Below are 56,531 nucleotides of genomic sequence, written 5' to 3'. Positions count from 1 at the left end.
CCGAGGAGAGTCCCATGGATTGGCGCCACCGCGCAGCGTGTCTCGACGAGGACCCCGAGCTGTTCTTCCCCATCGGGAACACCGGCCCTGCGCTGCTGCAGATCGACGAGGCCAAGGCCGTCTGCCGCCGTTGCCCCGTCGTCGACACGTGCCTCAAGTGGGCCATCGAGACCGGTCAGGACGCGGGCGTCTGGGGCGGCCTGTCCGAGGACGAGCGCCGCGCGCTCAAGCGCCGCACGGCCCGCCAGCGTCGCGCCGGCTGACCCAGCCCGCACGCACCACACCGGACCGGCCCGCCACACGGCGCGGCCGGTCCGTTCGTGTGTGGGGACCGGCGCACCCGGTGCACAGGTCCGGACCGGCGACGCACGCCGGCGTCGCCCGGGTGGGGCCGGCTCGTCACGGACCCGAGACGGCGGCGTCCCGGGCGCGCAGCCGGGCCTCGATGACGACCGACGTGCCCCCACCTTCGCGCGCCGCCCAGGCGATCGTCCCCCCGAGCTCGTTCGTCACGAGCGTCGAGACGATCTGCGTGCCCAGGCCGCTGCCCGCCCCGCGTCCCTCGGGCAGCCCGGCACCGTCGTCCGCGACCTCGACGCGCAGGTGGTCGGCCTCCCGCTCCACGACGATCTCGACGGTCCCGGACTCGCGCCCGTCGAAACCGTGCTCGACGGCGTTCGTCACGAGCTCGGTGAGCACCAGTGCGAGCGCGGTCGCGTCCTCCGCCGGGATCGCCCCGAACGAGCCGCGGACGAGCGTGCGCACGTGCGCACCGGCCGTCGCGACGTCGGCAGCCAGCCGCAGGCTGCGCCCGACGAGGTCGTCGAACGGCACGATCTCGTCGAGGGTCTGGGACAGCGTCTCGTGCACGAGCGCGATCGTCGACACCCGGCGCATGGCCTCGGCGAGCGCCTCCCGGGCCTCGGGCGACTCCATGCGCCGCGACTGCAGCCGCAGCAGCGCGGCGACGGTCTGCAGGTTGTTCTTCACGCGGTGGTGGATCTCGCGGATCGTCGCGTCCTTGGTGATGAGCTCGCGCTCCCGCCGGCGCAGCTCCGAGACGTCCCGGCACAGCAGCACGGCACCGATCCGCTGACCGTGCTCCGTGAGCGGCACGGCGCGCAGCGACAGGGCGACCCCGCGCGCCTCCACGTCCGTCCGCCAGGGCGCCCGGCCCATGAGCACGAGGGGCATCGACTCGTCGACCGTGGCCTCCTGCTCGATGAGGTCGGCCGTGACCTCGACCAGCGAGCGGCCGGTCAGGTCGCCGAGCGCGCCGAGCCGGTGGAAGCAGGACAGCGCGTTGGGGCTCGCGTACAGCACCTCACCCTCGGAGTTCAGCCGGACCAGGCCGTCGCCGACGCGCGGCGCGCCACGGCGCGGGCCGGTCGGTGCGTCGGTCGCGGGGAACTCGCCGCGCGAGATCATCGCGAAGATGTCGTCGGCGGCCTCGACGTAGTTGAGCTCGAGCCGGCTCGGCGTGCGCGCGCCTCCGAGGTTCGTCTGCCGCGCGACCACGGCGATGGCCCTGCCGCGTCGCACGACGGGCACGGCCTCCTCGCGGACGGCGTACGAGCCGAACCACCGCGGCTCGCGCGAACGCTGCGCGGCGACCTCGTCGAGCGAGCGCTGCAGCTGCGGGCGCTGCCCCTCGGGCGCCCGCGACCCGACCACGTCGTCGTAGTGCACCGTCGCACCGGTCGACGGGCGGCACTGCGCGACCGCGACGAAGTCGCCGTCCTCGGTCGGCAGCCACAGCACCAGGTCGGCGAACGCGAGGTCGGACAGGACCTGCCAGTCCCCCACGAGCAGGTGGAGCCACTCGAGGTCGGCGGCGTCGAGCGAGGCGTGGCGGGCGACGAGCGTGCTCAGGGTGGACACGCACACCAGGGTAGGTGGCCGGACGACCCCGCCGGACCCCTCCCGGGTCCCGCGGACACGCGGCACGCGCGCGGCACCGACGACCCGGGAAGGCGGCCGGATACCCTCGTCTCCACGGCGGAGCCGCCACCCACGTGCCGCGCCGGAGCGGAACCCCCCGCCCGGGCGCCCGTCGCATGCCCGGAAGGAACATCGTGCACCTGAGCGTCTCGGTCGCGATCGCGACCGACCCCACGTCGGCGGCCGTCATGCTGGCCGACCCCGAGTACGTGCAGCTCAAGCTCGCCGCCAGCGGCGCGCTCGACCAGCACGTCGACGTCACCGGGTCCGCGCAGGAGGCGTTCACCGTCACGACGCGCCGCTCGCTGCCGACCGACAGCATCCCGGCGCACCTGCGCGGGTTCGTCGGGAGCAGCCTCGACGTGCGGCACGTCGAGGCGTGGGAGGCCGCAGCGCCCGACGGGAGCCGCGCTGGGACCGTCGTCGTCGAGATCGCGGGCGCACCCGTGCGGCTGACCGGTCGGGCGTCGCTGCAGCCGGTCGCCGACGGCAGCCGGCTCGTGTACGAGGGTGACCTGCACGCCGCGATCCCGTTGTTCGGGTCCGCGGTGGAGCAGGCGGCCGCCGGAGCCGTCACGGCCGCGCTGGGCGCCGAGGAGGACGTCGCCGCCCGGTGGATCGCTGATCACGGCCCGGCGAACCAGCCGTAACGATTCGGTAACACGGCTGGCGGTCGAAATGGCTCTGACCTGCAGGAACGCTGGTGTGAGATCGCTACCACGGCCACGATCGGACGCTCCATCCTTGACACCGCAGGGGCGGCCGACGACAGTTCATGCAGCGCGTGGGAACGCTCCCGCATAACTGCGGATGGGAGCCTCTCGCGCGGGGTCCACCAGGCCCACGTCCGACGCCCGCCAGCGGCCCCTGCGGCAGACGGTCGGCGGACGCCCTAGGGGTACGGCGAGGACGCCGTCCGACTGACAAGGGAGTCATAGTGCGCAAGACCACAAGCAAGATGTGGGCAGCCGCGGCCGGGGTCACGGGCATCGCCCTCCTCGCCACCGCGTGCTCCTCCGGCTCGGGTGACAGCTCCGACGACGCCACTGACGGCGGCTCCAAGAACATCACGCTCACCGTGGCGACGTTCAACGAGTTCGGCTACACCGAGGACATGTTCAAGCAGTACGAGGAGTCGCACCCCGGCATCACGGTCAAGGAGAAGAAGGCCGCGACGTCGAACGAGGCTCGCGAGAACCTCAACACGCGTCTCGCCGCCGGCTCCGGCCTCTCCGACATCGAGGCGGTCGACACCGACTGGATGCCCGAGCTCATGCAGTACCCCGACAAGTTCGTCGACCTGACGGACCCGGCTCTCGAGGGTCGCTGGCTCAAGTTCAAGACGGACGCCGTCACGACGGACGACGGCAAGCTCCTCGGCTACGGCACGGACTTCGGTCCCGAGGGCATCGCGTACCGCGGCGACCTGCTCGAGAAGGCCGGCCTGCCCAAGGACCGTGACGCCGTTGCCGCGCTCATCAAGGGCAAGGACAACAGCTGGGACGACTACTTCGCCGCGGGCAAGCAGTACCAGGCCGGTGGCGGCGGTGCGTGGTTCGACTCGGCCGGCGCGATCTGGCAGGGCATGATCTACCAGGAGGAGGCTCCGTACGAGGACGCCAAGACCAACGAGATCATCGCCGCGGACAACCCGCGCGTGAAGGAGATCTACGACGCGGTCGTCAAGGCCTCCGTCACGGACAACCTGTCGGCCCACCTCTCGCAGTGGAGCGACGACTGGACGGCCTCGTTCCAGAACAACGGCTTCGCGACGATGCTCGCGCCGGGCTGGATGCTCGGTGTCATCGAGGGCAACTCGGCCGGCGTGACGGGCTGGGACCTCGCGGACGTCTACCCCGGCGGCGCCGGCAACTGGGGCGGTTCGTTCCTCACGGTCCCCGCGCAGGGTGCGCACCCCGAGGAGGCGAAGGAGCTCGCCGCATGGCTCACCGCTCCCGAGCAGCAGGTGCAGGCGTTCCTCAACAAGGGCACCGTCCCGTCGCAGGTGGACGGCCTGAAGGACCCGAAGTTCACGGGCGCCGTGAACGCGTTCTTCAACAACGCCCCCACCGGTGAGATCCTCGCCAACCGTGGCCAGGGCATCATCTCCACCCACAAGGGCCCGAACTTCTTCGCGATCAACGACGCGATGCAGTCCGCGCTCACCGAGGTGGACGTGAACAAGGGCAACCCCGACGAGCAGTGGAACACGTTCATCACGGCCGTGAACGCGCTGGGCTGACGTCATCGCTGAAGCCGGGCCGGTGCGCTGGTCGCACCGGCCCGGCTTCACCGCAGCAGACCCCGACGCTCGCCCCCCGCTAAGGACAACCGATGGCCACCTCCACCACGTCTCCGCAGCTGAACCGCGGCGGACAGGCCGACCCAGGACGCACGCCGCGCCGGGTCGGTTTCAGCCAGACTCTCGGGCGTTGGGACGTCAAGCTCTCGCCCTACCTCTACGTCTCCCCGTTCTTCATCCTGTTCGCGCTGACCGGTCTGTTCCCGCTGCTCTACACCGCCTTCGTGTCGGTGCACGACTGGAACCTCATCGGCGGCAAGGGTGACTTCGTCGGGTTCGAGAACTACGCCTACGTCCTCCAGCAGCCGAACTTCTGGAAGGGCATCCGCAACACCTTCTCCATCTTCTTCATCTCCACGATCCCGCAGCTGATCATCGCGATCATCCTCGCGGCGCTCCTCGACGCGAACCTGCGCGCGAAGACGTTCTGGCGCATGGGTGTCCTGCTGCCCTACGTCGTCGCCCCCGTGGCCGTCAGCCTGATCTTCGGCAAGCTCTTCGCCGACCAGTCCGGCATCATCAACACGCTGCTCGGCAAGATCGGCATCGACCCGATCGGCTGGCACGCCCAGGTGCTGCCCAGCCACATCGCGATCGCCACGATGGTCGACTTCCGGTGGACGGGCTACAACACCCTGATCCTCCTGGCCGCCATGCAGGCGATCCCGCGGGACCTGTACGAGGCCGCGGTCCTCGACGGCGCGAGCCGGGTCCGCCAGTTCTTCTCGGTCACCGTGCCGATGCTGCGCCCCACGATCATCTTCGTGGTCATCACGTCGACCATCGGCGGCCTGCAGATCTTCGACGAGCCGCGTCTGTTCGACCAGACCGGACAGGGTGGCCCGAGCCGCCAGTGGATGACCGCCACCATGTACATCTACGAGGTCGGCTGGGGCAACCAGAAGAGCTTCGGTCGTGCGTCGGCCGTCGCGTGGATCCTCTTCCTCATCATCGTCGTCGTCGGCATCATCAACTTCTCGCTCACCCGGCGCATCTCGTCCGACGAGTCCAGCAAGTCGCGAAAGAAGGTGCGGCGATGAGCGCCCCCTCCGTCCCCGTCATCGCCCAGACCGCGGGCAAGGGTGCGGCCCGTGCGGCCGCGCGCAAGCGGAGCAAGGTCGGCGGCTCGGACCGCCGGCCGGGCTGGGTGACCTACCTGATCCTCGCCCTCGCGATCATCGCCTCGATCCTGCCGCTGTACTACGCGTTCCTGCTCGCGTCGTCGAACTCGGCGTACATCGCGCAGAACCCGATCCCGTCGCTGATCCCGCAGGGCGAGTTCTTCGACAACGTCAGCCGCGTCCTGAACTCCGACATCCAGTTCTGGAAGGCGCTCGGCAACTCGATCATCGTCGCGACGATCACGTCGCTGTCGGTCGTCCTGTTCTCGACGCTCGCGGGCTTCTCGTTCTCGAAGCTGCGCTTCCGCGGGCGCAACGGCCTGCTGGTGTTCGTCATCGCCACCACGGCCGTGCCGACGCAGCTCGGCATCGTCCCGCTGTTCATCGTGATGTCGCAGCTGCACTGGACGGGCAAGCTCGTCGCGGTCATCGTGCCGGGTCTCGTCACGGCGTTCGGTGTGTTCTGGATGACCCAGTACCTCGAGGGGGCGCTCCCCTACGAGCTCATCGAGGCGTCCCGTGTGGACGGCGCGTCGATGATCCGGTCGTTCTGGCACGTCGCACTGCCCGCCGCACGGCCCGCGGCCGTCATGCTCGGCCTGTTCACGTTCGTCGGCTCGTGGACGAACTTCTTCTGGCCGTTCATCGTCCTCGGCAGCGAGAACCCGACGCTCCCCGTGGCGGTCCAGCTGCTCCAGGCGTCGTACTTCAAGGACATGGCGCTGATCATGGCCGGTGTCACGGTCTCGATCGTCCCGCTGTTCGTCCTGTTCTTCGTGGCCGGCCGTCAGCTGGTCGCAGGCATCATGCAGGGCGCCGTCAAGGGCTGACGTCCCCGCATCTGGTGGTACCCGGATGTCACGCCAGCACGTCTGCGCGATGATCCGGTGAAGGTCACGAGGGCGGGGTGCCCCCGGCACCCCGCCCTCGTCGTCCGTTCAGCACGTATCCGCTGCCCGCCCCGGCAGCCACAGGAGGGAAGACCAACGGTGGTCGACAACATCCCGACCCGTACCGAGCCGGTCCGGCCGCCCGCGCCGACGCTCGAGGAGGTCGCCGAGCGTGCGGGCGTCTCCCGCTCGACGGCCTCGCGTGCCATCAACGGCGGCCTGCGGGTCTCCCCCGAGGCGCTCGCCTCCGTCGAGGCGGCCGTGGCCGACCTGGGCTACACGCCGAACCGCGCCGCACGCTCGCTGGTGACCAAGCGGACCGACTCGATCGCGCTCGTGGTCCCGGAGCCGGACGAGCGCGTCCTGTCCGACCCGTTCTTCGCGGGCACTCTCAACGGGCTGAGCACGTCTCTCGCGGACTCGGACATCCAGGTGGTCCTCGTGATCGCCCGTCCCGGGGAGAGCGAGCGGACGATCCGCTACCTGCGCAACGGTCACGTCGACGGCGCGATCGTCGTGTCGCACCACCGCGACGACGAGCTGGACCGCGCGCTGCTGGCCTCCCGCGTCCCGAACGTCTTCGTCGGCCGGCCGCTGTCCGCCGACGAGCGCGACGTCCAGTACGTCGACACGGACAACCACGAGGGCGGTCGGATGGCGACGCAGCACCTCATCGACCAGGGCCGTCGCCGCATCGGCACGATCGCCGGTCCGCAGGACATGTCCGCCGGTATCGACCGGCTGCTCGGCTGGCGGGACGCCATGGAGGCCGCCGACCTGCCGCAGGACGCCGTGGTGCACGGCGACTTCACGATCGCGTCGGGTGCCCGCGCGGCGCGTGAGCTGCTCGAGCGGTTCCCCGACCTCGACGCCATCTTCATCGCGTCGGACCTCATGGCCGCGGGGGCGCTGGGTGTGCTCGCCGAGCACGGCAAGGACGTCCCGGGCGACGTCGCGGTGGTCGGGTACGACAACCTCGGCGTGGCCGCGTCGACGACACCGCCGCTGACCAGCGTGATCCAGCCGGTGGTGGCGATGGCCCGGGCCGCGGGTGCGCGGCTCCTCGACCAGCTGCAGGGGGCGACGCCGCCCAACGAGCCGCTGATCTTCGCGCCCGAGCTGGTGATCCGCGCGTCCGCCTGAGCCTCCCCGGGGGCGGCGGCAGGTCAGGCTGTGTCGACCCGCGACTCGTCGACGTGCCCGAACCGGTGGCGGGTCCGGCTCACTGCCTGCTCCCGGAGCACGGTGAGCAGCTCACGCTCGGCGCTCGCCAGCACGGGCCCGTCGAGCACGGTGACCTCCCCCGCGTGGTGGGCCGCCGCCGCCCTCAGGCCGGGGGCGGCTCCGACGACGCGGACCCGCCCCTGCACCGCGCCGGACCGCACGCGGCGGGCGAACGTCTCGTGCGACTCGTCGTCGACCCGGCTCACCACGACGGGGACCCCCGCAGTCCGGGCGGCCCGCCGCACGCGTTCGACGTCGCGATCCCGTGCACCGTCGCCGACCCGCACGGTGAGCAGCGGCACGGGCCGGTAGCGCAGCACGTTCGACTCGACCCGCAGCCCGGTGGCGTCGTGCTCGCGGGAGAAGACGTCCCGCCACGCGCGCTCGTCGTCGGCGGTGGCCCAGTCGAGCCAGGCGTCGTCGTCCTGCGGCACGTCGGGTCCGTCGGACCAGGTGCCGATCTGTGCGACGTAGTGGGGGCCGCCTGCCTTGGCCCCGGGTCCGACGACGGACGCCTTCCACCCGCCGAACGGCTGCCGCTGCACGATCGCGCCGGTGATGTGGCGGTTCACGTACGCGTTGCCCACGTGCACCTCGTCGAGCCAGTGGTCGATCTCGTCGTCGTCGAGGCTGTGCAGCCCGCCGGTGAGGCCGAACGGCACGGCGTTCTGCAGCTCGATCGCGTCGTCGAGCGTGTCGGCGCGCATGACGCCGAGCACGGGCCCGAAGCACTCGGTGACGTGGAACCACGACCCGGGGGCGACGCCGTGCTTGACGCCGGGTGACCAGGCGCGACCGTCGTCGTCGAGGCGGCGCGGGGCGACGAGCCAGCCCTCCCCCGGTTCGAGGGTCGTCAGGGCGCGCAGGAGCTTGCCCGACGCGGGCTCGACGAGCGGACCGACAGCGGTCGACAGGTCGTCACTGGGTCCGACGTGCAGCGAGGCGACGGCGTCGGCGAGCTGCCGGCGCAACCGGTCGTCGCGTCCCGCGGAGCCGACGAGGATGAGCAGCGACGCGGCCGAGCACTTCTGCCCGGCGTGCCCGAACGCGGACCGCACCACGTCGGCGACGGCGAGGTCGACGTCGGCCGACGGCGTGATGACGAGCGCGTTCTTCCCGGAGGTCTCGGCGAACACGTCGAGGTCGGGCCGCCACCCGGCGAACAGGCGGGCGGTCTCGATCGAGCCCGTGAGCAGCACACGGGCGACGTCCGGGTGCGTGACGAGACGCCGGCCGACGTCGCCCTCGGGGCTGAGCACGACGGTCAGCACGTCGTCGGGCGCACCGGCCGCACGCAGACCGTCCGCGACGGCGGCCATCGCGACCTGCGCGCACCGCGGCGTCTGCGGCGCGGGCTTGACGAGCACGGGCGAGCCGGCGGCGATCGAGGCGAGCACCGAGCCGACGGGGATCGCGACCGGGAAGTTCCACGGCGGGGTCACGACAGTGACGCCCGTCGGCTCGTGGACCGCGCCCGGGACGCGAACGAGGTCCTCGGCGCGGTCGGCGTAGTAGCGCGCGAAGTCGACGGCCTCGCTCACCTCGGGGTCGGCCTCGGCGACGGTCTTGCCGGCCTCGTGCACCATGGTCGAGACGAGCGCGGCGCGGGCGTCCTCGAGGGCGTCGGCGACGCGCCGGAGCGCATCCGCGCGCGTCGAGACCGGTGTCGAGGCCCAGGCCGGAGCGGCGGTCACGGCACGCGCGACGACGGCGTCGACCTCGGCGACCGTCGAGACGGGCACGGCGCCGGACGGCACGGGCACGTCGCGGTCGGTCACGCCGCGCGCCCACGCACGGGCGACCGCCACGGCGGGGTCGGTGTCCGGGGTGTTGACGAACCGGCCGACCGACGGGGCGTCCGCGAAGGGCCGGGCGACCCGGCGGGGCGCGGTCGACGGCTCGTCCCGGGCCGCCCACGCCGTACGGAACGCCTGCTCCTGGTCGGGCATCGCACGGTCGTCGTCGGGTGCGAACAGCGCGTGCAGGAAGTTCTCCCCGGCTGCGTTCTCCTCGAGCCGCCGCACGAGGTACGCGACGGCGACGTCGAGGTCGTCGCGCGCGACGACGGGCGTGTAGAGGAGCACGCTGCCGACCTCGTCGCGCACCGCACGCGCCTGCGCGGGTGCCATGCCCTGCAGCATCTCGACGTCGAGCGCGTCCTGCACCCCGCGCGACGTCGCGAGGAGGTGCGCGGCGGCGACGTGGTACAGGTTGTGGCTCGCGACGCCGACCCGCAGCGCGTCGGCCCGGCCGGGCGTCAGCGCGCGGTCGACGAGCCGCAGGTACGCGGCGTCGACGTCGGCCTTCGTCGGGTACGGCGCCTGCGGCCAGCCGTGCAGCTCGGCCTCGACGCGCTCCATCGCGAGGTTCGCGCCCTTGACGAGGCGAACCTTGAGCGGTGTGCCGCCGTCCTCGCGGCGCCGGCGGGCGAGGTCGGTGAGCTCGTCGAGCGCGTCGGCCGCGTCGGGCAGGTAGGCCTGCAGCACGATGCCGGCGGGCGCGCCGAGCAGCTCGGGGTCGGTCACGAGCCGTTCGAACACCCGGACCGTGAGGGTGAGGTCGCGGTACTCCTCCATGTCGAGGTTGAGGAACGTGCCGTGGTGCGCGGCGGTCAGGTACAGGGGCCGGAGCCGCTCGACGACGCGTCGCACGCTCCCCTCGGTGTCCCAGGTGGACAGCTGGCTCGCGACGGCCGACACCTTCACGGACACGTAGTCCACGTCCGGCCGCTCCACGAGCGCACGGACCCGGGCGAGCCGCGCGACGGCCTCGTGCTCACCGAGGACCGCCTCGCCGAGCAGGTTGAGGTTGAGCCGGTAGCCGGCGGCGCGCATCGACGCGAGGTGGCGGCGCAGCGCGGGCCCGTCGTCGACGACGAGGTGCCCGACGAGCTGCCGGAGCCGGAACCGCGCCGCGGGAACGACCGCGGCCGGCAGCAGCGGCGCGACGCGGGTGCCGACGCCGAGCAGCGCCCGGTCGAGCGGCCCGAGGAACCCGGCGGCCGCGTGGGCGGTCGCCCCGAGGGCCGTGAGCTCGCGGGCGGCGACGCGCACGTCCCGGGGCCTGGCCACCCGGTCGACGAACCGGACCGCGAGCTCGAGCCCGGCAGGGTCGGCGACGAGCGCCGCGAGCCGGCCCGTCGTGCGGCGCTCGGCCGCGGTCTCCCCGGACGTGGTCGCCTCCAGCCAGCCCTCCGCGAGCCGGACGGCCTCCTCGACCACCTGCGCGTCGTCCGCCATGTCCCGCCCGCACCCGCCTTCGTCGTCCCCCGCCGTTGGTGCTCACAGTGTGTGCCCTGCCGACGGCGGACGCTGCCGGACCGCGCCGCGGCGCCCGGACCGGCGACGCCCGGACCACCCGGTTTGCACCGCAGGGGACGAGCCGGACATCCTGGGCGCCCGGCCGAGCGCCGGCGACGCCGTCGTCGAACGAGAGGACCTCCATGACCCTGCGCGCCTCCACTCGAGCCGTTCCCGTGGCCGTCGCCGCCCTCGTCCTGGGCGCTGCGCTGACCCTCGGCGCGGCGCCGGCGCAGGCCGGTCCGGTCGCCGGCCCGGACGTCCCCGTGCAGCCGCTGCCGGCGCTGTCGCAGCCCCGGTCGGGCGTCGGCGTGATGTCGACGATCGAGGACGAGGAGGCGTGGTGCGGCTACCTCACCGGCGTCTACGTCTTCCACCCGGCGTACTACTCGGTGCGGACGATCAACTGCCGGTACACCGACGTGTTCGTCAAGCCCGTGCACCTCAACGGCACGTTCGGCACGTGCGTGCTGGTGCCCGCACGGCACTCGCGTCACCTGGGTGGCTCAGTGCTCAAGCCCATCGAGGAGTCGCAGATCTGCTGAGGTCAGGTCTTCACCCGACCGAGGGGCGGACGTGATCGGCTCGTCCGTCGGTCGCGGTGGCGGGAACCTGCGGCGATGACCAAGGTGGGGGCGTGACCGACCAGGCAACGGAGCCCCGTCCCCCGCACACGTCCCCGCTCGAGACCGCGCGCGCGCAGCTGGCCTCGGCGATCGAGATCCTCGGCTACGGCGAGGGCCTGCACCAGATGCTCGCCACGCCACGGCGCGAGATGAACGTCGCCGTCCCGCTGCGCCGCGACGACGGCGAGATCGTCCTGTTCACCGGCTACCGGGTGCAGCACAACATCTCGCGCGGCCCCGGCAAGGGCGGCCTGCGGTACTCGGCCTCCGTCGACGTCGACGAGGTCCGGGCGCTGGCGATGTGGATGACGTGGAAGTGCGCCGTCGTCGACGTGCCGTACGGCGGCGCGAAGGGCGGCGTGACGATCGACCCTCGGCTCCACTCGTCGGCCGAGCTCGAGCGCGTCACCCGGCGGTACACGAGCGAGATCATGCCGATGATCGGCCCCGAGCGGGACATCATGGCGCCCGACATCGGCACCGACGAGCAGATCATGGCCTGGGTGATGGACACGTACTCCGTGAACCTCGGGTACACGATCCCGGCGGTGACGACGGGCAAGCCGCTCGCCGTCGGCGGGTCCCTCGGGCGGCCCACCGCGACGTCGCGCGGGGTCGTGCACGCGGCCGAGGCCGCGCTCGCCGACGCCGGCGTGAAGCTCGACGAGGTGTCCGCGGCCGTGCAGGGGTTCGGCAAGGTCGGCTCGCACGCGGCACGGTTCCTGCACGAGGCCGGCGCCCGGGTCGTCGCGGTGAGCGACGAGCACGGCGGCGTGCGCGCCACGGACGGGCTGGACGTCCCGGCGCTGCTGCGACACGTCCAGGACACCGGCAGCGTGACGGGCTTCGTCGGCGGTGAGGCGATCACGAACGCCGAGCTCCTCTCGCTCGACGTCGACGTGCTCATCCCGGCAGCCGTCGAGGGCGTGCTCGACGAAGAGTCCGCGGGGCGCGTCAAGGCGCGCTGGGTCGTCGAGGCGGCCAACGGACCCACCACGACCGAGGGCGACCGGATCCTGGCCGACCGCGGTGTGGTCGTGGTGCCGGACATCCTCGCCAACGCGGGCGGCGTCGTCGTGTCGTACTTCGAGTGGGTGCAGGCGAACCAGGCGTACTGGTGGACGGAGCACGAGATCGCGGAGCGGCTCGAGCAGCGGATGCTCGCGTCGTACCGGTCCGTCGCGTCGCTCGCGCACGCGGAGGGCCTGTCGATGCGGGACGCCGCGCTCGCCATCGGCGTGCGTCGCGTCGCGGAGGCGCACCAGATCCGGGGGCTGTACCCGTGACGGCCGGGGACTAGCGCGGCCGCCGCGCGCGTTGCGGTCAGCGTGACCACCGCAGCCGTGCCCTCGTCCGCACCCGCCTCCGTGCCCCTGTCCGTGCTCGACACCGCCCCCGTGAGCGCGGGCGCGACCAGCGGCGACGCCCTCGCCGCGACGACCCGCCTCGCGGCCGCGGCCGACTCGCTCGGGTACCACCGGTTCTGGGTCGCAGAGCACCACGCGATGCCGGCCGTCGCCTCGACGTCGCCCGGTGTGCTGCTCGCCCACCTCGCCGCCGCGACCCGGCGGATCCGGGTCGGGTCGGGCGGCGTGATGCTGCCGAACCACCCGTCGCTCGTGGTCGCGGAGCAGTTCGCGATGCTCGAGGCCCTGCACCCCGGGCGGGTCGACCTCGGCATCGGGCGGGCGCCCGGGGCGGACCCGACGACCGCGGCGGCGCTGCGCCGGACCGTCGAGGGCCTCGGTCACGAGGACTTCCCCGCGGAGGTGATCGACGTGCTCGCGCTCCTCGGCGTCCGGCTCGACGGGCTCGCCCCGTCGGCACGGGCGCAGCGACTCACGGCGACGCCGGTCGCGACGTCGAGCCCCGAGGTGTGGCTGCTCGGGTCGAGCCTGTTCAGCGCGGAGCTCGCCGGGAGCCTCGGCCTGCCGTTCAGCTACGCGCACCACTTCAACACCGGCCACACCCTGCAGGCCGCCGAGACCTACCGTCGCGCGTTCCGGCCGTCCGTCGTGCTCGACGTGCCGCGGCTCATGGTGTCCGCGTCGGTGCTGGTCGCGGACTCGGACGAGGAGGCGCAGTTCCTCGCGGGCCCCAGCCGGGTCATGGCCCTGAGCCTGCGCACGGGCCGTCCGCTCGCCCCGATCCTGTCCCCCGAGGACGCCGCGACCGCGCTCGCCGAGCTCGACCCGACCGCGGCCGCCGAGTTGTTCGCCAAGGTGCCGGGCACGCAGGTCGCCACGACCGCGGACCGCGCCGTCGCGGAGCTGACCGACCTGGTCGCCCGCACCGGCGCCGCGGAGCTCATGGTCACGGGCACCGCGTACGACGTCGAGACGCGGATCGGCACGCTCAAGGCGCTCGCCGCGGGCTGGGGCGGCTGAGCGCGCGCGTCAGACCCGGCCGGCGCTCTCGTCGCGGACGAGCTCGGCGGTCCCGCCGTCCGGCGAGGTCACCTGCCGTCGGTCGGCGTCCGGGGCGCGCACCGTGAGCGTCGACCCGAGCAGCGCGAGCACCGCACGCTCGGCGTCGGTCGCCTCGGGCGGCCCGGCCATGAGCGTCGACACGACCGGCCCGAAGGTGATCGTGTCGTCCTGCGCCGTCCAGGTGCCGCGCACCCGGTTGACGCCTGCCATCCCGTAGACCTGCCCGTCGCCGTCGAACGTCAGCCAGGGGACGTGCTGCCCCAGGGCCGAGACGTCCGCACCGGTGAGCGCGGTGAACCGCCATGTCCCGTCCACGTCGACCATCTGCCGATGATGGCACCGGCACGGCCGTCGTGGGCGGGTCCCACGCGGCGGATCGCGCCGGGCGGTCAGCCGCGCGGCTGGCGGTCCGCCCAGGCCTCGAGCGTCGTGCGCGGACCCGTGTAGAACGGGACCTCCTCGCGCACGTGCAGACGCGCCTGCGTGTTCCGCAGGTCGCGCATGAGGTCGACGATGCGGTGCAGCTCGGGGGCCTCGAACGCGAGGATCCACTCGTAGTCGCCCAGCGCGAACGCGGACACCGTGTTGGCGCGCACGTCCTTGTAGTCCCGAGCGGCCTCGCCGTGCTCGACGAGCATCCGGCGGCGGTCGTCGCCGTCCAGCACGTACCAGTCGTACGACCGGACGAACGGGTACACGCACAGGTAGTCGCCGGCCGGCTCGCCCGCGAGGAACGCGGGGACGTGCGCGCGGTTGAACTCGGCGGCACGGTGCAGCCCGACGACGGACCACACGGGCAGCAGGTGCCGGCCGAGGTCGCTCGCGCGCAGCCGCTGGTAGGCGCCCTGCACCTCCTCGACGGTCTCGGCGTGCCACCAGACCATGAGGTCGGCGTCGGCGCGCAGACCCGCGACGTCGTACCAGCCGCGGACCACGAGGCCGTCGGCACCGACCGCCTGCTGCGCGGCCGCGATGAGGGTGGCGCGCTCGTCGTCGTCCTCCGGGAGCACCTCCTCGAGGGCGAACACGGACCACATGGTGTAGCGGATCGTGCTGTTGAGCGCCTCGGCGTCGGGGGCGGGGTGGCTCACGGGTCGTCCTCTCGGGTGCGCGGGTGGGTCAGGACGCGGGGGTCAGGACCGGGGGTCGACGGAGCAGGCGGCGAGCCGGCCGGAGTCGACGCCGTCGCGCATGCGGCAGCAGCCGGGCGCGCACACGTCGGCCCGGGCGGGCAGGCCGCCGACCACGGCGGGTGCGGGTGCGGGCTCGCCGGCCTCGACAGCGCGTGCGCGCGCTGCGCGCTCCAGCACCAGGTCGACGAGGCCGCGCACGAACGCGTCCCGCGTGCCCACGGTGTCCGCGCGGACCGCCGTCAGGCCCAGCTCGGCGGCCGTCTCGAGCGCCTCGGTGTCGAGGTCGAACGCGACCTCCATGTGGTCGGAGATGAACCCGATCGGCGCGATGACCACGGCCGTGGTGCCGGCTGCGGCGAGCGCCCGCAGGTGGTCGTTCACGTCAGGCTCGAGCCACGGCTGGCTCGGCGGACCGGAGCGCGAGCAGTACGCGAGGTCCCACTCGAGCGTCCGCCCGAGCCGCTCCCCCACCGCGGCGGCGACGGTCGCGGCGACGTCGAGGTGCTGCTCGCTGTACGTCGGACCGGCGACGCCCGACGCGGCCTCCATCGTGTCCGGGATGGAGTGCGTGACGAAGACGAGGCGGCCGTCCGCACCGAGCTTCTCGTAGGCCTCCGTGACGGCGTCGATGTTCGCCTCGACGAAGCCCGGGTGGTTGAAGTACGTGCGGACCTTGTCGACGACCAGCGGGTGCTCGCCCTGGGGCAGGCCCACCTCGGCGCCGAGCTCATCGAGCGCCGTCCAGAGGTTCTCGCGGTACTGCCGGCAGCCCGAGTACGACGCGTAGGCGCTGGTCACGAGCGCGACCACGCGGCGGGCGCCGTCGGCGTGCGCGGCCGCGAGCGCGTCGCGCGTGTACGGCTCCCAGTTGCGGTTGCCCCACACGACCGGCAGGTCGAGGCCGCGCCGCTCGAGCTCGGCGGCGAGCGCCTTCTGGAGCGCGAGGTTCTGGCCGTTGATCGGGCTCGCGCCGCCGAAGTGGTGGTAGTGCTCGGCGACCTCGGCGAGCCGCTCGTCCGGGATGCCCTTGCCGGCCGTGACGTTGCGCAGGAACGGCAGCACGTCCTCGGGGCCGTTCGGCCCTCCGAACGAGAAGAGCAGCAGCGCGTCGTACGGGGCTGTGCCGACGGTCTGCTCGGCGGGCGTGCGGGGGCTCAGCGACGTGTTGGGGGCCACCGATCGATCATCGCACCGGACCGCGCGGCGGCCGGCCCGGAGGGTGCCGATCGGCACGTGATCTTGATGCGACAAGCCGTCAGGAAAACAGCGGCGTGCACCCGCCCGGTCCGGACGGGTGCACGCCGGGGCGGTCAGCCCTTGACGGCGCCGCCGAGACCCGCGCCGCTGAGGAACATCCGCTGGAACACCAGGAACATCACGATCGGGATGAGCGTCGAGATCGCGAGCGCCGCCATGAGCGTCCCCTTGTCCACGTTCGCCATGGACTGCAGGTAGACCGACAGCGGCATGACCGACTGGTCCTTGAGCACCAGGAACGGCCAGAGGAAGTCCTTCCACGACGCGATCACCGCGAACACCGACACGACCCCGATGATCGGCTTGCTCATCGGCAGCACGATGTTCCAGAACAGCCGGAAGGGCCCGGCACCGTCCATGCGCGCCGCCTCGAAGATCTCCCGGGGCAGGCCCGCGAAGAACCGCGCGACGAGCACCACGTTGAACGCGCTCGCCCCGGCCGGCAGCCACACGGCGAAGAAGTTGTTCACGAGGCTCTCGCCGACGGGCGGGTCGACGACGATCTTGTACAGCGGCACGAGCAGCACGACCGCGGGCACGAACAGCGTGGTCAGCACCGCCCAGTTGAGCACCTTCGCCCAGCGCGGCCGCAGCACCGACAGCACGAACCCGCCCGTCGTCGCGACGAGGATCTGCACGAACCACGAGCCCAGCGCGACCCACACGGTGTTCATGAAGAAGTGGCCGATGTGGTACCTGTTCCACGCCATGTCGATGTTGTGCCAGGTGGCGCCGTTCGGGAAGAACGCGAGCGGCGCGCTCTGGATGTCCTGCGTCGGCGTGAACGCGAACTTGCCGAGCAGCAGCAGCGGGCCGAGGCACCACACCACGAGCAGCACGAGCAGCAGAAAGTGCATCGTGCGCCACGTGTGCTTGACGGTCGGCCGGTGCCAGTCGGCGGTGGACAGGGCGCCGCGGTCGACGGGTTCGTCGTTGCGCCGCCGGCGGGGCGGCCTGGGCGCGGCGACGGGGTCGATGACCGCGATCTTCGTCCGCTGCAGCTTCGTGCCGGTGTCGGTGGTGGTCACGATTCGCTCCAGCTCCGGGTCAGGTGGAAGTACGCGAGCGACAGGACCGCGAGGAACACGGCGAGCAGCAGGCTCAGGGCCGTGGCCTCGCCGAAGTGGTTGCCGATCGACGTGAACGCGAGCTGGTACACCCACAGCATCACGGTGAGGGTCGCGTGGTTCGGGCCGCCGTTGGTGAACAGGAACGGTTCGAGGAACACCTGGGCCGTGCCGATGATCTGCAGGATCAGGGTGATGAGCAGCACGCCGCGCAGGTGCGGCATCGTCACGTGCCACACCTTGCGCCAGACGGAGGCACCGTCGACCTCGGCGGCGTCGTACAGCTCGGGCGGCACCGTGAGGAGCGCGGCGAGGTAGATGATGACCGTGCCTCCGGCGGCGGCCCACGTGGCCTCGAGGACGAGCGACGGCATCGCCATCGCCTGGTCGTTGAGCCAGCTGTACGGGCCGAGGCCCACCCACCCGAGGATCGTGTTGAACACGCCCTGCGGCCGCGGGTCGTAGAAGAACTTCCACAGCAGCACCGCGACGACGGGCGGCACCACGACCGGCAGGTACGCGAGCACCGAGTACAGGCCCTTGCGGCGGCGCAGCTCGCTCATGAGCACCGCCCCGACGAGCGGCACCGGGTAGCCGAACACGAGCGCGAGCAGCGCGAACCACGCGGTGTTGCGGATGACCTTGGGCAGCAACGGGTCGGTGAAGATCGCCGCGAAGTTGTCCCAGCCGACCCAGACCGCGGCGTCGGTCATGTTCGTCTTCTGGAAGCTCATGACGACCGCGGAGATGATCGGCCACCACGAGAAGATGCCGAAGACGAGCAGGATCGGCAGGCCGAAGACGAGGGCGGTCAGGCCGCCCCGCCGGGCCCAGGTGGCGGGTGTCCCTCGGGGGGTCCCGCGGGTGGGTGTCGTCGCCGTGCCCGCGCGGTGGCGGTCGGCGAGGACGACGTCGTCCGTGGTCATGGCGCGCTTTCTGTCGGTCGGTCGGGCGGAGCGGCTGCGGCGACGCCGGACGGGGAGGTCGTCCCCGTCCGGCGCCACCGCGCTGGAGTCAGCCGGGCTGGCTCACTTGGCGCTGTCGATGGCCGACTGGCCGGCCGCGTTCGCGTCCTCGAGCAGCTGGTCGATGTCCGCGTTCTGGTCGGAGATCACGGCCTGGACCACCGGGAACAGCTGCGCGTACAGGTCCTGGACCGACGCCGAGGCCTCGGGCACCAGGTTCTGCGTGAACATGACGTCCGTGTAGCCCTTCATGTCCTCGAGCGGCACGTTGATGTACTGCTTGACCCACTCCTGGCTCTGCTCGTAGTTGGCCTGCGAGAAGATCGGCAGCACCGGGGTGCCGACGGCCTGGGGCGGGTTCGCGGCGACGCGGGACTGCGCGTCGGCGACCGCCTGGTCCTTGTCCTGCAGCTTGCTCAGGTACCACCAGTCGATCCACTTGACCGCGGCGTCCTTCTGCGCGTCGGTGGAGTCCTTCGTGACGGCCGCCATCGTGCCGCCGGTGAGGGCACCGCCGTCGCCCGACGTCGGGATCGCGGTGAGGCCGTAGCCCCAGTCGCTGTTCACGCCGTTCGACTCGACGAGCGAGTTGTAGACGTCCGAGCCCGACGTGTACATCGCGAGGTTGCCGGCCGCGAACTCGGTGTTGATGTCGCCCCAGCCGAGGTCGGTCCGGTCGAGGAGCGAGCCGTCCTCCCACTTCAGGTCGTGGAGCCACTGCAGGTGCTCCTTGACGGCCTTGTCGTCGAGCGTCGCGGTGTAGCTCTTGCCGTCGTACGTCTCGATGACGCCGCCGCGCGAGTTCGCGCCGGCGGCGAGCTGCCAGCCGCCCGCGTTGTCGAGCGCCATCATCGCGTAGCCCGCGACGCCGGTGGCGTCGTGGATCTTCTTGGCGTCCTCGCGGACCTCGTCCCACGTGGTCGGCGGGTCGTTCGGGTCGAGGCCGGCCTGCTCGAACAGGTTCCGGTTGTAGTGCAGCGCGACCGCGTAGATGGACTTGGCGGGGACGGCGTAGATCTTGCCGTCGTCGCCCGTGCCGTTCGCGATGAGCTTCTCGTTGAACTGGTCGCCGTACGGCAGCGCCCGGACGTACGAGTCGATGTCCGCGAGCTGGTTGTTCTCGATGAGCGTCTTGCCGTCGGTCAGCGGGATCTCGAAGACGTTCGGGAGCGTGCCACCGGCGAGCTGCGCGGTGAACGTCGACGCCTTCCAGTCGTAGTCCTCGGTCTCGATCGAGATGTCCGGGTACTTCTCCTCGAACGACGCGACGCGGTCCGCGAGCTGCTGCTTCGCGGCGTCGTCGGCCGTCGGGAGCAGCCCCGCGACCTTGATCGAGACCTTGCCCGCGGCGTCGCTGGACGAGTCGCTCGAGTCGTCGTTGCTGCTGCACGCGGCCAGGAGGCCGAGCGACAGCACGCCGGCCATGGCCAGCGCGGTGGTGCGTGAGGACCTCATCGTCACTCCTTCGTGAGTTGCGGCCGGACGGGGGGTCGGGCCTGGTACTGCTCGGGGGTTCGGTCGGTGGTGCTGGGTGGGTGGCGCGGTCGGTGCGGTTACGAGGTCGGAACGGGTCGGTCGGTGCGCAGCCACGCGGCGGTGTCGCGGGGCAGCAGGCCTGCGTCGAGCGGGTCGCTCGTGAGCAGGACGTCGGTGTGTCCCGGCAGCTCGACGGGAGACGCGCCCAGGTTGACGACGCACACGACGTCGCCCCGGGCGAACGCCAGCACGCCCTCGGGGGCGTCGACCCAGGTCATGGGCCCGTCACCGAGCGACGGCTCGGCGCGACGGACCCCGAGGGCCGCGCGGTACAGGTGCAGCATCGAGTGCGGGTCCGCCTCCTGGTGCTCGACCGTGAGGCCGGCCCACGCGGCGGGCTGCGGGAGCCACGGCTCCCCCGTCGCGCCGTCCGGGCTGAACCCGTACGGTGCGGCGGTCCCGGACCAGGGCAGCGGCACCCGGCAGCCGTCGCGACCGGGATCCACCCCCTGCGACCGGAAATGCATAGGGTCCTGCAGGAGCTCGCGCGGCAGGTCCTCGACCTCGGGCAGGCCGAGCTCGTCGCCCTGGTAGACGTACAGCGAACCGGGCAGTGCGGCGGTGAGCAGCGCCGCGGCACGGGCCCGACGAGCCCCGACGACGAGGTCCGTCGGCGTGCCGAAGCGCTTCGCGGTGAACGCGAAGGACGAGTCCTCGCGGCCGTACCGGGTGACGGGCCGCGTCACGTCGTGGTTGGACAGCACCCAGGTCGCGGGCGCGCCGACGGGACCGTGCGCGGCGAGCGTCATGTCGATCGACTCGCGCAGCTGCTTCGCGTCCCACGGCCGGGCCATGAAGTCGAAGTTGAAGGCAGTGTGCATCTCGTCGGGCCGCAGGTACTGCGCGAACCGGGCCTTGTCCTGCAGCCACACCTCGCCGACCAGCACGCGCGTGCCCTCGTACGAGTCGGCGACCTTGCGCCACGCGCGGTAGACGTCGTGGATCTCGTCACGGTCGGCGTGCGGGTGCTGGTCCGTCTCGTCGTACTCGGGGAGGCTGCCGTCCTTGATGAGCAGCGCGGCCGAGTCGATGCGGATGCCCGCGACGCCCCGGTCGAACCAGAACCGCAGCACGTCCTCGAACTCGGCGCGCACGTCGGGGTGCGACCAGTTGACGTCGGGCTGCTGGGGCGCGAACAGGTGCAGGTACCACTCGCCGGGCGTGCCGTCGGGGTTCGTCGTCCGGGTCCACGTGCTGCCCTGGAAGTCGGACACCCACTGCGTCGGCATCTGCTCGCCGTGCTCGCCCTTGCCGGGGTGGAACCAGAACCGCTCCCGCTCGGGGCTGCCCGGTCCGGCGGCCAGCGCGGCCTGGAACCAGGCGTGCTGGTCGGAGACGTGGTTGGGGACGACGTCGATGATCGTGCGGATGCCCAGCGCGAGCGCCTCGGCGATGAGCTGCTCGGCCTCCTCGAGCGTGCCGAACGCCGGGTCGATGGCCCGGTAGTCGGCCACGTCGTACCCGCCGTCGGCGAGCGGGGACACGTACCACGGGGTCACCCAGATCGCGTCGACGCCCAGGTCGCGCAGGTAGGGCAGACGGGCGCGGAGACCCGCCAGGTCACCCGTGCCGTCGCCGTTCCCGTCGGCGAAGCTGCGCGGGTACACCTGGTAGATCACCGCACCGCGCCACCACTGGGCGTCGGTCTCGGGCTGGGCCTGGGGCACGCGGTCTCTCGTCTCTCGTGGGCTCCGACGGCGTCGTCGGGCCGGTGCTCGCTGCTGCGTCGTTCGTCACGTCCGGCAGTCAACCCCTCGTCGGGCCGCGGCCGCCGTCGTGTCGTCGGCGTGAGCCCGACACTAAAGGTCTCGACTGAAACCACGCAAGAATCTGACAGTTGCGTTATCGAAGTGTGACCCGCGACTGGACGAACCGGTGCGAAGGACGTCACGCGCTGGCGTGACCGAGGGCACACCGTCGCGCCGGCGGTGCAGCGGGCCAAGACGCCCCGGTCCGCGGCTTCCCGCCGAGTCCGTGGCTTCTCGGCGAGTCCGTGGCTTCCCGGCGAGACCCGCACCTGCAACCGCCGGACTCGACGACATCCCCCGGACTCGGCGACGAGAGGGGTGCGCGAGGTCGCCGACGTCGGCAGTCGGCACCGACCTCGGCGGCCCCGGGCGACGTCGGTATGCGCGTCCCGCAGCTCAAGGGGCCGACGCCGCGGGGGCGCCCGTGAAGGTAGGCCCCGGTGGGCCCCGACGGTCGCGGCGGGGCCGTGGAGGCGTCCGGGAGACGAGCTCCCGGGCAGGTCAGGCGGTCGGCGCGGGTGCCGTCGAGCCCCGGACGACGAGCTCGGGCTCGAACAGGAGCTCCTCCTGCGGCACGGACGCACCGTTGATCTGGCTCACCAGCAGGTCGATCGCCGCCCGGCCCATGGGCTCGATCGGCTGACGGACGGTCGTGAGCGGCGGCTCGGTGCAGTTCATGAAGGCGGAGTCGTCGTACCCGACCACGGACACGTCCTCGGGCACGCGCAGACCGGCCCGTCGGGCGGCCCGGATCGCACCGAGCGCGAGGGGGTCGCTCGCGCAGACGATGCCGGTGACCCCTTCCTTGAGCAGGCGCGTCGCGGCGGCCTGCCCGGACTCGAGCGAGTAGGCCGAGCGCACCACGTGGTGGCCGCCGAGGTCGATGCCGAGCCGCTCGGCGCAGGCCTTGGCGGCCGCGAGCTTGCGCTCGGACGGCACGTGGTCGACCGGCCCGAGCACGATCCCGAGCCGGGTGTGCCCGAGCGACGCGAGGTGGCCGATGGCCTGCTCGATCGCGACCTGGTCGTCGCACGAGACGCGTGGGAACGGCAGCTCCTCGATCGACGCGTTGATGAGGACGACCGGCAGGTTGCGGCCGGTCAGCCGCTCGTAGTGCCCGTGCGTGGCGTCGCGCTGGGCGTAGTGGCCGCCCGCGAAGACGATGCCCGACACCTGCTGCCCCAGCAGGAGCTCGACGTAGTCGGCCTCGGACACGCCGCCGGCCGTCTGGGTGCACAGCACCGGGGTGAACCCCTGCTGGGCGAGCGCTCCCCCGACGACCTCGGCGAACGCGGGGAAGATCGGGTTCTGCAGCTCGGGGAGCACCAGGCCGACGAGCCGGGCGCGCTCGCCGCGCAGCTTGGTGGGTCGCTCGTAGCCGAGCACGTCGAGCGCGGTGAGCACCGCCTCGCGGGTCTGCTCCGACACCCCCGGCTTGCCGTTGAGCACCCGGCTGACGGTCGCCTCCGAGACACCGACCTTGCGCGCTACCTCTGCGAGTCGACGTGACATGCAGCGAAGTCTACGGCCCAGCGTTGCAAGCCGCTTGCATTCGCTTGCAAGCGGCCGACCACGCGTCGCCGGCTCACCTGGACGGGCGACGCCAGGTCCGCTGGACATGCGGCCAGGACGGCGCGCTCCTACCGTCGTCCCCAGGCGGACCGACCGGCTCCGCCTGCGCCCAGGAACGCACCGACCACCCGAGGACACCGTGTCGCTGACCGACGACCCGTCGACGGGCGGAGCCGTGCTCGGCCGCCGGTACCGGCTCGTCGGACCGCTCGGCCGGGGCGGCTCGGGCGACGTGCTCGTCGCCGTCGACACCCGGCTGGACCGGCGCGTGGCCGTCAAGGTCTTCACGCTCGGCACCGCGTCGCCAGACGAGATCCGCCGCTACGCGCACGAGGCCCGCGTCCTGTCGGGTCTGGCGCACCCGAACCTCGTCGCGCTGCTGGACGTCGGCGCCGACGTGCTGGACGGCGTGGGACCGGTCGCGTTCCTCGTCATGGAGCTCGTCGAGGGGCGGACGCTGCGGGACACGATCGCGGCGGGCCCGCTCGAGCCGGCGCTCACGGCGGACGTCGGCCGGCAGCTCGCGACGGCGCTCGGCCACGCGCACGCCGCCGGGGTGACCCACCGGGACGTGAAGCCGTCGAACGTCCTCGTCTCGTCGACGGCGGCGCCGACCGGCCGCGGCGACGCGCCGTGGCTCCCGGTGGTGCTCGCCGACTTCGGGATCGCGTCCGCCACGACCGCGGGCGCGACAACTCCTGGTCGACCGGTCACCGGCACGACGACCGGCACGGCGGGCTACCAGAGCCCCGAGCAGGCGCTGGGCCGCGAGGCGGGGCCGTCGAGCGACGTGTACTCGCTCGGTCTCGTGCTCCTCGAGTGCCTGACGGGCGAGCGCGCGTACCCGGGCGACGCGCTCACGAGCTCGCTCGCGCGCCTGCTGCACCCCGCGGAGATCCCGGCCGAGCTCGGGCCCGAGTGGGGCCGGCTGCTCACGGCGATGACCGCGCAGGAGCCGACCAGGCGGCCCGCGACGGCGGCCGTGGCGGCCGAGCTGCGCGCGCTGCGGCACGTGGGCCCGCGCGTCGGCTGACGACGCGTACGGCGTGCGTCAGGCGTGCGCGGGCGTCAGCGTGTCCGCGACCTCCTCGGCCCACGCGGCGACGGCCTCCATGTCACGGTGGTCCCCGTCGCGCGCACGGGCACCGGCGATGACGGCGCGCTCGGCGAACGTGAGGACGCTGCGGTCGAGCCGGCCGCGGAAGCTGCGGTGCCCTCGGGCGCCGATGCGCTCGACGAGCTCGCGGATCTCGTGGGGCGAGTTCGCCGCGGCGGCGGGCTGCGTCGCGAGCCCGGACGACAGCAGCCAGACGGGACGCTGGGCGAGGTCGTCGGCCAGGCGGTCGGCGAGCTCACGGGCCGCGGGCAGCCAGTGCGCGGTGTAGACGGCGGAGCCCAGCACCACGGCGTCGACTCCGTCGAGGGTGGCCACGTCCTCGGGCTCGCGCATCGTCACCTCGTGACCGCGCTGCCGCAGGACCTCCGCGACCGTCTCGCCGATGCCCCAGGTGCCCCCGTGCCGAGATGCGATCGTGACGAGCACGCGCATGTGACCTCGCTCCCCTCTGTGCCGGACCGTCGCCGGCAACTCATCCATCGTCAAGGACAGACCGGACGAACGGATGGGCCGGAGGTCCTGACGTGCATCAGGACGGGTCGGGGATGCCGGCCTGGGCTGCGCGGAGCTTGTCGGTGAGGGCCCGCAGCGTCGCGAGCTCGTCGGTGTCGAGCGCCCCGCCGACGAGCCTACGGATCGAGCGGACGTGCCGTCGGCCGATCTCCCGCTGCACGCGCGACCCCTCGTCGGTCAGGGTCACGGCGACGCCGCGGCCGTCGTCCGGCACGGGACCGCGGGTGACGAGCCCGTCGGCCTCGAGGCGTTCGACGAGCCGCGACAGGCTGGGCTGGGTGAGGAGCGACCCCTCGCCGAGCTCCTTGAGCCGGGCGGACCTGCCGGGGCAGCGCGACAGCGTGAACAGCACGTCGTACTCGCGGATGGACAGCGGCTCCCACACGTCGTCGCGCTGGAAGCGCCGCATCAGCGCCACCTGCGCACGGAAGAGCGACTCCCAGGCCTCCGCGGCCTCGCGCGTCCCGGGAAGCTTGCGCCCCTGCGTCATCTGCTCTCCTGTGAGGTGCGTCCGTCAGGTCCATGCGTTCGCAACAACACCTCCGCCCGCCCCATCCTTCCCGACCGCTTCACTATCGAAAGTTCCGAGGGCAAGCGCCCGAAATGTTTCAGCACCTCGCGCGCGTCTGGCGCCGATGACCACTCTTCGTTCGGCACTGGCTCGACGAGGAGGAAAACCATGGCCCCGACACAACCGCTCGCCCGCCGCAAGGCCGGGACGCGGAGCGCACTGCGCACGACGATCGCCGCCGCCGCCGCGACCCTGGTGGTCGGCACCGCGCTCGTCGTCCCCGCGCAGGCTGCGAGCACCCTGAAGGACTACGGCACCGCCGCCGGCAAGGACATCGGGTTCGCGCTCGACCCGAACCGGCTCTCGGAGTCCGCGTACAAGTCCATCGCGGACAGCGAGTTCTCCCTGGTCGTCCCCGAGAACGCGATGAAGTGGGACTCGACGGAGCCGTCGCAGAACTCCTTCAACTACAGCTCGGGCGACCAGGTGGCCCAGTACGCGGCACAGAGCGGCAAGAAGCTCTACGGGCACACGTTCGTGTGGCACCAGCAGCTCCCGGGCTGGGTCTCGAACCTGTCGGGGTCCGCCCTCGAGTCGGCGATGAAGAACCACATCACCAACGTCGCGACGCACTTCCAGGGCAAGGTCTTCTCGTGGGACGTCGTCAACGAGGCGTTCGAGGACAACGGCTCCCGGCGCCAGTCGGTGTTCCAGCAGCGGCTGGGTGACGGCTACATCGAGACGGCGTTCAAGACGGCGCGCGCCGCCGACCCCACCGCGAAGCTGTGCATCAACGACTACAGCATCGAGAACATCAACTCGAAGAGCACCGCGATCTACAACCTGGTCAAGGACTTCAAGTCGCGCGGCGTCCCGATCGACTGCGTCGGCTTCCAGTCCCACCTGATCGTCGGCCAGGTGCCCGGCGACTTCCAGCAGAACCTGCAGCGGTTCGCCGACCTCGGTGTCGACGTCCGGATCACCGAGCTCGACATCCGCATGAACACGCCCTCCGACTCCAGCAAGCTCGCGCAGCAGGCCGCGGACTACAAGAAGGTGTTCCAGGCGTGCCTCGGCGTGACCCGCTGCCAGGGCGTGACCATCTGGGGCATCACCGACAAGTACTCGTGGGTCCCCGGCACGTTCTCCGGCCAGGGCGCCGCGCTCGTCTGGGACGACAACTACGCGAAGAAGCCGGCGTACGACGGCATCGTGTCGGCCTTCAGCGGCGTGACCCCGACGCCCACCCCGACGACGCCGACCCCCACGCCCACCACCCCGACGCCGACCCCCACCACGCCGACCCCGACGCCCACGCAGACCCAGGGCCCGGCCGGCTGCCAGGTCACGTACAGCGTCAACCAGTGGAACACCGGCTTCACCGCGAACGTGACGATCAAGAACACCTCGTCGGCCGCGATCAACGGCTGGACGCTGAAGTTCTCCTTCCCGTCGGGCCAGGCGATCACGCAGGCGTGGTCGTCCAAGGCGAGCCAGTCCGGCTCGGCCGTGACGCTCACGAACGAGTCGTGGAACGGCTCGCTGCCGCCCGGTGGCAGCACGCAGATCGGCTTCAACGGCTCGCACACGGGCACGAACACGGCTCCGTCGTCGTTCACGCTGAACGGCACGACCTGCTCGTGACGTCGCTCGCCCGCTGAGCGGGCGTGCGTCTCGGGCGGCCCGGTGCCCGCAGGACCTCCTGCGGGCACCGGGCCGTCGTCGTCCCCCGACGGCACGGGCGCACCGCGCCGATACGCTGGCCCGATGAGCCAGGACACCGCCGGCAGGACCACGTACCTCCTCGTCGACGGCGAGAACATCGACGCGACGCTCGGCTCGTCGATCCTGGGCGGACGCCCGACGCCCGAGCAGCGTCCGCGCTGGGAGCGCGTGCTGTCGTTCGCGCAGCAGACGTGGGACCAGCCGGTGAAGGGCCTGTTCTTCCTCAACGCGTCGAACGGCAACCTGCCGATGTCGTTCGTGCAGGCGCTGCTCGCGATCGGGTTCCAGCCGATCCCGCTGTCGGGCGAGTCGTACGAGAAGGTCGTCGACATCGGCATCAAGCGCACCCTCGCGGCGATCGCGCAGCGTGACGGTGACGTGCTGCTGGCGAGCCACGACGGTGACTTCGCACCCGAGGTCGAGTTGCTCGTCGACGACCCCGACCGGCGCGTGGGGCTGCTCGCCTTCCGGGAGTTCACGAGCACCGCGCTGGCCGGGCTGACGGCACGCGGGTTGGCGACGTTCGACCTGGAGTCCGACGTCGCGGCGTTCAACGTGCAGCTGCCGCGCCTGCGGATCATCCCGCTCGAGGAGTTCGACCCGCTGCGCTACCTCTGACGCGCCGGGCCGCTCCCGTTTCGGCCGGTTTCGTGACCCAGGTCACAGACCTGTAACGGTTATCTGGTACTCGGCCCGAAGTACCTAGGACGCGGGACCAATTACCTAGTACCGCGTGGCTCACGTGTCGCCCGCGCTGGTAGACATCGGCTCGGTTCCACCCCGGTACGCCGGCACGCGCACCCGTCAACGGCGACGGCGGGCGCGCGCCGGACCGGGGTGGACGTCCATCCAGCGGTTCACCACATCGAGGTGGTCATGAGGCGACACATCCTCGCGGGGGTCTTCCTCGCGGTCCTGACGACGGCGATCGTCCTGCTCTCCGACGCGTTCGGCCTCGACGTGCAGGGAGTCGCCCTGCTCGGCGCGGCCCTCGGCGGCGCCCTCGGGCTCGTCCCGGACCGATCCCCCGTGCAGCGTGCCGGCGCGTTCGGCGTGGGCTTCGTCGCGGCCTGGGTCGGGTACGCCGTCCGCGCCGCCGTGCTGCCCGACACCAGCGGCGGCCGCGCGGTCGCCGTGCTGCTCGTGCTGCTGGTGTGCCTCGCCGTCGCCGCCGGCACGCGCGGCCGCCTCCCGCTGTGGGCGACCCTGCTCGGCGCCGCCGCGATGTCCGGCGCGTACGAGCTCACGTACGCGGCAGACCCGACGGCGTTCGTCAGCTCGTCGTGGAGCACCGCGACGTCCGTGCTGCTCGCCGCGGGCGCCGGCTTCGTCGCCACGTCGCTGCTCGGCCCGCAGGTCGAGGCCGACCGCGAGCGCGAACGCGAGCTGGCCGCCGCCGAGGACACGTCGTTCGACGACACGTTCGTCCCCGCCGACCCCCGTCCGTACCAGCCCGCCACGGAGGCCTGACGTGCGCCGTTCCACCGCCACCAGCCTGTGCGCCCTCGCCCTGGTCCCGCTGCTCGTCGGCACGACGGGCGGCGCCGCGAGCGCCGCGGACTCCGGTGACGTGACCGTCACCAACACCGAGACCGTCCAGGCGCGCCTCAACGCGAACGGTGCCCTGCTCAAGGCCCGCGTCTACGAGCAGCTCGACCTGTCCGGCCACGGCACCGCGACGATCACCAACCCGGTCTCGACGCACGGCCTGCGGAATCTCGACGGGTTCGGCGGCTACCAGGTGCGGGACGGCGCGGTCGTCACGTCGGTCGACGTCGACGGCGAGAAGCGCCTGCGCTCCGTGAGCGACTACGACCAGGAGCTCCCGCTGCAGGTCGCCGTGAGCTACCTGTTCGACGGCAAGCCCGTCGAGCCCGGCGCCGTCGTCGGCAAGACCGGCACGCTCACGGTCAGGTACACGGTGAAGAACGTCACCGGCAAGCAGCAGGCCGTCGAGTACGACGACGGCACCGGCGGCAAGGCGAAGGCCAGCGCCGAGACGGTCGTGCCGATGATCGGGTCGCTCACCACGACACTGCCGTCGTCGTTCACCGAGGTCCGGTCCGACGAGGCTGCGATGGCCGGCGACGGGCACGGCGGCACGCTCATGACGTTCCAGATGACGCTGTTCCCGCCCATCGGGTCCGCGACCGCCGAGTTCGGCTACACGGCGCACGTGTCGAAGGGCGTCATCCCGCCCGCGACCCTCACGTCCCTGCCCGTGTCGCCGCTCGACTTCCCGTCCTACAAGGCCGGCTCGGCGAGCTACCAGTCCGGCGCGAACAGCGGCGTCGACCTGACGTCGGGCGCCGTGCAGATCGACTCGAACCTGCTGCTCCTGCGCGACGGGGCGTCCGAGCTCCTCGCCGGGCTGCTGCAGCTCCGCGACGGCGCTGACCAGCTCGAGTCCGGGCTGAACGACGAGGCTGCCCCGGGCGCCGCGAAGCTCGCCGACGGCAGCCGCCAGCTCGCCTCCGGCCTCGCCGAGGCGAACGCCAAGGCGCCGCAGCTCATCGCCGGGCTGACCCTGGTGGACGGCGGTCTCTCGCAGGTCGACGCCGGACTGAAGAAGATGTACGGCCAGATCGGGACGCTGCCCACCGAGGCCCAGGCGTTGCACGACGGCATCGCCCGTCTGCGGGCAGGCATCGGCACAGCAACCGCCCCGGGCCCCCTGCTCGCGGGCCTGCAGCAGCTGCAGAAGCAGGTCTCCGGCGACGCGCCTGCAGCGCTCGCCGACCTGTCGGCCGCGGTCTACGCCAACGACCCGACGGCGCCGGGCGCGTACCAGAAGCTCACGTGCGCGATCACGGTCCTCGGCGACGTGCTGAGCGGGGCCGGGCCGGCGGCCGCCGGCGGGTGCTATCCGCAGGGCCGCCCGCCGATGCCGGCGCTGGCCACCGTGTCGCCGGCGTCGGCGGCCGTCGTCGACGCCGTCAGTACGCAGCTCACGGCCGGGAGGAACGCGCTCGCGGACCCGGCCGCCATCGCGAACCCGAACGACCCCGCGTACTACCTCGCCACCTCGACGAACCCGACGATCGAGCAGGCCCTCGCGTACCTCTACGGCGGCGCAGCGCCCGCGGACCCGACCATGCAGCAGGCACTGGCCTACCTGCAGGGCAGGCTCGCGAACGTGGCCGGCGCCGGCTTCGGCAAGCTGCAGTGCGGCCTGACGGTCTCTCTGTCCTTCTGCCCCAAGGTGGACGCCGACGGCAAGCCCACCGCCGGGCTCCTCGAGGGGCTCGACGCCGTCGACGCGGGCGTGAGCCTGCTCGTCACGAAGGTCGTCACGAGCGTGCAGTCCGGCGTCGGTGGCGACTCGGACACCCAGGCGAACGGCACGCTGCGCGGCGGGATCCACTCGCTGCAGGGCGGCGTGGACCAGCTCTCGGCCGGTGGTGACGCTCTGAAGAGCGGGCTCGGCCAGCTCGGCGCCGGAGCCGTGCGGCTTGACCGAGGTGCGCACGACCTCGCGTCCGGACTCAAGGACGCCGCGGACGGGTCGACGCAGCTCGCGGACGGCCTGGCCACGGCGGCCGACGGCGCCCCCGGCCTGGTCGACGGTGCGCAGCGCCTGTCGGACGAGGGCACGTCGCAGCTCGTCGACAGCGGCGAGGAGACGGCGGCGGACTACGGCGTGAAGTACGCGGTCCTCAAGGCGGGCGCCGAGCGGGCGTCGACCGAGGGCATGGCGTACGGCGCTCCGGACGGTGCGCTCGGGGCGACGGCGTACTCGATCGAGATCGCCGGGGTCGACGGCGAGGGCGTCAACGCGACGGGCCGCGGGCTCGCGGCGGTCGCTCTGTTCGCGATCGGTGCGGGCATCGCGACGGTGGTGCGTCGCCGGCTCGTCTGACCCCACGAAGCCCACCGCGGGCGTCGCGACCTCCCCCCGGTCGCGGCGCCCGCGGTGCTGTGTGCGGGTGCTGTCAGCCGGCGAAGCCCGACGACAGGGCGTCGTCGATCCGCTGCAGGACCTCGTCCCTGTGCGGCCCGCCGAACAGCGCGACGCCGTGCGACGCACCGTCGAGCAGCAGGAACGTGGACGCGTCGTCCGCCCGTGCCACGAGCTTCGAGTCGTCCGCATGGACGTCCTGGTCGTCGGCCGACGCGACGACGAGCAGCGGCCCGTCGTAGGTGCTGGATGCGGAGCGGGCGTCCACGCCTTCGATCTCCGAGGGTGGGCTGAGCGCGACGACGGTCTTGGGCGAGATCTCGTCGGCGCCGGCGGCGACGACGGCTCCGCCCTTCGATGCCCCGACGAGAGCGAAGTCCTGGCCGCCGATCGTGCGGAGCACCTGGACCGCGTCGCGGAGGGACTGGGGCCCGTCCGAGGACCAGCTGAACGTGCCGACGAGGTACCCCTCACCCGCGAGCCGGGTCAGCTGGTCGGCCCACTGGCACGGGCCGCCCCCACGCTGCGGCGCGAGCACCACGGCCTTGGTGCCGGAGCCGGTCCAGGCGACGAGCGTCGGGTCGTCCTCGGGCCCGGTCGCGGCGGTCGCGGTCCCTTGGGGGAGGCAGTCGAGCGTCTCGGCCGGCCGCATGTCGGGTGACGGTCCGATTGTGGGGGCGGCGCCGGTGGGGGCGGTGGCGTCGTCACCCCCGCCGGAAGTGCAGCCGGTGAGCAGCGCACCCCCTGCGACCAGCGCGAACAGCGGGACGAGGGCACGGGAGCGAGGCGAGTGGATGTGCACCGACGATTCCTACGGCGGGTGCGTCAGCAGGGCAAGCCCATGTCCACGGACCGAGCCTGCCGAAACGCTTCAGACGACCGGGACCTGCGACGACGGCTCGCCCGCTAGTCGCGCCGAGGCAGCCCGGGAGCGACGGCGTCGTACCGGTCGAGGACGATGTCGACGAGCCTCTCGTCGGGGGCGAGCGGGTCGGTGACCACGTCGGCCCCCGCCTCGAGCACCCGGTCGTGGAAGAAGCCCGGCGCCAGCAGGTACGACGCGACCACCACCCGTCCGTCACCCGTGAGCCCCTCGCGGGCGGCGGCGACGGCGGCAGGTACTCGCGGCTCGGCCCCCGCGCCGTAGCCGATCGTGACGGGCTGGTCGAGCGTGTCGGACAAGCCGGCGGCGACGGCCTCGACCGCGAGCGCGGCGGCCGCGTCGCTCGACCCGGCGGCGGCGAGCACCACGACGTCGCCGTCGCGCAGACCCGCGGCCGCGAGCCGGTCGGCGAGGATCTCGACGAGACGGTCGTCCGGGCCGAGCGGGGCGGACGCCTCGGCGGACGGCAGGTCGACCGCGGCCGCGATGTCGACCTTCACGTGGAAGCCGACGGACAGCAGCAGCGGCACGACGACCACACCGGGGGCCCCGTCGCCGAGCGTGTCCCGGACGACGTCCGCGACCTCGGGCTGCTGGACGTCGACGAACGCCTCGCGCACGGTGAGCTCGGGCCGGCGGGACCGGACGCCGTCGACGATCGACCGGATCGCCGCACGCCCGTCGTGGTTGCCGGTGCCGTGCGAGCAGCCGACGAGAGCGGGCGCCGGCGGGGCGGCGTGCATCGCGTTCGTCATGCGGTGTGCTCGAGCTCGAGGCGGTACCCGCGCTTCACGACCGTCTTGATGAGCTCGCGGCTCCCCGTCGCGTCGCGCAGCCGCGCGATCGCGACCTCGGCCGCGTGGGGGTCGCGGGAGTCGCCGGGCAGCACCTGCAGCACCTGGTCGCGGGGCACGACCGACCCCTGCGCCGACGCGAGCAGGCGCAGCACCTCCAGGCCGGACGGCGTCAGCGGGAGCACGTGGCCGTCGAGCACGGCCGCGCCGCGGAACACCTGCAGCGGCCCCGCGACGGTGCTGAGCGCCTGCAGCCCTCCGTAGTGCGCGACGAGCGAGCGGACGAGCGACCCGAGCCGACCCCGGTCGGGGACGAGCGGCTCGATGTGGCGGTCGAGGAGCGGCCGGGCGGTCACGGGACCGACGGCGGCCATCACGACGTGGCCCGACTGCGCGAGGTCGACGATCCGGTCGGTGACACCGGCGTCGTCGGCGGCGGCGAGCCACGCGGCGGCACCGGGAGCGGACGTGAACACGACGGCGTCGACCTCGCCGGCGGCCACCGCCTTGACGGACGCGGTGACGACGGCCGGGTCGGGCGGAGGGCCCCAGCGGTAGACGACGAGGCTGCGCACGGTCGCTCCCGCGGCGGCGAACGCCTCGTCGAGCCCGTCCGCTCCGGCACCGTGGTGCTGCACGGCGATCTTCAGGCCGGCGACCCCGTCGTCGAGCAGGACCTCCGCGATCTCGGCGCTCGTCTCCGACTCGGCGACCCAGTCGGCCGTGAGCCCGGCGGCCTGGATGGCGCCTCGTGCCTTGGGGCCCCGCGCGACGATCCGCGTGCCCTTCAGAGTGTCCACCAGCTGCTCGGCGAGGCCCACCGCGTCGGCGGCCTCGATCCAGCCGCGGAACCCGATCCCGGTCGTGACGACGACCGTGTCGGGGGGGTCGGCGAGCAGCGCGCGCGTGCCCTCGATCAGGGCCGCGTCGTCGGTGTGCGGGACCATGCCGAGGGCCGGCGCGTGCCGCACCGAGGCGCCGCGCCTGGTCAGGGCAGCGGCGAGCTCGGCGGACCGGCGGTCGGCCGTGATGAGGACGACGCACCCGGCAAGCGTCTGGTCGATGGGGTCGCTCACGAGGTCATTGTGTCGTGCGTCTGTGGCGCGAGTGCGTCGGCGCCACCGATCCCGTCGAGCAGACCTTCCGCCGCGACCCGGCCGAGCACCACCACGGCCGGCGCACGGACGCCGACCTCGGCGGCCCGCGCGGCGATCTCGCCGAGCGGCGCACGCGTGACGCGCTGGGTCGAGAGCGTGCCGTTCTCGACGACGGCGGCCGGGGTCGACGGGTCGACGCCGGCCGCGGCGGCCTCCGCCGTCAGGTCGGTCAGCACCGCGACACCCATGAGCACGACGACCGTGCACGACGCGTCGCGCAGGCCCGTGAGCGCGGCGGACGACCAGCCGTCGTGCCCGTTCATCACGTGCACGGCGCCGACGGTGCCGCGGTGGGTCAGCGGGATCCCGGCGGCCGCGGGCGCGGCGAACGCGCTGCTCACACCTGGGACGACCTCCACGGGCACCCCGGCCTCACGGCACGCGATCACCTCCTCGCCGCCGCGGCCGTACAGGAACGGGTCGCCGCCCTTGAGCCGCACGACGAACCGCCCGCGCTGCGCCTGCTCGACAAGGATCCGGTTGATCTCGTCCTGCGGCACGGGGTGGTGACCGGGGGTCTTGCCGACGTCGATCACCTCGACGTCGGCCGGCAACGAGTCGAGGACCTCCACCGGGCCGAGCCGGTCCGCGACGACGACGTCGGCCTGCGCGAGCGCCCGGCGGGCCGCGACCGTCATGAGCGACGGGTCGCCCGGGCCGCCGCCGACGAGCACCACGCGGCCCTCACCGGCAGGGCGCGGCCGCCGCGCGCGCAGGTCCAGGTCGCCCTCGTGGAGCACGTCGGATAGCGCGTCCCGCACCGCCGCGGTGCGCCGCGGGTCGGGGGCGCCTGTCGAGACGACGCCGACGAGCACGTCGCCGCTGCGGGTCGTCGCGGGCGTGCGGGCCGTGCCGGCCGCTCCGGACCCGGCGTCCACACAGAACGTGCGGCGCGCCGCTGCCCACTCCCCCACGGCGGCGTCGGTCGCGCGGTCCCCGGTCGCGGTGTGCACGAGCCACACGCCGTCCACGTCGCTCTCGACGACCTCGCGGGCACGCCACTCGACCAGTCCCCACCGGTGCAGGTCGAGCAGCACCTCGCACAGCTGTGGCGCGACGACGACCACGCGCGCCGCGTCGGCGAGCAGTCCCTGCACCCGGCGAGCCGCGACCGGACCGCCGCCGACCACGAGCACCGGGCGGCCCGTGAGGTCGAGCCCGAGCATCGTCGTCACGGGGTCCCCACCTCGACGACGCCGTCGCTGACCCGGACGGGCCACACGGTGAGGTCGCCGGACGCGCCGGCCACCGGCGTCTTGCCCGCGGCGTCGAGGCACACGCCCGTGACGAGGTCGAACACCTGCTTGTACATGGGCGACGCGACCGTGGCGACCTCGACGCCGTCGACCGTGCGGGAGCCGACGATCCCGCGCGACATGACGTAGGCGTCGCTGTACGGGTCGTGCTGGTCGACCGCGAGCACGCGCCCGTCGACCAGCCGGAACAGCGCGACCTGCTGGCCGTCCAGCAGCGCCGCGGCACCGCGCTCGGGCGCGAGGTCGTCGACCCGGCACACCGCGGTCCACGTGGTCTTCTGGGTGTCGAGAACGGTCATGACCGCACCTCCAGCGTCGATCCGGCGACGAGCACGGGCTCGCCGCGGCCGGCCGCGGCACGCTCGTCGGGTGTGGCAGGTCGTGCCTGGCCCCGCTCGGGGACGTAGGCCAGGGACGGGTCGGGCACCTCGGGGGCGTTGACGAACGACGCGAACCGCCGCAGCTTCTCGGGGTCCTCGAGCGTCGCGCGCCACTCGTCCTCGTACTGCTCGACGTGCTGCGCCATCTGCGCGTCGAGGTCCGCGGCGATGCCGAGCGAGTCCTCCATGACGACCGCCCGGACGCCGTCGAGCCCGCCGTCGACCTCCTCGACCCACGGCGCGGTGCGCTGCAGACGGTCGGCGGTGCGGATGTAGTACAGGAGGAACCGGTCGATCGCGGTGATGAGGTCCTCGGTGGACAGGTCCTCCGCGAGCAGCTGCGCGTGCCGCGGCGTGAAGCCGCCGTTGCCGCCCACGTACAGGTTCCAGCCCCTGTCGGTCGCGATGACGCCGACGTCCTTGCCGCGGGCCTCCGCACACTCGCGGGCGCACCCGGAGACGCCGAGCTTGAGCTTGTGCGGCGAGCGCAGCCCCCGGTACCGCAGCTCGAGCAGCACGGCGAGCGCCACCGAGTCCTGCACGCCGAACCGGCACCACGTGGAGCCGACGCACGACTTCACGGTCCGCAGCGACTTGCCGTACGCGTGCCCCGACTCGAAGCCGGCGTCGACGAGCCGCTGCCAGATGAGCGGGAGCTGGTCGATGCGGGCGCCGAACAGGTCAATCCGCTGGCCGCCGGTGATCTTGGTGTAGAGGCCGTAGTCCTTCGCGACCTCGCCGATCGCGATGAGCCCCTCCGGGGTCACCTCGCCCCCGGGGATGCGCGGGACCACCGAGTACGAGCCGTCCTTCTGCAGGTTCGCCATGACGTGGTCGTTGGTGTCCTGCAGCGCGGCCCGCTCGCCGTCGAGCACGTGCGCGGGGGCCGTCGTCGCGAGGATGGACGCGACCGCGGGCTTGCAGATGTCGCAGCCGCGGCCCGTGCCGAACCGCTCGACGACCTCCGTGAAGCTGCGCAGGCCCGCGACCCGGACGGCGTCGTAGAGCTGGGCGCGGGACAGCGCGAAGTGCTCGCACAGCGCCGAGCTGACGGTGATGCCCTGCTTGGTGAGCTCGGTGGTGACGAGCTTCTTGACGAGCGGGAGGCACGACCCGCAGCTCGTGCCGGCCTTGGTGCACGCCTTGACGGCCCCGACGTCGGTGCAGCCGTGCTCGGTGACCGCGCCGCGGATGGTGCCGGCGGACACGTTGTTGCACGAGCAGACGCCCGCGTCGTCGGGCAGCTCGAGGTCCGGCGCTCCCCCGCCGCCGCCCTCGGGCAGCAAGAACACCGCCGGGTCGCCGGGCAGCTCGCGACCGAGCATGGGCCGCAGGCTCGCGTAGGCGGACGCGTCGCCCACGAGCACGCCGCCGAGCAGCGTGCGCGCGTCGTCCGACATCACGAGCTTCTTGTAGACGCCGTTCACCGGGTCGGCCCACACGAGCTCCAGCGCACCCTCGGTCCGCCCGAACGCGTCGCCGAAGGACGCGACGTCGACGCCCGCGAGCTTGAGCTTCGTCGCGGTGTCCGCGCCGGGGAACTCCGCCGCGCCGCCGAGCAGGCGGTCCGCGGTGACCTCGGCCATCGCGTAGCCGGGGGCGACGAGCCCGATGCAGGCGCCCTGGATGCACGCGACCTCTCCGACCGCCGACACGTCGGGGTCGTCCGTCAGGCAGGTGTCGTCCACGACCACGCCGCCGCGCGGGCCGATCCCCAGCCCGGCGGCGCGTGCGAGCTCGTCGCGCGGCCGCACGCCCGCGGCCACGACCACCACGTCGGCGTCCACCCGGCCGCCGTCGGCGAGGTCGAGCCGGCCGACCCCGCCCCGCCGGTGCGGACGGATCCGCACCGTCATCGCGTTGACGCGGACGCCCACGCCGATGTTGTTGATGAGCCGCCGCAGCGCCTCGCCGCCGCCGAGGTCGAGCTGCGTGTCCATGAGGTGCGTGCCGACCTGCAGCACCGTCGCCTGCGCACCGAGCGCGTGCAGCGCCCCCGCCGCCTCGAGGCCGAGCAGACCGCCGCCGAGCACCGCACCGCGGACCGGGCGGCGCAGGTCGGACTGGAGCTTCTCGACGTACCCGCGCAGCGCGGCGACGTCGTCGATCGTGCGGTAGACGAACACGCCGGGCAGGTCCGCGCCCTCCGTCGGCGGCACCCACGCGTACGACCCGGTGGCGAGGACCAGGTGGTCGTAGCAGTACGTGCGGCCCGACGCGGCGGTCACCGTGCGCGCCTCGCGGTCGATGTGCGTCACCTTGTCGTCGCGGACCAGGCGGACGAGCGGGTCGCGCCAGAGGTCGGCGTCGCCGAGCTCGAGGTCCTCGGGGTCCCTGCCGCTGAAGTAGCTCGTGAGGGCGACGCGGTCGTAGGGCCGGCGCGGCTCCTCGGCGAGCACGGTGATCCGCCAGGTGCCGGCGGTGTCGCGGTCGCGCAGGGCTTCGACGAGCCGCTGGGCGACCATGCCGCCGCCGACGACGACGAGGTGACGGGGATCCATGGGTGGCTCCGGTCAGTCGGGGACGAGGGCAAGACCGACGGTAGGAAGCGCGTGTTTCGCGCGGTGTCGCGGGTCCGTTACCCCGAAGGAACGTTGTCCGCACATCCCGCGCGATGGGCGTGTGAGCCGCGGCGGTGTGGGTGCTGGCTGGCACGGTGGGGCCCATGAGTGCCGTGGTCGCCCTGCTCAGGGCCGTGAACGTCGGTGGCCGGACCGTGAGGTCGGCGGAGCTTCGCTCGGTCGCGGAGTCGTTGGGGCACACCGAGGTGACGACCTACGTGAACAGCGGGAACCTCGTGCTGGTGCCCGCCGGCGGGGCGGCCCCGGACGACGTGGCCGCCGGGCTGTCGGCCGCCTTCGAGTCCGAGCTCGGGTTCGACGTACCCGTGATCGCACGCAGCGCCACCGAGTGGGAGCTCGTCGTGCGGGCGCTCCCGTTCCCCGCGCAGGCGGAGTCCGACCCGTCGCACCTCGTCGTGTGCTGCTGGGACGGCGTGCCCGACGTCGCGTCGATCCGCACGTTCGACGCGTCGGTGTACGGGAACGAGTCCGTGATCTGGCACGGACGGGAGACCTACGCGTACTACCCCGACGGGATCGGCCGGTCCAAGCTCACCCTGCCCGTGCTGTCCAAGGCCGCCGGCCGGGTCGGCACCGCCCGAAACTGGAGGACCGTGCTGGCCCTCCAGAAGCTCGTCCAGGAACGGTCCTGAAGAACGATGTCGCTCACCGTGTCCTCTTTGGTTGGATCGATCGCGTGACCGTCCTCAGCATCTCCTCCCTCGAGAAGTCCTACGGCACCGTGCGCGCCCTGCGGGACATGACGTTCGACGTGCGCGGCGGCGAGATCTTCGGGTTCGTCGGCTCGAACGGCGCCGGCAAGTCCACGACCATGCGGATCGCCGTCGGCGTGCTCGCCGCCGACGCGGGCACGGTCACGTGGGACGGCCGCGTCGTCGACCACGCCGTGCGGCGCCGCATCGGGTACATGCCCGAGGAGCGCGGCCTGTACCCGCGGATGAAGGTCGCCGACCAGCTCGTCTACCTGGCCCGCCTGCACGGCATGGACGCCGCGGCCGCGCGCCGGTCGATGGAACGGTGGACCGAGACGCTCGGCGTCGAGGAGCGTCGGGGCGACGAGGTGCTCAAGCTGTCGCTCGGCAACCAGCAGCGCGTGCAGCTCGCCGCGGCGCTCGTGCACGACCCGGAGATCCTGGTGCTCGACGAGCCGTTCTCCGGGCTCGACCCCGTCGCGGTCGACGTCATGAGCGCCGTGCTGCGCGACCAGGCCGACCGCGGGGTGCCCGTGCTGTTCTCGTCGCACCAGCTCGAGCTCGTCGAACGGCTCTGCGACCGGGTCGGGATCGTGCGGTCCGGGTCGATGGTCGCCGTCGGCGGGATCGACGAGCTGCGGCAGACAGACGAGCGGGAGTGGGTGGTCGACGGTCCACCCGCGTCGTTCGCGTCCGCCGTTCCTGCCGCGCGCGTGGTGTCGGCGGACGGTGCCCGGACCGTCGTCGCGGTGGGGACGTCGGCGCCCGCCGACGTCGACCAGGAGCTCCTGCGGGCCGCGCTCGCCGCCGGGCCGGTGCGCGAGTTCGCCCGCAAGCGGCCGACGCTCGTCGAGCTGTACCGGCACGTCGTCACGACCGAGGCCACGCCCGCCGCCGACCTCGAGGAGGTGTCGGCATGAGCGCCGGGAACCCGCTCGCCATCAGCTCCGGCGCGGCGATCCGCATGATCGCCGGCCGCGAGATCCGGTTCCGCCTGACGTCGAAGGCGTTCATCTGGACCACGGTCGCGCTCGTCGCCGCCGTCGTCCTCGGCGGCGTCGCGGCCGGGCTGCTCGCCGACCGCGAGACTCCCCCGCAGCAGGTCGGGCTCACGTCGGCAGCCGCCGGGGTCGCCGACCAGCTCGTCGCGACCGGCAAGGCCGTCGGCGTGCCGGTCGAGACGCAGGAGGTCGAGTCGGAGGCGGCCGGCCGTGACCTCGTGAAGTCGGGCGACCTCGACGCGCTCGTCACGTCGACGTCGCCCGAGCTCACCGTCGTCGTCAAGCAGAGCCTCGGCGACACTGGCTCGGCCGTGTTCGGCCCGCTCGCGCAGCAGCTCGCCCTCGGGTCGGCCGTCACCGACCTCGGCGGCGACCCCGCCTCCGTCGCGGCCGACATCGCGTCCGCCGAGCCTCAGGTCACGTCGCTCGAACCCGACCCGTCCGTGGACGGTGCCCAGATCATCGCCGGCTACATCGCCGGGATCCTGCTGTTCATCTCGCTCATGACCGCTGGACAGCTCGTCGCTCAGGGCGTCGTCGAGGAGAAGTCCAGCCGCGTCGTCGAGCTGCTGCTCGCGACCGTCCGGCCCTGGCAGCTCATGGCCGGCAAGGTGCTCGGCATCGGCGTCATCGGGCTCATCCAGATCGTCGCGGTCGTCGGCTCCGGCGTCGCGACCGCGCTCGCGTTCGGGCTCGTCGACTCGTCGTCGCTCGATCTCGGTGTCACGGCCGTATGGGCCGTGCTGTGGTTCGCGATCGGGTTCGCGATGTACGCGCTGGTCCTCGCCGCGCTCGCCTCGCTCGTGTCCCGTCAGGAGGACGTCGGGTCCGTCATCTCGCCCGTGATCGGGCTGATGATCATCCCGTACATCATCGGGATCTCGATCGCGCCCTGGGACCCCGACAACCCGCTGATCCGGTGGCTGTCGTACATCCCGTTCTTCTCGCCGTTCCTCATGCCGATCCGCATCGCCCTCGACGCCGCCGCGCTGTGGGAGGTGCTGCTCGCCGCGGCCCTGTGCCTGGCCCTCATCCCGGTGCTCGTCTGGTTCGCGGGGCGCGTGTACTCGAACGCGGTGCTGCACTCGGGCGGCCGGATCAAGCTGAAGGACGCCCTACGCGGTGCCCCGGTGTCGGGGGCGACCTCCTGACGGGACATCGCTGAGACCGTGAGGCTCGGATGGATTCCGGATCCGGCCCATGGCGTGGCTGCTGCCAGCACCGCTAGCATCGCTGGCAGACGAGACGCGGGAGGGCTGACATGTCGACGATCACGGTCAGGAACCTGGACCCCGAGATCCAACGACGGCTCAAGGTGCGAGCCGCCCACCACAACCGGTCGATGGAGGCCGAGGCCCGGGCGATCCTGAGTGCGGCAGTCTCGGGCGACAGCCTCGTCGAGTCGTGGCTCACGGCCGCGGCCGAGCTGCGCGGGCCCGAGATCCCGCTCCCCGCCCGCTCCGCGCCCCGTGAGGTCGATCTCGATTGATCGTCCTCGACACCAACGTCCTGTCCGAACCACTCAAGCAACGTCCCGACGAGCGGGTCCTCGCCTGGCTCGACGGCCTCCGCGAGCCGGCCGCGATCACGTCGGTCAGCGCCGGAGAGCTGCTGACGGGTGCCCTCGCGCTGCCGGACGGACGCCGACGTACCCTGCTCGTCGAGCTGATCGAGCGCACCCTCGTGGACTTCCGCGGAAGCGTCCTGCCGTACGACGAGACGGCTGCGCGCCACTACTCCGTCATGCAGACGCGACGTCGCCAGGCAGGACGGCCGCTCCCGACCGAGGACGGGATGATCGCCGCGACGTGTGCCGCACGCGGTGCCTCTCTCGCGACCCGCAACACAGCGGACTTCGATCTGCTGGGTGTCCCCCTGATCGATCCCTGGCTGTCGTAGGACCGCCGGGACCCGTCGCGGCACACCGATAACCTGGCCGCATGGCCACGCTCTTCACCAAGATCATCGACGGCGAGATCCCCGGCCGGTTCGTCTGGGCCGACGACGTGGCGGTCGCGTTCGCGACCATCGCCCCCATCACCGACGGGCACACGCTCGTCGTCCCGCGCGACGAGGTCGTCCAGCTCACCGACGCGTCCGACGACCTGCTCGCCCACCTGACCCGCGTCGCGAAGGTCATCGGGCAGGCGCAGCAGAGCGCGTGGGACGCACCCCGGGCGGCGCTCCTGGTCGCCGGGTTCGAGGTGCCGCACCTGCACCTGCACGTGCTGCCTGCGTGGGACGAGGCGAGCCTGTCGTTCCGGAACGCCCGGACCGACGTCCCGGCCGCCGACCTCGACGCGGCCGCCGAGCGCGTGCGGCAGGCGCTCCGGGACGCCGGCCACGCGGCGAACGTCCCCGCCTCGATCGGCTCGCCCGCTCTCTGATCCGAGCCCCGGCACCTGGGTGAGTACCGCGTGAGCGGTGACAGCCCACCCCTCGACCGACCCGGGTGGGCCGTCACCGGTCTCGACCGTCAGGTTGCCGTCACCGGAATCGCTCGGCCGGGACGGGATGTTCCTCAGCATGAGGGTGCAGGATCGGCCCCGATGACGAGCACACAGGAGCGGAGCGGCATGACACGGCGGACCTGGACCTGGCTGTCTGCGCTCGCCGGTCTCGCCGCGGGTCTCGTGACGGTGGGCGTGGGGTCCCTCGTCGCGATCTTCACGGGGCCGTCGTCGGACCCGCTCAACGCGGTCGGGGCGGCGTTCGTCGACGCGACGCCGGCGTGGCTGAAGGACTTCGCGACGTCGACGTTCGGCACGAACGACAAGGCGGTCCTGCGACTCGGCGAGGTGCTCGTGGTGGCGGGGCTGTGCGCGCTCGCCGGCATCCTCGCGGCGCGTCGGTGGGCGTGGGGCGCGACGCTCGTCGTCCTGCTCGGTGCCGTCGCCGCGCTCGCCGCCACGGGCAGACCTGACGCGGGCGTGCTGGCGGGAGCACCGAGCGTGATCGGCACGATCGCGGGGCTGCTGACGCTGCGCGAGCTGGTCCGCCGCATCCCTGCACCCGACGAGAAGGCCGCCCGCACGGCGGCCACCCGCACGGGCGCCACGCGGCGCGGGTTCCTGCAGGCCGGGGCCGTCGCGGCAGGTGCGGGGTTCGTCGCGGTGCTCGTCGGGCGGGCGCTCACGGCCGCGACGCGCGGCGCGACGACGGCCCGGGCCGCGATCCGGCTGCCGTCCGCCGCCACGTCCGCGCCGCCGGTCCCCGCCGGGGTGCAGGTCGACGTCGACGGCGTGCAGCCGTGGGAGACGCCGCCGCCGGAGTTCTACCGGATCGACACCGCCCTCGTCGTCCCGCAGGTGGACCCGGACACGTGGACGCTCACGGTCCACGGCCTGGTCGACAACCCCTTCACGATGACGTGGGACGAGCTGCTCGCCAGCGACCTCGTCGAGGCGTGGGTCACGCTGTGCTGCGTCTCCAACCCCGTCGGCGGCGACCTCATCGGCAACCAGAAGTGGCTCGGGCTGCCGTTGCAGCAGGTCATGGCCCGCGCGCAGCCGCACGCCGACGCGGACATGGTGCTCTCGACGAGCGCCGACGGGTTCACGGCGTCGACGCCCCTGGAAGCCTTGACCGACGGACGCGACGCGCTGCTCGCGGTCGGGATGGACGGCGAGCCGCTGCCCATCGAGCACGGCTTCCCCGTGCGGATGGTGGTGCCGGGGCTGTACGGGTACGTGTCGGCGACGAAGTGGGTCGTCGACCTCGAGGTCACCCGGTTCGCCGACGCGACGGCCTACTGGACCGACCGCGGCTGGTCGGAACGAGGGCCCGTCAAGACGCAGTCCCGCATCGAGGTCCCCCGCACCGGGACGACCGTCGACGCCGGGGACGTGGTCGTCGCCGGGACGTCGTGGGCGCAGCACCGTGGGATCACGCGCGTGCAGGTGCGGGTCGACGACGGCGCGTGGAACGACGTGACCCTCGCGGCCGACGGTGGCATCGACTCGTGGCGGCAGTGGTCCTGGACGTGGCCCGACGCGCCGAGCGGCGACCACACGCTGTACGTCCGGGCGTTCGACCCGGACGGGCCGCAGACGGGCGTCGCCCAGGGCGAGGTCCCGGACGGCGCCACCGGGTACGACGACGTGCGCGTGACGGTGCGCTGAGACGCAGGCGCTGAGTCGACGCCGCTCGGCGGGGCCGTCGGCACGACGACGCGGCGGCACCCCCTGCTCGGGGTGCCGCCGCGTCGTCGGGCTGGAGCCGTCAGATGACGGTGGACCCGAACGCAGAGCCGCGCCGCTGGTACACGGCCCACACGGTCAGCGACATCACGACGTAGAGCCCGACGATCACCCACAGCGCCGCCTGGATGTTGCCCGTCGCCGTCGTCGAGACAGCGAAGCCGCGCGGGATGAGGAACCCGCCGAACGCCCCGATCGCCCCGGCGATCCCGAGGCAGCCGGCCGCAGCCTTGGCGCGCCGGGCCTTGTCCTCGTCGTCGGTCGCGCCGTGCCGGAACACCGCGGGGATCATCCGGTACACCGAGCCGTTCCCCGCACCGGTCGCGACGAACAGCACGAGGAACGACGCGAGGAACCCGCCGAACGAGTGGGCGCGCAGGGCGAAGATCGCGCAGACCGTGCCGATGCCCATGACCGTGAACGCACCGATCGTCACGCGGGCGCCGCCGAGCTTGTCGGCGAGGGCGCCACCGAGGGGCCGGGCGAACGACCCGACGAGCGCGCCGAGGAACGCGACGGACAGCGTGATCTCGGGGAACTGGTTCTTCAGCAGCGTCGGGAACGCCCCGGCGAAGCCGATGAACGAGCCGAACGTGCCGATGTAGACGAACGAGATGATCCACGTGTGCTTGACGCGGGTGGCGGCACCGTACGAGCGCGGGTCGGACTTCGCGTTCGACAGGTTGTCCATGAACCGCCAGGCCAGCAGCGCGGCGATGAGGACGAACGGGACGAACATGAGCCCGGCCCGTTCGAGCTGCACGCCGGCGGCCCCGACGATGACGAGCGGCACGGCGATCTGCACGGCGGCGGTCCCGATGTTGCCGCCGGCCGCGTTGAAGCCGAGCGCGCGGCCCTTCTCCTTCTCCGGGTAGAAGAACGAGATGTTCGCCATGGACGACGCGAAGTTGCCGCCGCCGAGGCCTGCGAGCGCCGCGATCCCGAGCAGCACCCCGAACGACGTGTCGGGGTTCTGCACGACGATGGCGAGCGAGATCGTCGGGACCAGCAGCAGCAGCGCCGAGATGATCGTCCAGTTGCGGCCGCCGAAGACCGGGACGGCGAACGTGTACGGGATGCGCAGCGTGGCACCGACGAGGATCGGCACCGCGATGAGCCAGAACGACTGGTCGACCGTGAGGGCGAAGCCCGCCGACGCGAGCTGCGGCACGACGATGCTCCACAGCGCCCAGACGCCGAAGCCCAGGAACTCGGCGAACACGGACAGCCCGAGGTTGCGGCGGGCGATGGGCTTGCCGACGGAGGACCACTGGCCCTCGTCCTCGGGGTTCCAGCCGTCGATCCAGCGGCCGGGACGGGTGGTGAGCTGGCCCGGCGCTGGCGCGCCGACGAGGGGGGACGCCGCGGTGGCGTCGGCGGTCACGAGCGGTGTCGCCATGGGGACCTCCGGCAGATCGGGTGGGGCTCGGACATCGGCGACGCTAGGGAGCAGATGTTTCGACGGGCCGGTCCGCGGCGTTGCGCGGGTGGAACCTTTCGCGCACTGAGTGCCCGGGGTGTCTGTGAGAAGACGCGGCTACGCGCGCCGCCGCACCCGCACGGCCGACGCGGGCACCGCGAGCCGCACAGGGGCTCCGACCTGCAGGTCGACCCGCCCGACCAGCGTGGGAGCCAGGTCGACGAGCACGTCCCCCGTGGTCCGGACGCGCACGCCCGTGGTCCCCGTCTCCAGGTCGACGACGTGCGAGGTCCACACCAGGTCGTCGGCGTCGGGCTCGGCCACCGACACCGCGGTCGGCGCGAACGACGCCTGTGCGGGCGTTCCCACGGGCAGCTCGGTGCGGCACGGGAGCCGCAGCCCGTCAGGTCCGGCCAGCACGGGGCCGGCGGCGATCTCGCCGACCACGAGGTTGACGCCGGCAAGCGCCGCGGTGAACGGGTGGGCCGGGTCGGTGAGGACGTCGAGCGGGTGGCCACGCTCGACGACGGTCCCGTGATCGAGCACGACGACCTCGTCGGCGAGCGTCAGGGCGTCGAGCACGGAGTGCGTGACGAGCACGGTCGGCGTCTGCGTGCGGCGGACCTGGTCGCGCACGACGTCGCGGAGCTCGGCGGCGGTGCGGACGTCGAGCTGCGCGAACGGCTCGTCGAGCAGCAGCGCGGCGGGCTCGGCGGCGAGCGCGCGGGCGAGGGCGACGCGCTGCCGCTGACCGCCGGACAGCGCGCGGGGGCGGCGGTCGCCCAGCCCGTCGAGCCCGACGGCGGTGAGCCACGCGTCGGCCGACGTCCGGGCCGCGGCGGCCGCCGACCCCGCCGCGCGCGGCCCGAACGCGACGTTCTCCCGGGCGTCCAGGTGCGGGAACACGAGCGGGTCCTGGCCGAGCAGGCCGACGGACCGCCGGTCGGGCCGCACGTGCACGCGGCCCTCGGCGCCGACGGTGGTCAGCACCCGAGACCCCACGCGCACCGACCCGGAGACGGGCAGCAGCAGCCCGCCGATCACGTCGAGCAGCGTCGACTTCCCGGCACCGTTCGGCCCGAGCACCGCGACGATCTTGCCCGGGCCTGCGGTCAGGGCGACGTCGAGCGCGAACACCCCGCGGCGTACGCGCACGTCGACCTCGAGGCTCACGTCGCGTTCCCCGGTCGCCAGGCCCGCGCGGCGAGGAGCACTGCGGCGGCGGCCGCGACGAGCAGCAGCGACAGCGCGACGGCGGTGCCCTGGCTGACGCCGGCGCCGTTGAACGCCGAGTAGATCGCGAGCGGCATGGTCCGCGTGACGCCCGGGGTGTTGCCGGCGAACAGGGCGGTCGCGCCGAACTCGCCGAGCGCCCGTGCGAAGCACAGGACCGTCCCGGACACGAGGCTGGGCAGGACGAGCGGCAGCGTGATGCGCCGCAGCACGGTCCACCGGCCGGCGCCGAGCGTCGCGGCGACCGTCTCGAACCGGGTGCCTGCGGTCCGCAGGGCGCCCTCGACGCCGAGCACCAGGAACGGCATCGCGACGAACGCCTGCGCGATGACGACCGCGGTCGTGGTGAACGGCAGGCGGATGCCGAACCACAGGTCGAGCGTCTGCCCGACGAGCCCGCGCCGCCCGAGCAGGAACAGCAGCGCGATGCCGCCGACGGTGGGCGGCAGCACGAGCGGCAGGGTGACGAGCGCGCGCAGCACGTCGGACGTCCACCCCCGCGACCGGGCCATCACCACGGCGAGCGGCACCCCGAGCACGAGGCACACGGCGGTCGCGAGCGTCGACGTCACGAGCGACAGCGTCAGCGCGGACACGGCCGCCGCCGACGTCACGTCCGCCGGCAGCGACCGCCAGTCCGCCCGCACGAGCAGCGCGACGATCGGCAGCACGAGCAGCCCGAGCGCGAGCCCGGCCGGCGCCCACAGCAGGCGCGGGACGCCGTGCCGGTCCCGCGGCTCGCTCACGGGCTGACGAACCCGTGGTCGGCGAGCACCTGCTGCCCTTCGTCGGAGAGCACGAGGTCGACGAACGCCTGCGCGACGTCGTCGCCGTGCGTGCGCGTCGGCTCTGCGAGCAACGCGATCGGGTACGCGTTGACGGCGGACGCGGCCTCCGCGAAGTCGACACCCTCGACGGCGTCGCCGGCGCCGAGCACGTCCGTCCGGTAGACGATGCCCGCGTCCGCGTCGCCCGTCTGCACCTTCGTGAGCACGGCTTTGACGTTCTGCTCCTCGCTCCCGGGCGTGAACGTCACGCCGGCAGTGTCGAGGGCCTTGTGGGCGGCGGACCCGCACGGCACCTCGGGCGCGCACAGCACGACGATCCCGCCCGACGACGCGAGGGTCGCGAGGTCCGCGAGCGACCGCACGTGCCGAGGGTTCCTCGCGGGGACGACGATCTGCAGCGTGTTCGTCGTGAACACCGTCGGCGCCCCCTCGACTAGCCCCGCGTCGACGACCGTCGCCATGCTCTTCTCGTCGGCCGTCGCCAGCACGTCCGCGGACGCGCCCTCGACGAGCTGCGTGGCGAGCGTGGACGAGCCGTCGTACGTCACGGGTGCCACCTGCACGCTCGGGTGCTGCTCCATGAACGTCGTCGCGAGCTCGTCGAACGCCGCCTGCAGCGACGCCGCGGCGAACACCGTGAGGTCACCGGTCAGCTCCGGCTCGGCAGACCCGGTCGACGTCGAGGCGTCGGCCGGCCCGTCCGTGCCGTCGCTGCATGCCACGAGCGCGAGGACGGCCGCGAGCGCGAGCGTCCCGACCGTCGCGGCTCGCCGGGTCGTGGCGCGCCTCATCGGTGCCCCCTCGGGGTCTCGACCAGCACCGTCGTCGCCTTGACCACGGCCGTCGCACGGGACCCGACCTCGAGCCCGAGCTCGCGGACCGCCTCGCTCGACATGAGCGAGACCACCCGGTACGGCCCGCACTGCAGCTCGACCTGCGCCATCACGGTGTCGAGCGTCAGGGCGGTCACGATCCCCGTGAACCGGTTGCGCGCGGACGTGCGGCCCGCGTCGGTGTCGTCCGGGGTCCGGGCGCGCTCGACGGCGACCGCGGCGAGGTCGGCCCCGTCGACGACCTGGCGCCCCGACTCGTCCACGCCGGCGGCCAGCGTGCCCGCGTCGACCCACCGGCGGAGCGTGTCGTCGCTGACGCCCAGGAGCGCCGCGGCCTCGCTGATCCGATAGTGCGTCACGAACGGGGATCTTAGCCCGCATCTGCGCCTCGAAACACTCTCCTCATCCGCTCACGCGGAGATCCGCCCTCCAGCCGCGCAACCACCCCACCAGCGGTAACGTCCGCTCATGGCGAAGGCGCACAAGGACAAGAAGCAGGACACCCCCAAGATCTCCAACAAGGTCTACGAGGCCGAGCTGTTCCGCCTCCAGGCCGAGCTCGTGAAGGTCCAGCTGTGGGCGCAGGCCACGGGCGCACGCATCGTCATCCTGTTCGAGGGCCGCGACGCCGCCGGCAAGGGCGGCACGATCAAGCGGATCACCGAGTACCTCTCCCCCCGCGTCGCACGCATCGCCGCGCTGCCGACGCCGACCGAGCGCCAGAAGACCGAGTGGTACTACCAGCGGTACGTGGCCCACCTGCCGGCGGCGGGCGAGATCGTGCTGTTCGACCGGTCCTGGTACAACCGCGCAGGCGTCGAGCGGGTCATGGGCTTCTGCACGCCGCAGGAGTACAGCCAGTTCATGCGGCAGACGCCGATCTTCGAGCAGATGCTCGTCGAGGACGGGATCCTGCTGCGCAAGTACTGGTTCTCGGTGTCCGACGAGGAGCAGCTCCGCCGGTTCCGGTCGCGGCTCAACGACCCCGTGCGGCAGTGGAAGCTGAGCCCGATGGACCTCGAGTCGATCAGCCGGTGGGAGGAGTACTCGCGGGCCAAGGACGAGATGCTCGTGCACACCGACGTGCCGGCGAGCCCCTGGTACATCGTCGAGTCGGACGTGAAGAAGGCGGCCCGACTCAACATGATCAGCCACCTGCTGTCGACCATCCCCTACACCGACGTGCCGCACGAGAAGGTCGTCCTGCCGGATCGGCCCGCAGCCTCGAACGGGTACGTGCGGCCGCCCCGCGAGCTGTCGACCTACGTGCCGGACCACGTGGCGGAGCTGCGCGGCGACCCGGAGAAGCATCTCTGACCGCTCTGTCAGCCGGCCGCGAACCGGCGTTGCACCCGGGCCACTGACCTGCGACGTTGGACCGCATGGCCGCGCCCCCCATGACCCCCGGACCGGCGCTGCGCGTCCGCGTCCCCGGCCTCAACCCCGCCGTGCGGGACTTCCTCGCGACAGAGGCCGGCTCCGCGGTCGTGCTGCTGTCCGCGACCGTCGTCGCGCTCGTCTGGGCGAACTCGCCCTGGAGCGCCGCGTACGACGACCTCTGGACCACGACCGCGGGTCTGCACGTCGGTGGCTGGAGCCTGGACCTCGACCTGCAGCACTGGGTCAACGACGCGGCGATGGCGATCTTCTTCGCGGTCGTCGGCCTGGAGATCAGCCGCGAGGCCACGAGCGGTGAGCTGCGCGACAAACGGACGGTCGCCGTCCCCGCGCTGGGCGCCCTCGGCGGGCTGCTCGTGCCGGTGCTCATCTACCTGGCGTTCAACGGGGGCACCGACGCGGCGCACGGCTGGGGCGTCGTCATGTCGACCGACACCGCGTTCCTCGTCGGCATCCTCGCCCTGTTCGGGCCGGCGTGCCCGGACCGGCTGCGGCTGTTCCTGCTGACCCTCGCGATCGTCGACGACATCGGTGCGATCACCGTGATGGCCGTGTTCTACACGGACGACGTCGACCCGCTGGCGCTGGCCCTCGCGGGCGTCGTCGTGGCCGGGATGCTCGTCATGCGGTGGCTGCGGGTGTGGCAGCTCGCGCCGTACGTGGTGGCCGGGATCGTGCTGTGGCTCGCCGTGCAGGCGTCGGGCGTGCACGCGACGCTCGCCGGTGTGCTCGTGGGGCTGCTCGTCCCCGCGACCGTGCCGCAGCGCGAGCAGGTCGAGGCCGTGCCGGTCTACGCGGGCGACCTGGTCGACGACACGACCGCCGAGCGCGAGCACCTCGCCGAGCTCGCCGCACGGGCCGCGGTCCCGACGAGCGACCGGCTGCAGCGCGTGCTGCACCCGTGGAGCGCGTTCGTCGTCGTCCCGCTGTTCGGCCTGGCCAACGCGGGCATCCGACTCGACGCCGAGACCCTCGGCGCGGCGCTCCACTCGCGGCTCAGCATCGGCGTGGCCGTCGCGCTCGTGCTCGGCAACGCGATCGGCATCACAGGTGCCTCGACGCTCGCGATCCGGCTGGGCCTCGGCGAGCTGCCCGGACGGGTGCGGTACGGCCACCTGCTCGGCGGCGCGGTGCTCGCGGGGATCGGGTTCACGATCTCGCTGTTCATCGCGCAGCTCGCGTTCGACGACCCCGCGCAGCTGTCCCAGGCGAAGATCGGCGTGCTCGCCGGGTCGCTCACCGCGGCCGTGCTCGGGTCGGTGCTGCTGCGGTGGCTCGGCGAGAAGCTGCCCCTGTGCTCGCCCGCGTCGGTCGGTCCGCCGCCCGCGCTGCCACCGCTGCCGTGGCGGTCGCCGGCCTGAGCGACCCTCAGACGCCGTCGGCGAGCGCCGCGTACCGGTCGAGGATCCGCGGCCACTCGGTGAACTTCCCGCGGTCGGCGCCGTTCTCCTGCGACCAGCCGCCGTGCTCGAACGTCATGACCGTGCCGCCCTCGGCGTCCGCCCGGAAGGTCACCGTGATGCGCGACGGGTGCTCGCGCGTCTGGCCGAGCGTCGACGAGTGCACCAGCCTCGCGGCGGCGTCCACCTCGAGGACCTCGCCCCACGGCAGCGCCCCGCGGGTCGCGTCCTCGAGCAGCAGCCGCCCGCCGACCCACGGCTCGATCGTCGCGCCGACGAAGCCGGCAGGGTCGGGCGAGTAGTCCGGGTGCCACCAGCGGCCGATCTCCTGGACGTACGCGTCGAACGCCGGGCCCGGCGCGCACCGCAGGTGGTACTCGTACCTGATCGGCGACAGGTCCATCGACCGATGGTGGCGCGACACCGGCAGTCGCGCCAGCGTGCGCCGTCGGCGTCAGGCCATCGGGTCGTCGGGGCCGTAGGTGGTCAGGCGGAGGCGGCGCGCGTCCTGCTCGGCGATCCGGCCGGCGGCCGCGCGCAGCGACGCGACGGTGTCGGCGCCGGCCCGGACGAACCGGCCGGAGAGCTCGTCGAGCTCGCCGTCACCGAAGGCGACCACGAGCTCGGCGACCGCCTCGACGGGCGTCCACTCGGTGCGGTCGGCGTGCACAGGCATGCCGCTGGTCATGTCGGTCACGACGACGCCGGGAGCGAGGTCGAGCACGCGGACGCCGCGGTCGCGGTACTGGGCGTCGAGCAACGTGGTGAACCGGGCGAGCGCGCCCTTGCTGATGCCGTACCCGGTGTACGACGTGCCGCGGTTGTGGCCCGACCCCGAGTTCATGTTGAGCACCCGGCCGCCGCCGCGGGCCAGCATCGCGGGCAGCACGGCGTGCGTGACGAGCATCGGCCCGCGCACGTTCGTCTCGACGACCCGCCACATGTCCTCGACGTCGTCGTCGCCGAACGGCACCTCGGCGTGCTCCAGCACGCCCGCGTTGTTGACGAGCAGCCCGATGCCGCCCAGGTCCGTGTCGACGCGCGCGACGGCGTCGGCGACCGCGGTGACGTCGACGAGGTCCGCGGCGGCGACGGCCACGGGCACACCGGTCGCCGCGACCTCCTCGGCGACGGCGTCCAGGTGGCTGCGGGTCCGTCCGACGAGCCCGACCGCGTACCCGGCGGCGGCGAGTCCCAGGGCGACGCCGCGGCCGATCCCCCGCCCGGCGCCGGTGACGAGTGCGGTCCGCGGGGTCGGTGACGTCATCGGCCCATCGTGCCGCATCAGGCCGTGGCCGCGACCGCCTGGTCGACGGCCTCGCGCAGCCGGCGCAGGTCGGGCCGGCCCGTGTACCGCACGCCGCCGACGAAGATCGTCGGGGTCCCCGTCACGCCCGCCGCGACACCCGCTGCGTAGTCGTCCTGCACCGCTCGGGCGAACCGCTGCGCACCGTCGCCGGCGACCTCGTCGGGGTCGATCCCGAGCGCGCGAGCCGCAGCCCGCAGGTCGCGCTCCGTCAGCCGGTCCTGGTGGCTCATGAGCTCGTCGCGCATCTCCCAGAACAGCCCGTGCGCGGCGGCCGCCTCCGCGGCGAGCGCCGCCGTGAGCGCGTGCGGGTGCACCTCGAACAGGGGGAAGTGCCGCCACACGAGGCGGACGCGGCCGGCCGAGGTGTCGACGAGCTCGCGGAGCACCGGGGACGCGGCGCGGCAGTACGGGCACTCGAGGTCGCCGTACTCGAGCACCGTCACCGGGGCGTGCGGGTCGCCGTAGACGTGCCGGTCGGCGGGGGTCGGGTCAGCCATGCGACGACTATGCCCTGCGGGTCAAGGCGTGCGTCACGGCCGGTGCAGCCGTCGTGGCAGCAGCGGCGGGCTCGCGGTGCCGTCGCCCGCGACGATCCCGTCGACGACGTCGTGCAGCGCGTCTGCGGCGCTCACGCGGGGACGCCAGTCGAGCTCGCGCTCGGCGCGTGCGGTGTCGAGCACCGGCGCGGCGAGGGCCATGTCGAGCCAGCCCGGCCCGACCGGCACCACGCGCGCATGCCAGGCTGTCGCGAGAGCGGCACGCACCGTGCCGGGCCGGACCTCCCGCACGGCTCCCGCGCCGACGACGTCGGCCACGTCCTCGCCGCGCAGCACGCCGGGTGCGGCGATGTTGAACGCGCCCCGCACCTGCCGCACGACCGCTTCCCGGTAGGCCTCCGCGAGGTCGTCCGCGTGCACGGTCTGCAGCCGCAGTCCCTCCGGCCACGGCAGGACGGGCAGCCGGCCGTCGAGCAGTCGCTTCGGCACCAACGGCCCGAGGAAGTACCGGGCGATCTCGTGGCCGGCCTCCCGCTGGAACACGAGCGCGGGTCGCAGCCGGGCGACGACGAGGCTCGGGTGGGTCGCCTCGGCCTCGTCGAGGAGCCGTTCCTGCGCGGCTTTGTGGACCGAGTACGACGACGACCGGACGCCGTCGGTCGGCCATCCCTCCCCACGCGGCACGTCGTCGGGCGCCGGCGAGTACGCCCCCACCGACGACGCCGCCACCACGTGCGGCACGCCGGCGCGCACGACGGCGGCGAGGACCCGGCGGGTGCCCGACACGTTGACGTCGAACAGCCGACGGCGGTCGTGGCTCGGCTGGATCGCCCACGCGAGGTGCACGACGGCGTCCGCCCCGGTGAACACCTCGGTGAGACGCGTGACGACGACGTCGTCCGGCACCGCCTCGCCGAGGTCGCACGAGACCCACGACGCCACCCGGTACGGCAGCGGCGGCAGCCCTCGGGGTACGCGCCGGGCGACCCCGACCACGGACGTCACGGACGGGTCGGTCGCGAACCGCCGCAGCAGCGCGGTCCCGACGTTCCCGCTCGCACCGACGACGACGACCCTCATCGGCGCGCCCCCGTGCGGCTCGTCGGTCTCGCGGTGGGCGGTCGGGGTGCGCTCGTCACCCGCCCCACGCTGGCACCGGTCCGCGACCTGCGCATCCGGGGTCCGGGTCGGTCCGTTCCTGGTGCGAGAACCGGGGTCGGGCAGGACGATGCGTCCATGCTGCGGACCCGGGTCGTCCCCGCGCTCGCCGCGCTCGCCCTGGTCAGCGGCTGCGCGGTGGGCTCGTCGGCGACGCCCGGGTCCGACGCAGGGACGCTCGGCGACGCGGTCGCCGAGGCCACGTCCGCGGTCCAGACGACCCGGGTCGCCGCCCGCCTGCTGCGCACCGACCGGGCGCCCGCGACCGTCGTCGACACCACCATGGACGACTCCGTGCACGTGCTCTCCGACGCGACGTTCGCGATCACCACGCTCGTGCCGGGCGGCGCCCGGGCCGCCGCGTGGCGCGACGAGGCCCTCGACGCGGTCGACGAGGCCTCCGGTGCGGTGGCGCGGGCGCGCGACTGGGCGAACGGCGTCGGCGACCCCGCCACCGTGCGTGCCGACCTCGACGCCAGCGCGCAGCGGCTCGACGACCTCGGCACCCGGCTCGACGCGGCGGCGGGCCGATGAAGCGGCTGCTCGGCGTCGCCCTCGGCATCCTCACCGCCATCGGCGGCTTCCTCGACATCGGGGACCTCGTCACCAACGCCGTCGTCGGGTCCCGGTTCGGTCTCACGCTCGCGTGGGCCGTGCTCGTCGGCGTCGTCGGCATCTGCCTGTTCGCCCAGATGTCCGGGCGGGTCGCAGCCGTGAGCGGGCGGGCGACGTTCGAGATCATCCGCGAGCGCCTCGGCCCCCGCACGGCCGGCGCCAACCTCGTCGCGTCGTTCCTCATCAACCTGCTCACGCTCACCGCGGAGGTCGGCGGCATCGCGCTCGCACTGCAGCTCGCCAGCAGCGTCGAGCCGAGGCTCTGGATCCCGGTGGCCGCGCTGGCGGTGTGGCTCGTCATCTGGCGCGCGAAGTTCAAGATCATGGAGAACGTCACCGGGCTGGTCGGGCTCTCGCTGGTGGTGTTCGCCGTCGCGGTCTTCCAGCTCGGCCCGGACTGGTCGGCGCTCGCCGAGCAGGCGCTGTCCCCCACGGTGCCCGCGCAGGAGGGCGCCGCGTCGTACTGGTACTACGCGATCGCACTGTTCGGCGCCGCGATGACGCCCTACGAGGTGTTCTTCTTCTCGTCGGGCGCCCGCGAGGAGCGGTGGACCGCGAAGGACATCGCCGAGTCCCGGCTCAACGTCATGGTCGGCTTCCCGTTCGGCGGGGTGCTGTCCGTGGCCATCGCCGCGTGCGGCGCGATCGTCTTCCTGCCGCAGGCGATCGAGGTGTCGTCGTTGTCGCAGATCGTGCTGCCCGTCGCCCTCGCCGGCGGCAAGCTCGCCCTGGCTGTCGTCATCGTCGGGATCGTCGCCGCGACGTTCGGCGCTGCCCTCGAGACCGGCCTGTCCAGCGGGTACACGCTCGCGCAGTACTTCGGCTGGTCGTGGGGCAAGTTCCGCCGGCCCGCCCAGGCCGCCAGGTTCCACCTCTCGATGATCATCGCGATGCTGGTCGCGGTGGCGGTGCTCATGACGAGCGTCGACCCCATCCGGGTCACCGAGTTCTCCGTGGTGTTCTCGGCCGTCGCCCTGCCACTCACGTACCTGCCGATCCTGCTCGTCGCGAACGACCCCGAGTACATGGGCGAGCACGTCAACGGCCGCGCGACGAACGCCCTCGGGCTCGTCTACCTCGTCGTCATCGTCGTCGCGTCCGTCGCGGCGATCCCGCTGATGATCGTGACGGGAGCAGGATCATGAGCCCGCGCATCCGACGCTCGGCACGGCCGTTCCCGCCCGACGAGACCCTGCCCGAACCCCCTCGGCCCGCCGGGCTGGTCCTCGACGCGCGGCTGCACCTGCTCGACCGCCAGACGCTCGACGTCGACGGCGTGCCCGTCTCCACCGTCGACGACCTCGAGATCGGCCCGCACGGGTCGACGTCCCTGCGCGGCACCGACACCGTGCTCGTCACCGGCCTGCTCTACGGTCCGGTGTCCGTCACCCGCGTGTTCGGCGGCCGTCCACCCGCGTCCCGCCTGCACCGCGTCGACTGGCGGCACGTGACCGACGTCGGCACCACGATCCGCCTCGGCGTCCACGGCGACTCCCTCGACGTGCTGTGGCTCGAGCGCTGGGTCCGCGACCGCGTGATCGGACGCATCCCGGGAGGCCGCCATGATCCTCGGTGACCTGCTCGACTCCCCCGTCGTCGACCCCGCCGGTCGGCCGCTCGGGTTCGTCGTGGACGTGCGGCTCGTGCTCGACGGGCCGGTCGAGGGGCCGCTCGCCGCGCCGCGCGTGCACGGGCTGCTCGTCAGCCCCCGGACCGGGACGTCGTTCCTCGGCTACGAACGCACCGGCCTGCGCGCCCCCGCCCTGCTCGCCCGGTACCTGCGGTGGCGGCACCGGGGGTCGTTCCTCGTGCACTGGACGGACGTCGAGGAGGCCTCCGCCGACCGGGTCACGCTCGTGGAGGGATACCGGCGGTGGTCCCCGGCGATGTTCGGGGTCGCGCACCAGCGGCCCTGACGGCGATGTCGCGATCATCACCGGGCCGGCACGGATATCGTCCCGGCCATGATCTTCGACCCCGCACAGGTAGACCCGCTGGTCGAGTTGCTCGAGACCGGTCGGCTGGACGAGGCGGTCGAGATGCTGGCGTCGCAGCTTGAGGC

54 protein-coding genes are annotated in these 56,531 nt (G+C 73.0%); 27 read left to right on the top strand and 27 right to left on the bottom strand.

Translation table 11 applies throughout. The features are described 5' to 3' along the window. Window positions 1–14: 14 nt before the first annotated feature. Window positions 15–263 carry a WhiB family transcriptional regulator gene (locus J7523_RS12470; RefSeq protein WP_055912771.1) on the top strand — a complete coding sequence of 83 codons (249 nt, stop codon included), beginning with the start codon at window positions 15–17 and terminating at the stop codon, window positions 261–263. 136 nt (window positions 264–399) lie between these two features. Here J7523_RS12470 and J7523_RS12465 read toward each other — a convergent pair whose 3' ends face one another. After that, complete coding sequence (locus J7523_RS12465) at window positions 400–1,881, bottom strand: PAS domain-containing sensor histidine kinase (protein ID WP_291886879.1); 1,482 nt, start codon at window positions 1,879–1,881, stop codon at window positions 400–402. A 194-nt stretch (window positions 1,882–2,075) separates the two neighbouring features. Here J7523_RS12465 and J7523_RS12460 point away from each other — a divergent pair, with 194 nt between their 5' ends. The 5 genes from J7523_RS12460 to J7523_RS12440 all read left to right on the top strand — a co-directional run bounded on the left by J7523_RS12460 (window position 2,076) and on the right by J7523_RS12440 (window position 7,397). Further along, window positions 2,076–2,591, top strand: coding sequence for a DUF2505 domain-containing protein (locus J7523_RS12460; RefSeq protein ID WP_291886877.1), 516 nt, complete (start codon window positions 2,076–2,078; stop codon window positions 2,589–2,591). 287 nt (window positions 2,592–2,878) lie between these two features. After that, window positions 2,879–4,183 (top strand): ABC transporter substrate-binding protein, encoded by a 1,305-nt coding sequence (locus J7523_RS12455; protein WP_291886875.1) that lies wholly within the window; start codon window positions 2,879–2,881, stop codon window positions 4,181–4,183. A gap of 92 nt (window positions 4,184–4,275) precedes the next feature. Further along, window positions 4,276–5,283, top strand: a complete 1,008-nt coding sequence (locus J7523_RS12450; protein ID WP_291886873.1) for a sugar ABC transporter permease — start codon at window positions 4,276–4,278, stop codon at window positions 5,281–5,283. Beyond that, window positions 5,280–6,194, top strand: a complete 915-nt coding sequence (locus tag J7523_RS12445; protein ID WP_291886871.1) for a carbohydrate ABC transporter permease — start codon at window positions 5,280–5,282, stop codon at window positions 6,192–6,194. The genes J7523_RS12450 and J7523_RS12445 overlap by 4 nt, the downstream gene beginning before the upstream one ends. Window positions 6,195–6,353: 159 nt before the next feature. After that, the gene (locus J7523_RS12440) at window positions 6,354–7,397 is read left to right on the top strand and encodes a LacI family DNA-binding transcriptional regulator (RefSeq protein WP_291886867.1); all 1,044 of its coding nucleotides are present in this window, start codon (window positions 6,354–6,356) and stop codon (window positions 7,395–7,397) included. 23 nt (window positions 7,398–7,420) lie between these two features. Here J7523_RS12440 and J7523_RS12435 read toward each other — a convergent pair whose 3' ends face one another. Beyond that, entirely contained in the window at window positions 7,421–10,717 is a 3,297-nt protein-coding gene (locus tag J7523_RS12435) for a bifunctional proline dehydrogenase/L-glutamate gamma-semialdehyde dehydrogenase (RefSeq protein ID WP_291886866.1), read from the bottom strand. A 203-nt stretch (window positions 10,718–10,920) separates the two neighbouring features. On the opposite strand from J7523_RS12435, the gene J7523_RS12430 reads away from it, so the two are divergent. The 3 genes from J7523_RS12430 to J7523_RS12420 all read left to right on the top strand — a co-directional run bounded on the left by J7523_RS12430 (window position 10,921) and on the right by J7523_RS12420 (window position 13,790). Continuing rightward, window positions 10,921–11,322 carry a hypothetical protein gene (locus tag J7523_RS12430; RefSeq protein ID WP_291886863.1) on the top strand — a complete coding sequence of 134 codons (402 nt, stop codon included), beginning with the start codon at window positions 10,921–10,923 and terminating at the stop codon, window positions 11,320–11,322. A 92-nt stretch (window positions 11,323–11,414) separates the two neighbouring features. Next, window positions 11,415–12,689 carry a Glu/Leu/Phe/Val dehydrogenase gene (locus J7523_RS12425; RefSeq protein ID WP_291886860.1) on the top strand — a complete coding sequence of 425 codons (1,275 nt, stop codon included), beginning with the start codon at window positions 11,415–11,417 and terminating at the stop codon, window positions 12,687–12,689. Between the two features lie 42 nt (window positions 12,690–12,731). Continuing rightward, complete coding sequence (locus tag J7523_RS12420) at window positions 12,732–13,790, top strand: LLM class flavin-dependent oxidoreductase (protein ID WP_291886857.1); 1,059 nt, start codon at window positions 12,732–12,734, stop codon at window positions 13,788–13,790. 9 nt (window positions 13,791–13,799) lie between these two features. Here the strand turns inward: J7523_RS12420 and J7523_RS12415 are convergent, their stop codons facing one another. The 8 genes from J7523_RS12415 to J7523_RS12380 all read right to left on the bottom strand — a co-directional run bounded on the left by J7523_RS12415 (window position 13,800) and on the right by J7523_RS12380 (window position 23,050). Then, entirely contained in the window at window positions 13,800–14,156 is a 357-nt protein-coding gene (locus J7523_RS12415) for an META domain-containing protein (RefSeq protein WP_291886854.1), read from the bottom strand. Between the two features lie 65 nt (window positions 14,157–14,221). Then, window positions 14,222–14,923 carry a hydrogen peroxide-dependent heme synthase gene (hemQ, locus tag J7523_RS12410; RefSeq protein WP_291886851.1) on the bottom strand — a complete coding sequence of 234 codons (702 nt, stop codon included), beginning with the start codon at window positions 14,921–14,923 and terminating at the stop codon, window positions 14,222–14,224. A 42-nt stretch (window positions 14,924–14,965) separates the two neighbouring features. Next, window positions 14,966–16,141: a ferrochelatase gene (locus J7523_RS12405; protein ID WP_291886849.1), complete on the bottom strand. Its 1,176-nt coding sequence runs from the start codon at window positions 16,139–16,141 to the stop codon at window positions 14,966–14,968. A 134-nt stretch (window positions 16,142–16,275) separates the two neighbouring features. Next, window positions 16,276–17,199, bottom strand: a complete 924-nt coding sequence (locus tag J7523_RS12400; protein WP_291886932.1) for a carbohydrate ABC transporter permease — start codon at window positions 17,197–17,199, stop codon at window positions 16,276–16,278. Window positions 17,200–17,246: 47 nt separating this feature from the next. Further along, window positions 17,247–18,215 carry a sugar ABC transporter permease gene (locus tag J7523_RS12395; RefSeq protein WP_291886846.1) on the bottom strand — a complete coding sequence of 323 codons (969 nt, stop codon included), beginning with the start codon at window positions 18,213–18,215 and terminating at the stop codon, window positions 17,247–17,249. 102 nt (window positions 18,216–18,317) lie between these two features. Beyond that, window positions 18,318–19,709 carry an extracellular solute-binding protein gene (locus J7523_RS12390; protein ID WP_291886841.1) on the bottom strand — a complete coding sequence of 464 codons (1,392 nt, stop codon included), beginning with the start codon at window positions 19,707–19,709 and terminating at the stop codon, window positions 18,318–18,320. 98 nt (window positions 19,710–19,807) lie between these two features. Further along, window positions 19,808–21,457 (bottom strand): glycoside hydrolase family 13 protein, encoded by a 1,650-nt coding sequence (locus J7523_RS12385; protein WP_291886839.1) that lies wholly within the window; start codon window positions 21,455–21,457, stop codon window positions 19,808–19,810. Window positions 21,458–22,039: 582 nt separating this feature from the next. Continuing rightward, on the bottom strand, window positions 22,040–23,050 hold the full coding sequence (locus J7523_RS12380) for a LacI family DNA-binding transcriptional regulator (RefSeq protein ID WP_291886837.1): 1,011 nt from the start codon (window positions 23,048–23,050) through the stop codon (window positions 22,040–22,042). Window positions 23,051–23,249: 199 nt separating this feature from the next. On the opposite strand from J7523_RS12380, the gene J7523_RS12375 reads away from it, so the two are divergent. Next, window positions 23,250–24,143, top strand: a complete 894-nt coding sequence (locus J7523_RS12375; RefSeq protein WP_291886835.1) for a serine/threonine-protein kinase — start codon at window positions 23,250–23,252, stop codon at window positions 24,141–24,143. 18 nt (window positions 24,144–24,161) lie between these two features. Here J7523_RS12375 and J7523_RS12370 read toward each other — a convergent pair whose 3' ends face one another. Together J7523_RS12370 and J7523_RS12365 are read right to left on the bottom strand one after the other, a co-directional pair. Beyond that, complete coding sequence (locus J7523_RS12370) at window positions 24,162–24,659, bottom strand: flavodoxin domain-containing protein (protein ID WP_291886832.1); 498 nt, start codon at window positions 24,657–24,659, stop codon at window positions 24,162–24,164. Between the two features lie 97 nt (window positions 24,660–24,756). Next, window positions 24,757–25,230, bottom strand: a complete 474-nt coding sequence (locus J7523_RS12365; protein WP_291886829.1) for a MarR family winged helix-turn-helix transcriptional regulator — start codon at window positions 25,228–25,230, stop codon at window positions 24,757–24,759. Window positions 25,231–25,419: 189 nt separating this feature from the next. Here J7523_RS12365 and J7523_RS12360 point away from each other — a divergent pair, with 189 nt between their 5' ends. The 4 genes from J7523_RS12360 (at window position 25,420) to J7523_RS12345 (ending at window position 30,835) form a co-directional block, all read left to right on the top strand. Continuing rightward, window positions 25,420–26,895 (top strand): endo-1,4-beta-xylanase, encoded by a 1,476-nt coding sequence (locus J7523_RS12360; protein ID WP_291886826.1) that lies wholly within the window; start codon window positions 25,420–25,422, stop codon window positions 26,893–26,895. A 123-nt stretch (window positions 26,896–27,018) separates the two neighbouring features. Further along, window positions 27,019–27,594 carry an NYN domain-containing protein gene (locus tag J7523_RS12355; RefSeq protein WP_291886824.1) on the top strand — a complete coding sequence of 192 codons (576 nt, stop codon included), beginning with the start codon at window positions 27,019–27,021 and terminating at the stop codon, window positions 27,592–27,594. Window positions 27,595–27,852: 258 nt separating this feature from the next. Further along, complete coding sequence (locus J7523_RS12350; RefSeq protein WP_291886822.1) at window positions 27,853–28,446, top strand: hypothetical protein; 594 nt, start codon at window positions 27,853–27,855, stop codon at window positions 28,444–28,446. Window position 28,447: 1 nt separating this feature from the next. Beyond that, the gene (locus tag J7523_RS12345) at window positions 28,448–30,835 is read left to right on the top strand and encodes a hypothetical protein (RefSeq protein ID WP_291886820.1); all 2,388 of its coding nucleotides are present in this window, start codon (window positions 28,448–28,450) and stop codon (window positions 30,833–30,835) included. Between the two features lie 73 nt (window positions 30,836–30,908). On the opposite strand, the gene J7523_RS12340 is transcribed toward J7523_RS12345, so the two are convergent. From J7523_RS12340 to nirB, 6 genes are all read right to left on the bottom strand, one after another. Continuing rightward, window positions 30,909–31,526: a hypothetical protein gene (locus J7523_RS12340; RefSeq protein ID WP_291886818.1), complete on the bottom strand. Its 618-nt coding sequence runs from the start codon at window positions 31,524–31,526 to the stop codon at window positions 30,909–30,911. A 254-nt stretch (window positions 31,527–31,780) separates the two neighbouring features. Further along, on the bottom strand, window positions 31,781–32,512 hold the full coding sequence (locus tag J7523_RS12335; RefSeq protein ID WP_291886816.1) for a CbiX/SirB N-terminal domain-containing protein: 732 nt from the start codon (window positions 32,510–32,512) through the stop codon (window positions 31,781–31,783). Next, on the bottom strand, window positions 32,509–33,627 hold the full coding sequence (locus tag J7523_RS12330) for a uroporphyrinogen-III synthase (RefSeq protein WP_291886813.1): 1,119 nt from the start codon (window positions 33,625–33,627) through the stop codon (window positions 32,509–32,511). The genes J7523_RS12335 and J7523_RS12330 overlap by 4 nt, the downstream gene beginning before the upstream one ends. Next, window positions 33,624–34,883: a uroporphyrinogen-III C-methyltransferase gene (gene cobA / locus J7523_RS12325; protein WP_291886810.1), complete on the bottom strand. Its 1,260-nt coding sequence runs from the start codon at window positions 34,881–34,883 to the stop codon at window positions 33,624–33,626. Before cobA ends, J7523_RS12330 begins: the two co-directional genes overlap by 4 nt. Then, window positions 34,880–35,263, bottom strand: a complete 384-nt coding sequence (nirD, locus tag J7523_RS12320) for a nitrite reductase small subunit NirD (protein WP_291886808.1) — start codon at window positions 35,261–35,263, stop codon at window positions 34,880–34,882. The genes cobA and nirD overlap by 4 nt, the downstream gene beginning before the upstream one ends. Beyond that, window positions 35,260–37,845 (bottom strand): nitrite reductase large subunit NirB, encoded by a 2,586-nt coding sequence (gene nirB, locus J7523_RS12315; protein ID WP_291886806.1) that lies wholly within the window; start codon window positions 37,843–37,845, stop codon window positions 35,260–35,262. The genes nirD and nirB overlap by 4 nt, the downstream gene beginning before the upstream one ends. Before the next feature lie 164 nt (window positions 37,846–38,009). Here nirB and J7523_RS12310 point away from each other — a divergent pair, with 164 nt between their 5' ends. The 7 genes from J7523_RS12310 (at window position 38,010) to J7523_RS12280 (ending at window position 43,740) form a co-directional block, all read left to right on the top strand. Then, on the top strand, window positions 38,010–38,558 hold the full coding sequence (locus J7523_RS12310; RefSeq protein ID WP_291886804.1) for a DUF1697 domain-containing protein: 549 nt from the start codon (window positions 38,010–38,012) through the stop codon (window positions 38,556–38,558). Between the two features lie 44 nt (window positions 38,559–38,602). Then, window positions 38,603–39,538, top strand: coding sequence for an ATP-binding cassette domain-containing protein (locus J7523_RS12305; RefSeq protein WP_291886801.1), 936 nt, complete (start codon window positions 38,603–38,605; stop codon window positions 39,536–39,538). Continuing rightward, complete coding sequence (locus J7523_RS12300; RefSeq protein WP_291886798.1) at window positions 39,535–40,770, top strand: ABC transporter permease; 1,236 nt, start codon at window positions 39,535–39,537, stop codon at window positions 40,768–40,770. The genes J7523_RS12305 and J7523_RS12300 overlap by 4 nt, the downstream gene beginning before the upstream one ends. 110 nt (window positions 40,771–40,880) lie before the next feature. Beyond that, the gene (locus J7523_RS12295; RefSeq protein ID WP_291886796.1) at window positions 40,881–41,108 is read left to right on the top strand and encodes a hypothetical protein; all 228 of its coding nucleotides are present in this window, start codon (window positions 40,881–40,883) and stop codon (window positions 41,106–41,108) included. Continuing rightward, window positions 41,105–41,518, top strand: a complete 414-nt coding sequence (locus J7523_RS12290; protein ID WP_291886792.1) for a type II toxin-antitoxin system VapC family toxin — start codon at window positions 41,105–41,107, stop codon at window positions 41,516–41,518. The genes J7523_RS12295 and J7523_RS12290 overlap by 4 nt, the downstream gene beginning before the upstream one ends. 41 nt (window positions 41,519–41,559) lie before the next feature. Beyond that, window positions 41,560–42,006, top strand: coding sequence for an HIT family protein (locus J7523_RS12285; protein WP_291886790.1), 447 nt, complete (start codon window positions 41,560–41,562; stop codon window positions 42,004–42,006). Window positions 42,007–42,168: 162 nt separating this feature from the next. Continuing rightward, window positions 42,169–43,740 carry a molybdopterin-dependent oxidoreductase gene (locus J7523_RS12280; protein ID WP_291886788.1) on the top strand — a complete coding sequence of 524 codons (1,572 nt, stop codon included), beginning with the start codon at window positions 42,169–42,171 and terminating at the stop codon, window positions 43,738–43,740. Between the two features lie 100 nt (window positions 43,741–43,840). On the opposite strand, the gene J7523_RS12275 is transcribed toward J7523_RS12280, so the two are convergent. The 5 genes from J7523_RS12275 to J7523_RS12255 all read right to left on the bottom strand — a co-directional run bounded on the left by J7523_RS12275 (window position 43,841) and on the right by J7523_RS12255 (window position 48,451). Next, window positions 43,841–45,217 (bottom strand): nitrate/nitrite transporter, encoded by a 1,377-nt coding sequence (locus J7523_RS12275; protein ID WP_291886786.1) that lies wholly within the window; start codon window positions 45,215–45,217, stop codon window positions 43,841–43,843. A gap of 138 nt (window positions 45,218–45,355) precedes the next feature. Then, entirely contained in the window at window positions 45,356–46,411 is a 1,056-nt protein-coding gene (locus tag J7523_RS12270) for an ABC transporter ATP-binding protein (protein ID WP_291886784.1), read from the bottom strand. After that, on the bottom strand, window positions 46,408–47,217 hold the full coding sequence (locus J7523_RS12265) for an ABC transporter permease (protein ID WP_291886781.1): 810 nt from the start codon (window positions 47,215–47,217) through the stop codon (window positions 46,408–46,410). Before J7523_RS12265 ends, J7523_RS12270 begins: the two co-directional genes overlap by 4 nt. Next, complete coding sequence (gene modA, locus J7523_RS12260) at window positions 47,214–48,050, bottom strand: molybdate ABC transporter substrate-binding protein (RefSeq protein WP_291886778.1); 837 nt, start codon at window positions 48,048–48,050, stop codon at window positions 47,214–47,216. Before modA ends, J7523_RS12265 begins: the two co-directional genes overlap by 4 nt. Then, window positions 48,047–48,451 (bottom strand): helix-turn-helix transcriptional regulator, encoded by a 405-nt coding sequence (locus tag J7523_RS12255; protein WP_291886775.1) that lies wholly within the window; start codon window positions 48,449–48,451, stop codon window positions 48,047–48,049. Before J7523_RS12255 ends, modA begins: the two co-directional genes overlap by 4 nt. A 109-nt stretch (window positions 48,452–48,560) precedes the next feature. On the opposite strand from J7523_RS12255, the gene ppk2 reads away from it, so the two are divergent. Together ppk2 and nhaA are read left to right on the top strand one after the other, a co-directional pair. Next, entirely contained in the window at window positions 48,561–49,409 is an 849-nt protein-coding gene (gene ppk2 / locus J7523_RS12250; RefSeq protein WP_291886772.1) for a polyphosphate kinase 2, read from the top strand. A 65-nt stretch (window positions 49,410–49,474) separates the two neighbouring features. Further along, a complete protein-coding gene (gene nhaA / locus J7523_RS12245) occupies window positions 49,475–50,851 on the top strand; it encodes a Na+/H+ antiporter NhaA (protein ID WP_291886769.1) in 1,377 nt (458 codons plus the stop codon). Between the two features lie 7 nt (window positions 50,852–50,858). Here the strand turns inward: nhaA and J7523_RS12240 are convergent, their stop codons facing one another. The 4 genes from J7523_RS12240 to J7523_RS12225 are packed head-to-tail and all read right to left on the bottom strand — an operon-like array spanning window position 50,859 to window position 53,776. Then, entirely contained in the window at window positions 50,859–51,293 is a 435-nt protein-coding gene (locus J7523_RS12240) for an SRPBCC domain-containing protein (protein ID WP_291886766.1), read from the bottom strand. A 51-nt stretch (window positions 51,294–51,344) separates the two neighbouring features. Then, window positions 51,345–52,157, bottom strand: coding sequence for an SDR family NAD(P)-dependent oxidoreductase (locus tag J7523_RS12235; protein WP_291886763.1), 813 nt, complete (start codon window positions 52,155–52,157; stop codon window positions 51,345–51,347). 17 nt (window positions 52,158–52,174) lie between these two features. Then, window positions 52,175–52,696 (bottom strand): DsbA family protein, encoded by a 522-nt coding sequence (locus tag J7523_RS12230; RefSeq protein WP_291886761.1) that lies wholly within the window; start codon window positions 52,694–52,696, stop codon window positions 52,175–52,177. 33 nt (window positions 52,697–52,729) lie between these two features. Then, entirely contained in the window at window positions 52,730–53,776 is a 1,047-nt protein-coding gene (locus J7523_RS12225) for an NAD-dependent epimerase/dehydratase family protein (protein ID WP_291886758.1), read from the bottom strand. A 156-nt stretch (window positions 53,777–53,932) separates the two neighbouring features. Here J7523_RS12225 and J7523_RS12220 point away from each other — a divergent pair, with 156 nt between their 5' ends. Genes J7523_RS12220 through J7523_RS12205 form a run of 4 tightly spaced genes read left to right on the top strand, consistent with a single transcriptional unit; the run spans window position 53,933 to window position 56,385 of the window. Further along, complete coding sequence (locus J7523_RS12220; protein ID WP_291886755.1) at window positions 53,933–54,388, top strand: hypothetical protein; 456 nt, start codon at window positions 53,933–53,935, stop codon at window positions 54,386–54,388. Then, window positions 54,385–55,614 (top strand): divalent metal cation transporter, encoded by a 1,230-nt coding sequence (locus J7523_RS12215; RefSeq protein WP_291886752.1) that lies wholly within the window; start codon window positions 54,385–54,387, stop codon window positions 55,612–55,614. The genes J7523_RS12220 and J7523_RS12215 overlap by 4 nt, the downstream gene beginning before the upstream one ends. Then, window positions 55,611–56,045 (top strand): hypothetical protein, encoded by a 435-nt coding sequence (locus J7523_RS12210; protein WP_291886749.1) that lies wholly within the window; start codon window positions 55,611–55,613, stop codon window positions 56,043–56,045. Before J7523_RS12215 ends, J7523_RS12210 begins: the two co-directional genes overlap by 4 nt. Further along, window positions 56,032–56,385 carry a PRC-barrel domain containing protein gene (locus tag J7523_RS12205; RefSeq protein WP_291886747.1) on the top strand — a complete coding sequence of 118 codons (354 nt, stop codon included), beginning with the start codon at window positions 56,032–56,034 and terminating at the stop codon, window positions 56,383–56,385. The genes J7523_RS12210 and J7523_RS12205 overlap by 14 nt, the downstream gene beginning before the upstream one ends. The last annotated feature ends 146 nt before the right edge of the window (window positions 56,386–56,531 follow it).

Source organism: Cellulomonas sp., assembly GCF_017744555.1.
Taxonomy (GTDB): Bacteria; Actinomycetota; Actinomycetes; order Actinomycetales; family Cellulomonadaceae; genus Cellulomonas.
Note: the sequence above shows the minus strand (reverse complement) of the source record. Positions and strands in the feature narration are given on the sequence as shown.

Coding starts and splice junctions, on each gene's coding strand:
- nhaA (WP_291886769.1), top strand. CDS start 49,475: ATGGCCGCGCCCCCCATGACCCCCGGACCGGCGCTGCGCGTCCGCGTC.
- modA (WP_291886778.1), bottom strand. CDS start 48,050: ATGAGGCGCGCCACGACCCGGCGAGCCGCGACGGTCGGGACGCTCGCG.
- ppk2 (WP_291886772.1), top strand. CDS start 48,561: ATGGCGAAGGCGCACAAGGACAAGAAGCAGGACACCCCCAAGATCTCC.
- J7523_RS12350 (WP_291886822.1), top strand. CDS start 27,853: ATGAGGCGACACATCCTCGCGGGGGTCTTCCTCGCGGTCCTGACGACG.
- J7523_RS12295 (WP_291886796.1), top strand. CDS start 40,881: ATGTCGACGATCACGGTCAGGAACCTGGACCCCGAGATCCAACGACGG.
- J7523_RS12415 (WP_291886854.1), bottom strand. CDS start 14,156: ATGGTCGACGTGGACGGGACATGGCGGTTCACCGCGCTCACCGGTGCG.
- J7523_RS12225 (WP_291886758.1), bottom strand. CDS start 53,776: ATGAGGGTCGTCGTCGTCGGTGCGAGCGGGAACGTCGGGACCGCGCTG.
- J7523_RS12300 (WP_291886798.1), top strand. CDS start 39,535: ATGAGCGCCGGGAACCCGCTCGCCATCAGCTCCGGCGCGGCGATCCGC.
- J7523_RS12365 (WP_291886829.1), bottom strand. CDS start 25,230: ATGACGCAGGGGCGCAAGCTTCCCGGGACGCGCGAGGCCGCGGAGGCC.
- J7523_RS12355 (WP_291886824.1), top strand. CDS start 27,019: ATGAGCCAGGACACCGCCGGCAGGACCACGTACCTCCTCGTCGACGGC.
- J7523_RS12445 (WP_291886871.1), top strand. CDS start 5,280: ATGAGCGCCCCCTCCGTCCCCGTCATCGCCCAGACCGCGGGCAAGGGT.
- J7523_RS12360 (WP_291886826.1), top strand. CDS start 25,420: ATGGCCCCGACACAACCGCTCGCCCGCCGCAAGGCCGGGACGCGGAGC.
- nirB (WP_291886806.1), bottom strand. CDS start 37,845: ATGGATCCCCGTCACCTCGTCGTCGTCGGCGGCGGCATGGTCGCCCAG.
- J7523_RS12450 (WP_291886873.1), top strand. CDS start 4,276: ATGGCCACCTCCACCACGTCTCCGCAGCTGAACCGCGGCGGACAGGCC.
- nirD (WP_291886808.1), bottom strand. CDS start 35,263: ATGACCGTTCTCGACACCCAGAAGACCACGTGGACCGCGGTGTGCCGG.
- J7523_RS12380 (WP_291886837.1), bottom strand. CDS start 23,050: ATGTCACGTCGACTCGCAGAGGTAGCGCGCAAGGTCGGTGTCTCGGAG.
- J7523_RS12285 (WP_291886790.1), top strand. CDS start 41,560: ATGGCCACGCTCTTCACCAAGATCATCGACGGCGAGATCCCCGGCCGG.
- J7523_RS12335 (WP_291886816.1), bottom strand. CDS start 32,512: ATGACGAACGCGATGCACGCCGCCCCGCCGGCGCCCGCTCTCGTCGGC.
- J7523_RS12390 (WP_291886841.1), bottom strand. CDS start 19,709: ATGAGGTCCTCACGCACCACCGCGCTGGCCATGGCCGGCGTGCTGTCG.
- J7523_RS12430 (WP_291886863.1), top strand. CDS start 10,921: ATGACCCTGCGCGCCTCCACTCGAGCCGTTCCCGTGGCCGTCGCCGCC.
- J7523_RS12220 (WP_291886755.1), top strand. CDS start 53,933: ATGCTGCGGACCCGGGTCGTCCCCGCGCTCGCCGCGCTCGCCCTGGTC.
- J7523_RS12275 (WP_291886786.1), bottom strand. CDS start 45,217: ATGGCGACACCGCTCGTGACCGCCGACGCCACCGCGGCGTCCCCCCTC.
- J7523_RS12205 (WP_291886747.1), top strand. CDS start 56,032: ATGATCCTCGGTGACCTGCTCGACTCCCCCGTCGTCGACCCCGCCGGT.
- J7523_RS12230 (WP_291886761.1), bottom strand. CDS start 52,696: ATGGCTGACCCGACCCCCGCCGACCGGCACGTCTACGGCGACCCGCAC.
- J7523_RS12395 (WP_291886846.1), bottom strand. CDS start 18,215: ATGACCACGGACGACGTCGTCCTCGCCGACCGCCACCGCGCGGGCACG.
- J7523_RS12370 (WP_291886832.1), bottom strand. CDS start 24,659: ATGCGCGTGCTCGTCACGATCGCATCTCGGCACGGGGGCACCTGGGGC.
- J7523_RS12215 (WP_291886752.1), top strand. CDS start 54,385: ATGAAGCGGCTGCTCGGCGTCGCCCTCGGCATCCTCACCGCCATCGGC.
- J7523_RS12435 (WP_291886866.1), bottom strand. CDS start 10,717: ATGGCGGACGACGCGCAGGTGGTCGAGGAGGCCGTCCGGCTCGCGGAG.
- J7523_RS12310 (WP_291886804.1), top strand. CDS start 38,010: ATGAGTGCCGTGGTCGCCCTGCTCAGGGCCGTGAACGTCGGTGGCCGG.
- J7523_RS12470 (WP_055912771.1), top strand. CDS start 15: ATGGATTGGCGCCACCGCGCAGCGTGTCTCGACGAGGACCCCGAGCTG.
- J7523_RS12210 (WP_291886749.1), top strand. CDS start 55,611: ATGAGCCCGCGCATCCGACGCTCGGCACGGCCGTTCCCGCCCGACGAG.
- J7523_RS12240 (WP_291886766.1), bottom strand. CDS start 51,293: ATGGACCTGTCGCCGATCAGGTACGAGTACCACCTGCGGTGCGCGCCG.
- J7523_RS12235 (WP_291886763.1), bottom strand. CDS start 52,157: ATGACGTCACCGACCCCGCGGACCGCACTCGTCACCGGCGCCGGGCGG.
- J7523_RS12340 (WP_291886818.1), bottom strand. CDS start 31,526: ATGCGGCCGGCCGAGACGCTCGACTGCCTCCCCCAAGGGACCGCGACC.
- J7523_RS12280 (WP_291886788.1), top strand. CDS start 42,169: ATGACGAGCACACAGGAGCGGAGCGGCATGACACGGCGGACCTGGACC.